Raw genomic sequence first — 55,993 nt, 5'->3', positions numbered from 1 at the left:
AGTAGATTTTTGGTCAGCTCGTCAGGTGCAGCCTGGTTGATACCATCGGCGCCTTGCGCGACAAGCCGCTTGAGTTCCTTGTCGACTTGGCGCAGCAGGTTCCGGACCGTGGTGCCGTTGGCGACCGCGCCACTGGCCATCCCCTCGACCACACCCGATGCGACCCGCCACAACGCGCCCAGCGGAGCATCCTTACAGAGCATTTCCAGGCGCGCGAACACCCGCGCCATATATCCCAGATTGGTAGGCAGGTCCTGGTTACGGATAACCCCGACCAATGCAACTTGCAGCATCTGCCGCAGCTTACGAAGCAGTCCTGGTAGATCAGCGGTTTGCCGCTGGGCCAGAAATTCATCCGCAAGCGCCGGTGCTCGGACAGTCATATTGGGCGAGAACAGGCTGGTCTCCGACAACAGCTTCTCGCCGCGCGCGGCACGCAGGTCGTTGAGCAACGGAAGCACGACCATCGGCAGATCACGACGGGCGCTCTGAATACGGTCGAGGTACACCGGCATTTGCAGAATGGCCTGCATCAGCACTTCTAGCGCTTCGGTCTGGCTGGCGACGCGCTCATCCAGCAAGGCACTGGCAAGCTGCTCCATTTCTTCGGCAAGCAGCGCAGCACCGTAGAACTCGACCATTTGCAAGGTGCCGTGCACCTGATGCACATAGGTCAGGCAGAAGCGCATCCGTGTCGAGTCCTGTGGGTTTTCGACAAACGCTTCCAAGGCCTGCCGCGCCTGCTTCAGCGTTTCGGCAATTTCGCCCTTCACCCACTCCAGGGCGACATAATCGTGCCGATCACCCATAGCGACTCCGCTCATAAACATTTCCGGGTAAAAGCCAAAACCTGACTATCAGCCACCGGCACCAGCTCCGGGTGCTGCCAGCCGACTACCTCTCCCGCACCGATGACCAGCAACCCTCCCGGCGCCAGGCGCTCGGCCAGACGATTGAGGATTTCGCGGCGGCGCCAGCGACGGAAGTAAATCAACAGGTTCTGACAAAAGATGACGTCCATATTGGACATGGGCGCGCCAGCCAGCTCCAGCACGTTAAGCCTGGCGAAGCACACACGTGCCGCCAAGCTGGGTAATACTTGAAAACGATCATCCGGTAGCAACTGGAAATACCGTTCGCGCAGGTCTGAGGCCAGGTGCTCGAGTCGACGATGACTGTAGAAGCCATCCCGCGACCGTGCCAAGGCGCTGAGGCTGATATCGGTGCCGATCACGCCGTATTGCGCCTCGTCACCGCTGCGTGTCAACGCCTCGGCAGCACAGATCGCCAACGAGTAAGTTTCCTCACCGCTTGCACAACCTACGCTCCATAACGACCAGGGCTGCGCATCGTTGCGCACGTCACAGCGTTGCTGCATGTAGCGCGAAAGCAGCGCAAACGAAGGCGGGTGGCGAAAAAAGCGGGTTTCCTGCACCGTCAAGCGGTCCATCAGGGACGACCACTCCACCGCGCCCCGTGGGCCATCGGTAACCTGACGATAGTAGCTGGCGTAATCAGCCACACCGACTTCGCGCATACGGCTGCTCAGGTTCGCTTGCAGGAATGCTCGTCGGTGCTCCGTGACCACCATGCCGGAGCGTTCTTCGAGCAACGCCTGCCAATCATGGAACTCCGCTGACGACATATCGGCCAAGGGTCTCAGTGACCAGTCAACGCTTGGCTGCATGCCCTGCCCCTCACTCATGAACGTTCACGACAGCCGTCATCCGGCTGCCGTGTTCTCAATCAGGCCTGTTCCTGTGTTTCCGGCAAGGTAAAGCCGGAAACCGAATGCCGCATTTCGTTGGCCATCTTCGCGAGATTACCAATGCTCTTCGCGGTCGCGGTGGTGCCCGATGAGGTTTGCGAGGTGATTTCCTGGATGACGTTCATGGTGTTGGAAATATGACCGGCCGAAGACGCCTGCTGGCGAGCGGCATTGGAAATATTCTGGATGAGTGCCGCGAGGCTCCTCGATACCTTCTCGATCTCCTCCAGCGCGACACCCGCGTCCTGTGCCAGGCGAGCGCCTCGTACCACTTCGGAGGTCGTCTGCTCCATGGAGATAACGGCTTCGTTGGTGTCGGTCTGAATGGTCTTGACCAGCGCTTCAATCTGCTTGGTTGCAGCGGAAGAACGCTCAGCAAGACGCTGTACTTCGTCCGCAACCACCGCGAAGCCTCGGCCCGCGTCGCCGGCCATGGATGCCTGAATGGCTGCGTTCAATGCGAGGATGTTGGTCTGGTCGGCAATGTCGTTAATCAGACTAACGATGTCACCAATCTCCTGGGAGGACTCACCGAGACGCTTGATCCGCTTGGAGGTGTCCTGAATCTGCTCACGGATGTTATCCATGCCGGTGATGGTGTTGTGAACGACCTCGTTACCCTTGTTGGCAATGGCTACGGAGCGTTCCGCTACCGCGGACGACTCGGCGGCGTTAGCCGATACCTGGTCAATCGAGACGGCCATTTCGTTAATGGCCGCCGAGGCCCCGGCGATTTCCTGAGCCTGGTGCTCGGACGCCTCGGCTAGATGCATCGCGGTCGCCTGCGTCTCCTGCGCCGCACCCGATACCTGAACGGCAGTCTGGTTAATTGTCTCGACCAGATCACGCAGCTGGTCGATGGAGTAGTTGATCGAGTCGGCGATGGCGCCGGTGAAGTCTTCGGTAACCGTAGCGGCAACCGTAAGGTCACCGTCAGCCAAGTCGCCGATTTCGTCGAGCAGACGCAGAATCGCGGTCTGGTTACGCTCGTTCTTTTCCGCTGTCTCAGTCAGACGACGGCGCGTTTCCTGCACCATGACCAGACCGATCAGCAGAATCGACGCAAGGGCCAGCGCACCGAGAACATAACCGGCGAGAGTATTGACGTAACGGGCGTCGGCACGCTCTTGTAGGCCCTGGGTCAGCACGGAAGTCTTTTCAAGCAGCGTCTGCGAAACCTCGAAAATGCTGTTCGACGATTCGCGCACCTGGAACAGTTCAGGTGAGGTTTCGAGGATCTCGTCCACCGAGCCGGAAACGAACTGGAACAGCTCGGAAATCGCGGCCAGGCGATCCAGCGCTTCGACATCGTTGACACGAGTGATGCCCATGGCTTCATTGCCTTCGAGCATCGCCGTAAGTACACGACCGAACAGGCTGGCATCACGACCGAACATGTCGGCGGCCTGAACCGAGTCCTGGTCACCAGACAGCACCTTGTTCACCGAGCCCAGAATACGCTCCGCAAGCAGCGACTGGCGCTGAGCAACCGAAACCTGAGCCGCCGGCGCACCACTCTCGAGAAGAATGTCGACGACCTCTTCGTACTCAACCTGCAGCTGCGGGATGGTTTCGGCGAGGGTCGCGGCGACCTGATGCAGCGACAGTACGGTTTGTTCGCTGGCGAGGATCGCGTCGGTGTTCTGCCGCAACGTATCCCAGTCCTGCTGTACCGTGGCCACTTCTGCCTGGAGCGACTGCGGAACGGCGGGTAGGCCGATACGGTCGTCACCTTCGGACAGATAACCCCAGCGCTGGCTGAAGTCGTTTCGTGCGTCTTTCAGCGAGGCGAACGCTTCCGGCGTACCGGCGGCCGCTTCCACCGCGTTCTTCGCGATGCGCTGAGACAGAACTCGCAGCTCACCTGCGTGTCCTATGTATTCGTTGTCATAGTCGGCCTGGGTATTGATGTACGCGAAGTTCACGAACAACAGCACCATCGACACGATCAGAAGGATAAACAGCCCGGCGATCAACGTATTGCTACGCACCCCTGCCAGCAATGCTTTTGCGTTCATTTTTTTCATTTTTCCGGCCCCCGCCTGGACCACCCGTACGTTTCCTTCCAAGAACCAAAAGGCCGGCATCAGCCGACCCCACCTAAATCAATACGCCACGTCCAGAAAAGTCTGATGCGCGGCAAGCGCGTGCGGACTGAAGACCAGCCAGGGCTGCTCACGCTGAAAGACACCATGAATGAAGGGCTGAATCGACGCCTCGACCGGAGGCAATTGCTCGGAGAAGGCATCTACCGGGAAATATTGCATGCCGAACACTTCATCGACCGTCAGTCCCGCAAACACTTCCCGGTGATCGACCACCAGCACGCGCCGCTGTTTGCGCAGCGCCGACAATTCCAGGCCGAAATAACCGCACAGATCCATGATCGGCAATAGCCTGCCGCGCACGTTCGCCACACCCTTGACCCAGGTTTTCACACCGGACAGCAAGGTATAGCGTGGCTCATGGAGTATTTCGCCGACCTCCCCCATCGGAGCAACGAACAGTCGCCCCCCCATCCGAAAACCGATACCAGCCCAGGTCTGAATGGCTTCCTGCTGCGAAGGCAGTCCGGCGGCCATTGCGCGACAACGAGCATCAATCTCCAGGAGTCGCTGAAACGGCGTAGGCGTATCCGACATTGCTGGCAACATCCCTTGTTCGAATTGCAAGCCGCCGACTAACCGGCGAGTACCGCGCTCAGGGTCTTCAGCAGTGTCGCTTCATCTACCGGCTTGGTCAGGTAATCCTTGGCGCCTTGACGCTTGCCCCAGACCTTATCGGTTTCCTGATCCTTGGTCGTCACAATGATCACCGGAATGTGACTGGTTTCAGCATCTTTGGTCAGTTGGCGAGTAGCCTGAAAGCCATTCAGGCCAGGCATGACGATATCCATCAGGACCGCATCGGGTTTTTCCTGACGCGCGAGCGCTACACCATCGGCACCGTTTTCGGCTTTCAGAACGACATGACCATGCTTTTCCAGCATGGCCGTCAACTTGTACATCTCGGTCGGCGAGTCATCAACAATCAGAACGCGAGCCATGATTTCTCCACGGAAAGGCTTCAGCGGCACACAGGGCCGAACTTCAGGATACTTGCTCTGTCGGTGCGAAATCAGGCACGTGAGCCTTGATAGCACCGAGCAACTCTTCTTTGCTGAAAGGCTTGGTGAGGTATTGGTCCGACCCCACAATCCGCCCTTTGGCCTTGTCGAACAGGCCATCTTTGGAAGACAGCATGATTACCGGCGTGGACTTGAACGAACTATTGTTCTTGATCAGCGCGCAAGTCTGATAACCATCAAGCCGAGGCATCATGATATCGACGAAAATGATGCGTGGGCGGCTATCCGCTATCTTGGCGAGCGCATCGAAGCCATCCACCGCCGTGATCACATCACAACCAACCTTCTTCAGCAGCGTTTCGGCGGTCCGACGAATCGTTTTCGAATCGTCGATCACCATGACCTTCAAGCCCTCGGAGTGCTGTTCCATTTCGCCCTACCATCGCCTCGGTGAGTCGTAGTTTATCGTTATGTCAGTGCGCTAGAGGCCCTGCCATCGATGGGCTGCACCCAATCGCCGGACCTTTTTAGCACACTCCTCAAATGCAAGCCATCCGCCACCGTAGCAGCGGGATTTTCCTTGACCCAACGCACATCCACCGCCAATCTGCGTCGACATTTCAGCCTCGGCAGCCCTGCTCTGCCCCCTCGTTGGAGATCATCACATGACTGTTCGCGTCGGGATCATCATGGACCCAATCGCGCAGATCGCATTCAAGAAGGACAGCTCCCTGGCCATGCTGCTGGCAGCCCAGGCTCGCAGCTGGACGATCTACTACATGGAGCAGCGCGACCTGTACCAGCTCGGCGGCGAAGCGCGCGCCCGCATGCGTCCGCTCAAGGTCTTCAACGATCCCCAGCACTGGTACGAAACCGGCGACGAGCTTGACGGCCCTCTCGCCGAACTCGACGTCATCCTGATGCGCAAGGACCCGCCTTTCAACAGCGAGTACGTATACGCAACCTATCTGCTTGAACTCGCCGAACAGGCCGGCACGCTGGTGGTGAACCGACCGCAGAGCCTGCGCGATTGCAACGAGAAGTTCTTTGCGACCCAATTTCCGCAGTGCACGCCGCCAACGCTTGTCAGCCGACGGTCCGACATTCTGCGGGAGTTCGCCCGCGAGCAGCGTGACATCATTCTCAAACCACTGGATGAAATGGGCGGCGCCTCGATTTTCCGTCATCGCGAAGGGGACCCCAACCTGTCTGTGATCCTCGAAGTGCTGACTGAACACGGCAACCGCCAGATCATGGCGCAGCGCTACATCCCAGCCATCAAGGACGGCGATAAGCGAATTCTGATGATCGATGGCGAGCCGGTGCCCTACTGTCTGGCGCGCATTCCGGCAGCCGGCGAAACCCGCGGCAATCTCGCCGCTGGCGGGCGCGGCGTTGCACAACCGCTATCCGACCGCGACCGAGAGATCGCAGCCATCGTCGGGCCGGAGCTGCGCAAGCGCGGGCTGCTGTTCGTCGGGCTGGACGTGATCGGTGACTTCCTTACTGAAATCAACATCACCAGCCCAACCTGCATTCGCGAGATCGACAATGCGTTCGACACGCGCATCGGGGAACGCCTGATGGATGCGATCGCCGGAAAGCTGAAGCGCTAAAAGCTGGAAGCTGGAAGCTGGAAGCTGGAAGTTGGAAATGCAGGAGCTGCCAGCTCTTTGCCTCCCAGCTTCAAGCTTCTAACCGCTTTTCTATGACCGAGCTATCAGCTTTGAGTTTGAAGCTTGCGGCCTCAAGCTCAAAGTCGGCAGACTGCGCGCACCTCTAGCCGACCGAATTTAGATGAACGCCGCTACACGCCAATCCCTCCCTGCCAACACCGGCGTCCGTCCGGCGGATCGTCTCGGCTTCACGATATTTCTCGCGGCCGCACTGCACGCGGCCTTGATCCTTGGACTTGGCTTTTCCCTGAGCGAACCGAAGCAGATCAGCAAGTCGCTGGAAATCACTCTTTCCACCTTCAAAAGCGAAGAAAAGCCCAAGGACGCGGACTTCCTGGCTCAAGATAACCAGCAGGGAAGCGGCACCCTGGAACACAAGGCATCTCCGAAAACCACCGAGCAGGCACCGTTCCAGGACAACGAGGTGCGCAAGGTCACGCCGGCCGCCTCGCCGCCACCAAGCAACCGGAGCGAGGCTCCGGAAAAGACCGCCGTAGCAACGCGCGCGCCGCAGAAGGACAAGACCCCGACTAAGCCGCAGAAGGACAAGCCGCAACCGCAGACGCAGCCGGCTCCGGTCTTCGACAGTTCGCAATTGAGCGCCGAAATCGCCAGCCTCGAGGCAGAGCTCGCCCAGCAGGTGGAGCAATATGCCAAACGGCCTCGTGTCAGCCGTCAAAACAGCGCGGCCACCATGCGTGACATCAGCGCCTGGTATCGCGATGAATGGCGCAAAAAAGTCGAGCGCATCGGCAATCTCAACTACCCCGACGAAGCTCGCCGTCAAAGGATCTACGGCAGTTTGCGCATGCTGGTGGTGATTGACCGCAACGGCAGCGTGCAGGAGCTTCGCGTGCTTGAGTCGTCGGGGCAGGCGGTGCTCGACGAGGCCGCAATGCGCATCGTCAGGCTCGCCGCACCGTTTGCGCCCTTCTCGGGGGAGCTCGCGCAGAAATTCGATCAGGTGGAAATCATCAGAACCTGGCGTTTCGAGCGCGGCGACCGCCTCTCGAGCCAATAAGTCGCAAGCGAACAGCGGTAGCGACTGGTCCCGAACGGCTACCAGACTTCGCTTTATCTGAAGCTCGCCGCTTGAAGCTTATCGCTGCTTTTTGAAGCTTGAAGCCGCCGCGTCGAAGCCCGAAACTAGCCCGCATGAAAAACGCCACGACGTCCTATCTCAAGCATCATTTCCTGATTGCCATGCCGCACATGGTGGACCCCAATTTTGCCCAGACATTAATTTATCTGGTGGAGCACAATCGAGAAGGCGCGATGGGCCTCATCATCAATCGCCCAAGCGGACTCAACCTGCTCGACATATTGGAACAATTGCGCCCGGATGGCCCCGTCGATCCCGCGAGCCAGCAGGTAACGATCTTCTCAGGCGGGCCGGTACAAACTGATAGAGGATTCGTGCTGCATCCGGCCGACGCTCAGTTTCAAGCCACGCTCGGCCTCGGTCAGCTAGGGGTCACCACCTCTCAGGACGTGCTCTTTTCCATCGCCGACGGTCACGGCCCCAAACAGCATTTCATCGCCCTCGGCTACGCGGGTTGGGAGCCAGGCCAGCTGGAGGCTGAGCTGCTCGACAACGCCTGGCTGAGCTGCCCAGCACAACCTCACATTCTCTTCGACTTGCCTTACGAACAGCGCCTAAATGCAGCCGCCGCATCGCTGGGCGTCGACCTCGGCCTGCTTAGCACACAGGTGGGCCACGCATGAGCACCCTGCGTCTGTTGCTGGGTTTCGATTACGGTACCAAACAGATCGGCGTCGCGGTCGGCCAGGCCGTCACCGGCCAGGCGCGCGAACTCTGCGTGCTCAAGGCGCAGAATGGCGTGCCCGACTGGTCGCAGATCGAGGCGTTGCTGCGCGAGTGGCAGCCGGACGCGCTGGTGGTGGGCCTGCCGCTGAACATGGATGGCAGCCCCAGCGAAATGAGCGATCGCGCGGAAAAGTTCGCCCGACGCCTCAATGGCCGCTTCAATCTGCCAGTGCACACCCACGACGAGCGCCTGACGACTTACGAAGCCAAAGGCGAACGCCTGCGCAAAGGACAGCAAGGCGGCTATCGCGAGCGCCCTGTCGACGCCCTGGCCGCGGCGCTTTTGCTCGAAGGCTGGCTGGCCGCGCAGCAAACCGCCTGAGCCGCCATCAAGGAGAACTCATGACATTGCCGAACCCCGATCAGCTACTGCCCGAGATGGCCGCAGCGCTTGATCGACACCTCACCAGGCACGGCATAACCGAGCCCCGTTTCATCGGCATCCACACTGGCGGCGTCTGGGTTGCTCAGGCGCTTCTGGGCCTGCGCGGCCAGCAGGAAGCGCTCGGCGTGCTGGACGTGTCTTTTTATCGCGACGATTTCACCCAGAACGGCCTGCATCCGCAGGTTCGTCCATCGGCGTTGCCCTTCGAGATCGAAGGCCAGCACTTGGTGCTGATCGATGACGTGCTAATGAGCGGCCGCACCATTCGCGCCGCGCTCAACGAGCTGTTCGATTACGGCCGGCCCGCCAGCGTCAGCCTGGTTTGCCTGCTGGATCTCGACGCCCGCGAATTGCCTATCCGGCCAGATGTGGTTGGCGCGACGCTATCCTTGCCGCCCGAGCAGCGGATCAAGCTGCTCGGGCCGTCGCCGCTCGTTCTTGAGCTACAGACCCTCGTTTCCGCCCAATGAGATCTTCGATGACGCCTCTCGACGCCAAGCGCCCACTACAGCTGAACGATAACGGTCAACTGCGCCACTTTCTGTCGCTGGACGGCCTACCGCGCGAACTGCTGACTGAAATACTCGACACGGCCGACTCCTTTCTCGAAGTCGGCGCCAGGGCGGTCAAGAAGGTTCCGCTGCTGCGCGGCAAGACCGTCTGCAATGTGTTTTTCGAAAACTCCACGCGCACGCGCACTACCTTCGAACTGGCGGCCAAACGCCTGTCCGCAGACGTGATCACGCTGAACGTTTCGACTTCGTCGACCAGCAAGGGCGAAACCCTTACCGACACCTTGCGTAATCTCGAAGCCATGGCGGCCGACATGTTCGTCGTGCGTCACGCGGATTCAGGCGCGGCGCACTTCATCGCCGAGCACGTCTGCCCCGATGTAGCGGTCATCAATGGTGGTGATGGGCGCCACGCGCACCCGACCCAGGGCATGCTCGACATGCTCACCATCCGTCGACACAAGGGCGACTTCGAAAAACTCTCCGTAGCGATCGTCGGCGACATCCTGCATTCGCGCGTCGCTCGCTCGAACATGCTGGCATTGAAGACCCTGGGCTGCCCGGACATCCGCGTCATCGGCCCGAAAACCCTGCTGCCGGTGGGGCTGGAGCAATACGGCGTCAGCGTTCACCACGACATGAGCGAAGGGCTGCGCGACGTCGACGTTGTGATCATGCTGCGCCTGCAGCGCGAGCGCATGCAGGGCGGACTGCTGCCCAGCGAGGGAGAGTTCTATCGGCTCTACGGGTTGACCACGCAACGCATGGCCCTGGCCAAACCGGACGCCATCGTCATGCATCCGGGCCCGATCAATCGCGGCGTGGAAATCGAATCGGCGGTAGCCGACGGCGCCCAGTCGGTGATTCTCAACCAGGTGACCTACGGCATCGCCATCCGCATGGCGGTGCTATCCATGGCGATGAGCGGCCAGACCGCGCAACGCCAGCTCGAAAACGAATATGCCGCCGAGGAGCAGAACTGATGCCAACCCAGATCCTCGGTGCTCGGCTGATCGACCCCGCCAGCGGTCGCGATGAAATCACTGATATCTACTGCGCAGACGGTAAGATCGCCGCCATCGGCCCGGCCCCGGCAGGCTTCGAAGCCGCGCACACCATCGATGCCCAGGGACTGGTAGCCGCCCCCGGACTCGTCGACCTGTCCGTCGCCCTGCGCGAGCCGGGCTACAGCCGCAAAGGCAGCATTGCCAGCGAGACACTTGCGGCCACTGCCGGCGGCATTACCAGCCTGTGCTGCCCGCCCGCGACCAAACCAGTATTGGACACCGCCGCCGTGGCCGAGCTGATTCTCGACCGGGCGCGCGAATCCGGCCACGCCAAGGTCTTTCCGATTGGCGCCCTGACCCGCAACCTGGCCGGCGAACAGCTGTCGGAACTGATCGCGCTACGCGATGCGGGCTGCGTGGCCTTTGGCAACGGGCTGACCAACTTCACCAGCAATCGCAACTTTAGCCGCGCGCTGGAGTATGCGGCGACTTTCGACCTCACCGTCATCATCCATTCCCAGGACAGCGACCTGGCCGAAGGTGGATTGGCGCACGAAGGCCCCAGCGCGGCATTTCTCGGCCTGGCCGGTATTCCCGAAACGGCCGAAACCGTTGCGCTGGCTCGCAACCTGTTGCTGGTGGAGCAGTCCGGCGTGCGCGCCCACTTCAGCCAGCTCACCACGGCCCGCGGCGCACAGATGATTGCCGATGCCCAGGCGCGCGGCCTGCCGGTCACGGCCGACGTGGCGATGTATCAGTTGATCCTGACCGATGAAGCGTTGCACGGTTTTTCCAGCCTGTACCACGTGCAGCCGCCATTGCGCAGCAGAGCCGACCGTGACGGCCTGCGCGAAGCGGTCAAGTCCGGCGTCATCTCAGCCATTTCCAGCCATCACCAACCCCATGAGATAGATGCCAAGCAGGCGCCGTTCGGCGAAACCGAGCCCGGCATCAGCAGTGCGGACATTCTTCTGCCGCTGGCGCTGACATTGGTGGAAGACGGCCTGCTGGACCTGCCGACTCTGCTTGCCCGCCTGAGCCACGGGCCGGCTAGTGCTCTGCGGCTACCCGCTGGACGCCTGGCTGTCGGCGAGGCAGCGGACCTAGTGCTGTTCGATCCGCACAGCTCGACCCTCGCGGGCGAGGCCTGGTATTCGAAAGGCCGCAACTGCCCCTTCATCGGCCACTGCCTGCCGGGGGCGGTGCGCTACACCCTCGTCGATGGCCGGGTCAGCTATCATGTTTGAAGCCTGAAATCGGAGGCTCGACTTTTTCGTCTAGCCTCCGTCGCGCTTATCGATTCTTTTCTACGTTACGCACCGAGACCTGATCATTCAGCGTCCAGAAATCGTAGAGCACGCCGAGGAAGAACAATCCGCCCGTGCACAGGTAGATGATCCCTGTGATCCATTTGCCCTGATACATCCGGTGCACACCGAATATGCCGAGGAAGGTCAGCAGGATCCAGGCAATGGTGTAATCGATCGGTCCCGGCTGAAAGCGCATGTCCGCCTCGCGGTCCATCGATGGAATCAGGAACAGGTCGATGATCCAGCCGATGAAGAACAGGCCGAGCGTGAAGAACCAGATGGTGCCGGTCACCGGCTTGCCGTAATAGAAGCGGTGGGAACCGAGAAAACCGAATATCCACAGGAGATAGCCGATCAGGGTGCTATGAGTGTTCTGCCGCATCTGAGCCTCGCTGTCTGTTTAGCAGGCCGTTGAAAGCACCTGCGTTGGCATTGCATGTCGAGCTTATCCGATTCACTTCATTCGAACCTTCTGCCGAGCGGAGGTTGCCGGATGAAGCGGCCGTGATACTGTATGCACGAACAGTATCTCGACGCTTCTTACCATGCAATTGATCGACAAACTCAGCGTTCTGGCCGACGCCGCGAAATACGACGTGTCATGCGCCAGCAGCGGCGCGCCAAAACGCAGCTCGAAAGGCCGCAGCGGGCTTGGCGCTACCGATGGCATGGGCATTTGCCATAGCTTTACACCCGATGGCCGCTGCGTGGCACTGCTGAAGATCCTGCTGACCAATTTCTGCCTGTACGACTGCCAATACTGCGTGAATCGCCGCTCCAGCGACGTGCCGCGCGCACGCTTCACCCCGGAAGAGGTGGTGACGCTGACATTGGATTTCTATCGCCGCAACTGCATCAGCGGTCTGTTTCTAAGCTCCGGCATCATCCGCTCGGCGGACTACACCATGGAACAGCTGAACCGCGTAGCCAAACTGCTACGCGAGGAGCATGAGTTCCGCGGCTATATCCATCTGAAGACCATCCCGGACGCCGACCCACTGCTCATCGCCGAGGCCGGCCGCTACGCCGATCGCCTCAGCGTCAATATCGAATTGCCCACCGAGACCAGCCTGATCCGCCTGGCACCGGAAAAGCAGGTAGTGACGATCAAACAGGCCATGCATTCGATTCATCAAGGAGAGACCGAAGCCCAGACGGAGAAAGGTTCGCCGCGTTTCGCTCCAGCCGGGCAAAGCACACAGATGATCGTTGGCGCCGACGCAACTGACGACAGCACCATTCTGCATACCGCACAGTCGCTATATGGCGATTATCGCCTGCGCCGGGTCTATTACTCGGCGTTCAGCCCAATTCCGCACAGCCCCAAGACCGTGCCGTTCGAAGCACCGCCACTGTTACGTGAGCATCGGTTGTATCAGGCCGACTTCCTCATGCGCGGCTATGGCTTCCGTGCCGGCGAGCTACTCGCCGGCCCAGGTAATCTACCGCTGGATATCGACCCCAAGCTTGCCTGGGCGCTGTCCAACCGCGAGTACTTTCCGGTCGACCTGAACCGTGCCGAGCCGTCGTTGATCGCACGCATCCCCGGCATCGGAATGCTCAGTGCCAAACGACTGGTCGCTCTGCGTCGGCAAAAACGCATCCGGTTCGAAGATCTGACGCGGCTGCGCTGCTCGCTGGAAAAGGCCAAACCCTTCGTCATAACCCATGACTACCGGCCGCCGCTGGCCTACCGCGAGTCAGCAGCCTTGCGCCAGCAACTCAGCGAAGGTCCCCAGCAGATGGCGCTGTGGTGATGCGTCAGGTGCGCTTCGATGGCAGCTTCGAAGGTTGGCGCAATGCTGCCCGCGCCCTGCTTGGTTCGGGCGTCGCCCCTCATGAGACCGAATGGCTGAGCGGCGATGCCCCAGGCAGTCTGTTCGACTGTCGCGATGCCTCACCCGAGCCGACCGAACCCTCGCTACCCGTCCGTATTCCGCGGCAGTTGCTGGACGAATTGGAAAGCGCAGCGCGGTTTCGCAGCGCCGACCGCTGGAGCCTGCTGTATCGCATTCTCTGGCGGGTCACCAAGGGCGATCAGACGGCCAGGCTCGCCGGCGATGTCGATGGCAGCGAACTGCATGCGCGGATCAAGGCGGTACGCCGCGAAGCTCACCATATGCATGCCTTCCTCCGCTTTAGCCCACTAAATAGCGAAACCGCTCCGGACTATGTGGCCTGGTTCGAGCCGGCACACGACATCCTGCTCAGTGCATCGCCACACTTCGCTGAGCGCATGGGCCTGCATTCATGGCTGATCGCGACGCCTGATGATGCGGTGTTGTGGGATGGCCAGAACATGCACTACGCCAACCCCTGCCCGACCATCTGGCGACAGCTGGCGCAAGATGTACAAGATTCCGGCGTGGAACTGTGGAAGACCTATTACGAAAGCACCTTCAACCCCGCGCGGCTGAATCGCGAGGTGATGCGAAGCAACTTGCCGGTGCGCTTCTGGAGGAACCTGCCGGAAGGGCCGCTGATTCCGCAATTGATGAGCCGCGCCCGAGCCGGTGCGCAACGTGACGGTCAGGCCGAACGTGTTGCCAGCCAGCCGGGCAAGCGTATCGGCCTGCAAGACTAGCTGCGTTGCAATACATCGTTAAAACAGCCTCGGTTGCGAGCCCAGTCAGACTGCTCGATTAGACCACTAAACTCCGCATCTCCGGCTGTTACTCCCGTTCGTCGTTGCGCCTCGTCTTGTCTGCCTCGCTTACGTTTTTGCAACGATTTTAGCGAAAGCTGCGCCCCGGATCGTCGTCGCTGACCTCCAACGTCAATCCCTGGGATACGCTGTTCAGGTGTTCACCATCCGTTTCCGACCCCAGCTTGATCATCAGCCGCAGGTCGTTGGACGAGTCAGCATGCAGCAGCGCATCTTCATAGGTGATTTCGCCCTGCACATAGAGGTTGTACAGCGCCTGATCGAAGGTTTGCATGCCCAAATCAGTGGAGCGCTTCATCAGCGATTTGAGTTCGTGCACTTCGCCCTTGCGAATCAGGTCAGCTGCCAGCGGCGTGTTGATCAACACTTCGATGACTGCGCGACGACCCTTGCCATCAGGCGTGGGAATCAACTGCTGGGCAACGATTGCCTTGAGGTTCAGGGAGAGGTCCATCCAGACCTGCTGCTGCCGGTCGGCGGGAAAGAAGTTGATGATTCGGTCAAGCGCCTGGTTAGCATTGTTGGCGTGAAGGGTCGCGAGACAAAGATGGCCGGTTTCGGCGAATGCGACCGCGTAGTCCATGGTCTCCCGAGTCCGCACCTCACCGATGAGAATCACATCTGGCGCTTGGCGCAACGTGTTCTTCAGTGCGACGTCAAATGAGTCAGTGTCAATTCCGACTTCACGCTGGGTAACAATGCAGCTCTGGTGCTGGTGGATGAATTCGATCGGGTCTTCGATGGAAATGATGTGACCGCTGGAATTCTTGTTGCGGTAGCCGATCATTGCCGCCAACGAGGTCGATTTACCGGTACCGGTCGCGCCCACGAATAGCACCAGCCCGCGCTTGGTCATTGCCAGCTTCTTCAACACATCCGGCAATTTCAGATCTTCGAGCGTCGGGATATTGGTCTCGATGCGACGCAGTACCATTCCGGCCAAGTTGCGCTGGTAGAACGCACTGACGCGAAAACGGCCAATGCCCCGCGCACTGATGGCGAAATTGCATTCGTGATTTTCGGCGAACTCGCGGCGCTGCTGCTCGTTCATGACCGCATGCACGGTTTCGCGAGTCATCTCAGGCGACATCGGCGTCTTGTTCACCGGCATGATCTTGCCGTTGACCTTCATAGAAGGCGGAACACCAGCAGTAATGAACAGATCGGAGCCGCCCTTTTCCACCATCAGGCGCAACAGTTTCTCGAATTCCATCGTCGTTCTCGTAGTCTGGCGTAGCCGCGTCGTAGCGAAGCGGAAACCTGGCGACATCGCCGCCAAGTCTCCCGTAGATTAGAAATTTTCAGGCTGCTTGGCTTTTTCCTTGGCGCTGTCTCGCGAGATCAGCCCTTTGGCAAGCAAGCCCTTGAGGCATGAGTCGAGCGTCTGCATGCCCAGCGAGCCACCGGTCTGGATTGAGGAATACATCTGCGCCACCTTGTCCTCGCGGATCAGGTTACGAATCGCCGGCGTGCCGATCATGATTTCGTGGGCGGCCACCCGACCGCCACCGACCTTCTTCAGCAGGGTCTGGGAAATCACCGCCTGCAGCGATTCGGAGAGCATCGAGCGGACCATGGATTTTTCTTCTGCCGGGAAGACGTCAACTACGCGGTCGATGGTCTTGGCAGCCGAGGTGGTGTGTAGGGTACCGAACACCAAATGCCCGGTTTCCGCGGCGGTCAATGCCAGGCGGATGGTTTCCAGGTCGCGCATTTCACCGACCAGGATGATGTCCGGGTCTTCCCGCAGCGCCGAGCGCAGCGCCTCGGAGAAGCCGAGCGTGTCGCGATGCACTTCGCGCTGGTTGACCAGACACTTCTTCGATTCGTGAACGAATTCGATCGGGTCTTCGATAGTGAGAATGTGGTGATATTTGGTGTTATTCAGGTAATCGAGCATCGCCGCCAGAGTGGTCGACTTCCCCGAACCGGTCGGCCCGGTGACCAGCACCAGTCCGCGCGGCACATCGGTAATCTTGCGGAAGACCTCGCCCATGCCGAGATCCTCCATGGTCAACACCTTGGAGGGAATGGTCCGAAATACCGCGCCGGCGCCCCGGTTCTGGTTGAAGGCGTTGACCCGGAAGCGTGCCACGCCTGGCACTTCGAACGAGAAGTCGGTCTCGAGAAACTCCTCGAAATCCTTACGCTGCTTGTCGTTCATGATGTCGTAGATCAGCGCGTGTACCTGCTTGTGGTCCATCGCGGGCAGATTGATGCGGCGCACGTCTCCGTCGACGCGGATCATCGGCGGCAAGCCGGACGAAAGGTGCAAATCCGACGCACCCTGCTTGGCACTGAAGGCCAGCAGCTCTGTGATATCCATGGGACTCCCCAATTACAAGCAAGCAGGTAGAATGCCGCGCAGACCCTAAGGTGGCAGGCGCAGGTAATGTCCACGATAGCGAACAATATTGCAAAGGTCGCAACGCGCATCCGTGAGGCGGCGCAAGCTGTAGCGCGCGATCCCGACGAGGTGCGTCTGTTGGCAGTGAGCAAGACGCAATCGGCCGAGGCCATCCGCCAGGCGTGCGACGCCGGGCTGCGCGATTTTGGCGAAAACTACCTGCAGGAAGCCTTGCAGAAACAGGCCGAGCTAGCCGAGCTTCCTCTCACCTGGCACTTCATTGGTCCGATTCAATCGAACAAGACCAAGCAGATCGCCGAACACTTCGACTGGATCCACTCGGTGGATCGGCTGAAAATCGCGCAGCGTCTCTCCGACCAGCGCCCCGAGTCGCTGCCGCCCCTGAACATCTGCCTGCAAGTTAACGTCAGCGGCGAAGCCAGCAAGTCCGGCTGCGAACCGCAGGCCGTGTCGGAGCTGGCCCACGCCATTGCCGCCCTGCCTCGTCTGCGTTTGCGCGGACTGATGGCCATCCCCGAGCCGACTGAAGACCCGACCGAGCAACGCGCCGCTTTTGCCCGCCTGCGTCAGTTGCAGAGCGAGCTCGACCTCGGTCTCGACACCCTCTCCATGGGCATGAGCCATGACATGGAGGCTGCCATCGCCGAAGGCGCCACCTGGGTCCGCATCGGCACCGCCCTGTTCGGCGCCCGCGCTTATCCGTCGCAGACAGCTACGGATGCCCCTCCGCATGAATAAAGGAACCCACGCATGAGCACACCCCGTATCGCCTTCATCGGCGCCGGCAACATGGCCGCCAGCCTGATCGGCGGGCTGCGTGCCCAGGGCATTCCAGCCGCATCCATTTGCGCCAGCGATCCCGGCGCCGACAAACGTGACGAGTTGAACGCGACCCACGGCGTCGAGACTTTTGCCGATAACGGTCAGGCGCTGGCTGGAGCCGATGTCATCGTGCTCGCCGTTAAGCCGCAGGTGATGCAGACTGTCTGTCGCGACTTGGCCTCGCACCTGCATTCGAACCAGCTAATCGTGTCGATTGCCGCCGGCATCAATTGCGCAAGCCTGCAAACATGGCTCGGCGAGCAAACACCACGGGCCATCGTGCGCTGCATGCCGAATACGCCGTCGCTGCTGCGTCAGGGCGTTAGCGGCCTTTATGCCAACGCCCAGGTCAACGATGCACAACGGCAACAGGCCGAGCAGTTATTGTCGGCGGTGGGTCTGGCACTCTGGCTGGACAGGGAAGAACTGATCGACGCCGTGACCGCGGTTTCCGGCAGCGGCCCGGCCTATTTCTTTTTGCTGATCGAAGCCATGACCGCCGCTGGTGAACAGCTGGGCCTACCTCGCGCCACGGCGGCTCAGCTGACCATGCACACCGCACTCGGCGCCGCGCGGATGGCCTGCGAAAGCGACGTCGAAGCGGCCGAATTGCGGCGCAGGGTCACTTCACCGAACGGAACCACCGAAGCGGCGATCCAAGCATTTCAGGCGAGCGGCTTCGAGACCCTGGTACAACAGGCGATGAACGCAGCCGCACGACGCTCGGCCGAACTCGCTGAACAATTGGGCAAATAAGGAACCTTCATGTCGCAACTCTCGCAAGCCCTGATCCTGATCGTCCAGACGCTCGGCAGCCTTTACCTGCTGATCGTTCTGTTGCGCTTCATTCTGCAGTTGGTCCGAGCTGATTTCTACAATCCACTGAGCCAGTTCATCGTGCGCGCTACGCACCCGCTGCTGAAGCCTTTGCGCCGGGTGATCCCCAGCGTCGGCGGGCTCGACCTATCCTCGCTGGTGCTGGCCATCGTGGTTCAAGTACTGCTGATGGCCGCAATCCTGATGTTGGCCTACGGCACTATCGGTAACCCGCTGCAGCTGCTGGTCTGGGCGATCATTGGAGTCACCGGACTGTTTCTCAACATATTCTTCTACGCCATGATCATCAGCGTGATCCTGTCCTGGGTAGCGCCCGGCAGCCACAACCCCGGCGCGCAACTGGTCAGCCAGATCGTCGAACCGGCGCTCGCCCCCTTCCGCCGCTTGCTGCCCAACCTAGGCGGCCTGGATATTTCGCCGATTTTCGCGTTCCTCGCGATCAAGCTGATCGACATGTTGGTAATTAACAACCTGGCGATGATGACGCATATGCCCAACATCCTCCGCTCGCTGATCTGAGGCGCAACCGCTCAATCGCCTCATACGGCCTTTGAGCGTCAGTTCACAGCGGCTCGATTGACCTGTACCGGCCTGCGGGGATAATCGCCCGATCACGCCTTTCTGGAAGCACGACGATCATGGAACGACTCGACCGACAGGTGGATGCTTACGTCAACTGGAAGCGCGATCTGGTGCGCGAGATCACTCGCTACCGCAGCTGGCTGGCTCACAACCGCCTCACCTCAGAGGCGGTCGACTCCAGACTGGAACGTGCGCTGAAGCTGCTGCGGACCGACCACATCACCTTGGCCTTCGTCGGGGAGTTCTCTCGCGGCAAGACCGAGCTGATAAACAGTCTGTTTTTCTCGGGATACGGCCAGCGCATCCTGCCTTCGCGTGCCGGCCGTACCACCATGTGCCCAACCGAGTTGTTCTTCGATCCACGCGCGGAGCGGTCCTATATCCGCCTGCTGCCGATCGAGTCGCGCCTGGACGACAACAGCATCGCCCAGCTCAAGCGTACGCCGCGCTTCTGGCAAACCATTGCACTGGATCCGGACGACCCGGACGCCATGGTAGAAGCGTTCAGCCAGGTCGCCTCGACCAAATCGATGCCTGTCGAGCACGCCATTCAGCTCGGTTTCCATCCTGACTCACTGGAGGACTCGGAGGTTGCCGGCGAAGTGATGGTGCCGGCCTGGCGGCACGCCATGGTCAACTTCGACCATCCGCTGTTGCGCCAGGGTTTGCGCATTCTCGATACCCCGGGCCTCAATGCCCTGGGCAGCGAGCCAGAACTCACCCTGTCGATGCTGCCGAATGCACAGGCGGTGATCTTTCTGCTGTCGGCCGACGCAGGCGTCACCGCCAGCGATATGGGTATCTGGCAGCAGCACATCAGTCAGCTCGATGACGGCAAGCGCAATCGCCTGTTCGCCGTGCTCAACAAAATCGACGTCCTCTGGGACGACGTATCCGGTAGCACCTTCGTCGAGGACGCAATCCGGCAGATGCAGATCAGCACCGCCCAGCAACTGGGTATCGCTGTTGAGGACGTGCTACCACTCTCGGCCAAGCAGGCGCTGCTGGCCAAGATCCGCGACGACCAGGCATTGCTTGAGCGCAGCCGGCTAGCGACGCTGGAGCACTTACTCTGCGAACGCATCCTCGCGCAAAAGGAGCACCTGCTGGAGCAGCAAGTGGTCCGCCAGGTGCTCGCCCTGCTGCACAACAGCCAGCAGATTCTCAGCCAGCGCCTTGCCAAGGTTCGTGAGCAAAGCGAGCTGCTCGACAGTCATCGTCAGGATAACGGCCAGCTACTGCTGGAACTCACCGCCCGTACCCGTCACGACCATAATCAGCACCACAAACGCCTGCTCCAGCTGAAGACCAACCAGCACCTGTTGCAACGTCAGGGTGATTTGTTACGCGGCACCGTGCGTGCGGAGCGCCTTGAAGAACACCTGACACGCCTGCGCCGCAGCCTGACCGGTAGCCTGACGACCCTCGGTATCAATCTCAGCATCCTGCACTTCTTCCGCTCGGTAGAGCAGGACCTGGGCGCCCTTGCGCAGGAAGCTGCGCTGGCGAACAAAATGGTGACGGCGATCTATCGTCGTCACAACGAGGCAAACCCGCTGCATGGTCTGGATGCGCCGCTGTTCCGCCTAGCCCCGTATCAGCAGGAGCTGAAGGGCTTGCAGAACAAGGCCGATCAGTTCCGCCTGCAACTCAAGACGCTGCTCACCGAACAGCGCACCCTGACGCGACGATTCTTTGCCACGCTGGTGCAGGAGGTCATCGGGCTGCACCAACGCCTGCGCCAAGAGGCCGAACACTGGGCAGGCGAAGCCCTGATGCCGCTGATGCAACACTCGCTGGAACACAAGCAACAGCTCGAAGCCCACATGCTGCGCCTCAAGAGCCTGGCACAGGACGGCCAGCAGGCCAGCCAGCGCGGTCGACTGCTTGCACGCTACATCCTCGAGCTGGAGCAGCAACTGGCCCAGGCCGCGGAGATGTTGCGATTGCTGCGCCGCCCGGCGCCGATCAGACGCCAGAGCAAGGTCGTCAGCCTGACCAGCGCCATTCCGGGTTGAGCGGCGTTTCGATTGAGGATGAATTGAAGCGCGCTTACCTTTAGACTTTGCCGCCTTCTTTTCGCAAGAGCCAGGCTCGATGCCCACTGACATACCAGCCGATTCCGTTGGTCTGGTGAGCCCGCAGGTCGCGCATTTCGCCGAACCACTGGTGCTCGCTTGCGGCCGCACCTTGGCCGATTACCAACTGATCTACGAAACCTACGGTGAACTGAACGCCGCGCGCAGCAATGCCGTGCTGATCTGCCATGCCCTCTCCGGCCATCACCACGCCGCCGGTTACCACAGCGTGGACGATCGCAAGCCGGGCTGGTGGGATTCATGCATCGGGCCCGGCAAGGCCATCGATACCAATCGCTTCTTCGTCGTCAGCCTGAACAACCTTGGCGGTTGCAACGGCTCGACGGGGCCGAGCAGCCTCAATCCGCTAAGCGGCAAGCCCTACGGCGCCGATTTCCCGGTCGTGACCGTGGAGGACTGGGTCAACAGCCAGGCGCGCCTGGCCGATGTGCTGGGCGTCGAGCAATGGGCCGCGGTGGTCGGCGGCAGCCTCGGCGGCATGCAGGCGCTGCAGTGGAGCATCAGCTACCCCGAGCGGATTCGTCACTGCGTGGCGATTGCCTCGGCACCCAAGCTGTCGGCACAGAACATCGCGTTCAATGAAGTAGCGCGTCAGGCCATCCTCTCCGACCCGGAGTTTCATGGCGGCCATTTTCAGGAACAGAACGTGATTCCCAAGCGTGGGTTGATGCTGGCGCGCATGGTCGGCCACATCACTTACCTATCCGATGACGCCATGGGCACCAAGTTCGGGCGCGGGCTCAAGAGCGAAAAGCTCAACTACGACTTCAACAGCGTAGAGTTCCAGGTCGAGAGCTACCTGCGCTACCAAGGCGAGGAATTCTCGGGCCGATTCGATGCCAACACCTACCTGCTGATGACCAAGGCGCTGGATTACTTCGATCCGGCCGCCGCGCATGATGATGATCTGGCTGCGACGCTGGCAGGTGCCCAAGCCGATTTCTGCGTGATGTCTTTCACCACCGACTGGCGCTTCTCGCCGGAGCGCTCGCAGGAAATCGTCAACGCGCTGATGGCGGCACGCAAGAACGTCTGCTATTTGGAAATCGACGCACCGCAAGGCCATGATGCCTTCCTGATTCCGATCCCACGCTACCTGCAAGCCTTCCGCGGTTACATGAACCGCATCGCCGTATAAGGAACCGACATGCGCGCCGATCTGGAAATCATCCAAGACTGGATCCCTGCCGGCAGCCGGGTGCTCGACCTCGGCTGCGGCAACGGCGAGTTGCTGGCCTGGCTGCGCGACCAAAAACAGGTCAGCGGTTATGGGCTGGAGATCGACCCGGACAACATCGCCGCCTGCGTCGAAAAAGGCGTCAACGTCATCGAGCAAGACTTGGACAAGGGGCTCGGCAACTTCGCCAGCGACAGCTTCGACATGGTGGTGATGACCCAGGCGCTGCAGGCCGTGCATTACCCCGATCTGCTGATGAAGGAAATGCTGCGCGTCGGTCGCGAATGCATCATCACCTTCCCCAACTTCGGCCACTGGCGCTGCCGCTGGTATCTGGCCAGCAAGGGGCGCATGCCGGTCTCGGAGTTCCTGCCGTATACCTGGTACAACACGCCCAACATCCACTTCTGCACCTTCGAGGATTTCGAGCGACTGTGTCAGGAGCGCGGCGCGCGAGTCCTCGAACGACTCGCGGTCGACCGTCACCACAAGCATGGCTGGGGCAGCCGCCTGTGGCCGAACCTGATCGGCGAAATCGGTATTTACCGTGTCACCGGACCGAACAGATGACCCGCTTCAATGATGGAGGGAACACCATGAAACGCAGCCTCATCGGCCTGCTGACCCTGCTGCTGACGTTACCGGCCTGGGCCGAGCGTAAGCACAGCTTTGGCGAATACGACATTCACCACATCGCCTTCAATTCCGGCTTCCTGCAGCCGGACATCGCGGCGGCGGCCGGCCTGGTGCGCAGCAAAACCCAAGGGGTGGTCAACATCTCGGTGCTCAAGACCGGCAAGCCGACAATGGCGCTGGTCAGCGGTACGGTCAAGAACCTCCTGGGCCAGGATCGGCCACTGACGTTCAAGCAACTCAAGGAAGGTGACGAAGCCATCTACTACCTGGCCCAGTTCCCATTCGACTCGCGCGAGACGCTGCGCTTCGCCCTGACCGTGCAGCCCATGGGGGCCGATCCGATCAGCTTTACCTTCAACCAAGAATTCTTCCCTGACGAATGATGCCCTTCAAAGAACTGGTGCTGGCCAGCCACAATGCCGGCAAGCTCAAAGAACTCCAGGCCATGCTGGGCGACGCCGTGCGCGTGCGTTCGGTGGGCGAATTCAGCGATGTGGAACCGGAAGAAACCGGCCTGTCGTTCATCGAGAACGCCATCCTCAAGGCGCGCAACGCCGCACGGGTGTCCGGCCTGCCGGCGCTGGCCGACGACTCGGGCCTTGCAGTCGATCATCTCGGCGGCGCACCGGGTATCTACTCGGCGCGCTATGCCGACGGTCAGGGCGATGCGGCGAACAATGCCAAATTGCTGGACGCTCTGAAAGAGGTCCCTGACGCCGAGCGCGGCGCGCAGTTCGTCTGTGCCTTGGCGCTGGTCAGGCATGCCGACGACCCGCTGCCGATCATCTGCGAAGGCCTCTGGCATGGCCGCATCCTGCATGAAGCGCGTGGCGAGCAGGGCTTCGGCTACGACCCGCTGTTCTGGGTGCCCGAACGCGACTGCTCCAGCGCTGAACTGACGCCCCTCGACAAGAACCTGCTCAGCCACCGCGCCCGGGCCATGGCGTCGCTCAAAGCGCGGCTGGGGATTGAATGAGCGGAGCTTCCAGCTTCCAGCTGCCGCCCTTGGCGGCCTACATCCATATCCCCTGGTGCGTGCGCAAGTGCCCATACTGCGACTTCAACTCCCACGCTGCCGGGCCGCAGTTGCCCGAAGATGAATATGTCGCGGCGCTGCTGGCCGATCTCGAGGAGGATTTCGATCAGGTCCAGGGCCGCCGGCTTGGCTCGATCTTTTTCGGCGGCGGCACGCCCAGCCTGTTTTCCGCCCAGGCGCTAGGCAGGATTCTCGAAGGGCTGGAGCATCGCGTCGGCTTTGCCGAGGACATCGAAATTACCCTGGAAGCTAACCCGGGTACCTTCGAGCAGGCCAAGTTTCGCGATTACCGCCGTCTCGGGATCAATCGCCTGTCCATCGGTGTACAGAGCTTCCAGCCCGCCAAGTTGAAGGCCCTGGGTCGCATACATGATGGCGATGAAGCCATCCGTGCCGCCGACATGGCGCGCGCCGCCGGTTTCGACAACTTCAACCTGGACCTGATGCATGGCTTGCCCGAGCAGAGTCTGGAAGATGCCCTGAGCGACCTGCGCACCGCCATTGCCCAACAGCCGACGCACCTGTCCTGGTACCAGCTCACCGTCGAGCCGAACACCGAATTCTGGAGCAGACCGCCGCAACTGCCCGAGGACGATACCCTCTGGGACATCCAGGAAGCTGGCCAGGCGCTGCTCGCCGAACAGGGCTACGCCCAATACGAAACCTCAGCCTACGCCCAACCCGGACGCCAGGCGCGGCACAACCTCAACTACTGGACCTTCGGTGACTTCCTCGGCCTCGGCGCGGGCGCCCACGGCAAGATCAGCCGGCCCGACGGGCGCATCCTGCGCAACTGGAAAACCCGCCTGCCTAAGGACTATCTGGAACCGGCCAAACGCTTTCGTGCTGGTGAAAAGCAGCTGAAGGCCGAGGAGTTGCCCTTCGAATTCCTGATGAATGTGCTGCGCCTCACCGACGGCGCGCCCGCCCTGTTGTTCACTCAGCGCACCGGTTTACCGCTGGGGCAGCTGGCCGACGCCCGCCGCGAAGCCGAAGCCCGCGGCCTGCTGGTCGCTGACTCGCAGCGCCTAGTGGCGACGCCCAAAGGCCAGCTGTTTCTCAACGACCTGCTGCAACTCTTTCTGCCCTAAGGACCCTTGATGGATCTTGTACTCGACCTAATCGCCACCCTCTCGCGCTGGAGCCGCGGTCATCTGTTCGATATTTCCTTGGCGATCATGGCCACGCTGTTCGTGCTGTTCGGGCCGGCGCTTAACGCCTGGGTGCAGAGGAATATCGGCGGGTTGAATTTCGTTCTGCGGACGTTGGCTTTCGTGGTGTTCTGTGCTGTGGTTTATGGACTCGGCATCATCTATCTGAGTCCTTGGCTGGCCAAGGGGCTGGCGCAGTTCAACAATTACACGCTGGCGCCGGTGTTGATTCTGGTGCTGTTCATCATTGGGGTGGTGGCTGATCGGAATTAGGTGTTAGCCGCCACCGGAATTTGCTGAAACACCGTGTTTTCTCAGGCTTATCAAGTTGCCTGAACGCACGGGTTTCGCCCTGCTGGGCGAGTCACTTTTTTTACAATCGCGGAAAAAGTAACCAAAACCGCTTGCCCCTCATCCGACCCTGGGTGCGCCGGGGTTTCCTCGCTCCATCGCTGCTCCGGGGGCCGGCGTACAAGGGGGCCATCCATACCGATGGCGGCCCCGACCCTTTACGCCTCTCGCGGCATCCATGCCGCTCGCTCTCCTACACAGCAACTCCACTCGGCCTTCTAAAAGGGGCGTTTCGTGTTGCCTGACAGTCTGTGCTTCTAAAAGCAAGCCGACCTCAAACCAACCTCCAAACGACTCGGGCTCCCTTCCCCTCCAGAAGGCCGAACGCAGGCGTTGCGCAGGGGGTCGCGAGGCAGGACGCCGAGCGAGGAGTGATGGGCCATGGATGGCCCTTCGCGACGCCCCCCGGAGCAACGCCGGAGTGAGGGAAGTTTTGCGAAGCAAAACCCGGATGCAGGGGTGGCCTCCTTTTTGGTTACTTTTTCTTGGCCACACAAGAAAAAGTGACGCGCCGTACAAGGCGCAACCCATAGCTCAGCCGGGAAAAGCGTTGTGGCCCACGAAAACCCAACGCCTTTAAAAACCGCTCCTTTTATTAATTTCCCCCTCGCCTCAACGCCGCTGGCGAAAAGTCCCGTGGGCTGAGCCTGACGCCGAAGTCATACATCGGCTCATTGTTATCCAACCCATCGACGAAGTAGTTACCGTCCTTGAGGTGATACAGCGTCTCCAGCGTGCTAGCAAACATCGGTACTTCGTAGTAGCTGATCGGATGGCTTTCCTGCAACCCGATCAACTCGGCATTTTCGTCGAACAGATCCACCGCCAGAATCTGCCAGCTGTCCTCATCGATGTAGAACCGTCGCATGTCGTACGGATGGCTGAAACCCTTGCGCATGGTCGCTTCGACGATCCATACGCGATGCTGTTCGTAGCGCAGCAGTTCGGGGTTCAGGGTGCGCGCGCCGACGATCGAATCGTAAGGGATGCCTTGCTGGTGAACCGCGTAGCTGTTGTACGGCACCAGCATCTCGCGCTTGCCTACCAGCTTCCACTCATAGCGATCCGGCGCACCATTGAAGGAATCGACCACGTCAGCGGTAGCCAAGCCGCTGGTGTCCGGCTGCAGCGAGTCGTAGGCCAGCGAAGGCAGGCGCCGTACACGGCGGTCGCTCGGGCTGTAACGCCAGGCCTTGCGGATCGCCAGCACCTGATCCAACGGGTCCTGCACGACTAGTGAGGTGCCGGAGAGCTTCGCAGGCGCGGTGACCCGGTATTTGTAATAGAGCAGCGTGTTGTCCAACTGCGCCTGGTCCATGCCCTCGCGGTTGTACACGTTGTAAATGTGCCGATCCCGCTTGATGAGGTTCGCCCTGCCGTTGATCACCACGGCCTGGTTATTGACCATGTGGATCTGCTCACCTTTGTAGTGCAAGACGTGGTTCCAGATCACTTCCATACCGTCCTGCGGTATCGGGAAGGGGATGCCGGACGCGGCGCCCTTGATTCCGTTGCCGTTGGCGATCAGCTCGGCAGAGACGGCATTGGCACGCGTCTCGTCATAGATACGCTGTGGCGCCGAGGCGCTGCGGCGTGATGGGAACACGCGTAGATGAAAATCCGGATACCGCTCGACCAGCGCACGGAGGCCTTCCGGCAGCAGTGCGGCATATTCGGCGACATTGCTGCTGTCGACCCGGTAAAGCACGGGATCAGCAGCATAGGGATCAGGATGGTGCATCCCAACGGAGTAGCTGTCGGGCGCCTGGACTCCACCGGTCCAGGCCGGAATCGTGCCGGTGGCGTTGGCGGCGCGCTCGGCACCCAGCGGGGTAAGGTCCTGACCCAGTCGGGCGGCCTGAGCCTCGTCCACCTTGGCCTGGGCCTGGCTGGCACAGGCCGCCAGCAGCAGAATTCCGAATTTCCTGTACATCACTTTGCTCCTTGCTGCGCAACGGGTGCGCTGCATGTAACGGCCTCTGCCGGCAGACAGGGCTCTCATTAGGTGTTGGGGGGAGATCGAGCCTTCCTGGCGTTGCGTTCTTGTCAGTTCTTCCGTGGGCCGTTTGATACGGCTCTAGTATTGGCGGTCAGCCGATGCGCTCGAACTTGAGATCCCAGACGCCGTGGCCCAGGCGCTCACCGCGGCGCTCGAACTTGGTCGTAGGGCGCTCCTGAGGGCGCTCGACGTATTGCTCGTTTACGGCCTGGTTGCGATAGCCAGGCGCGACGCTCATAACCTCGAGCATGTGCTCGGCATAGGCTTGCCAATCGGTTGCCATATGCAATACGCCACCGATCCTCAGTTTTTGCCGTACCAGCTCGGCGAATGCCGGCTGGACAATGCGCCGCTTGTGGTGACGACTCTTGTGCCAGGGATCGGGGAAAAACAGCAGAACCCGGTCCAGGCTCGCGTCGGGCACGCATTCACGCAGCACTTCCAGCGCATCGCAACTGTAGACCCGCACGTTATTCAGGTTTTGTGACAAAAGCCCGTTTAAGAGTGCGCCGACACCCGGCGAATGCACCTCGACCCCGATGAAATCCTGCTCAGGCGCCGCTGCAGCCATCTCGAGCGTCGAATGGCCCATGCCGAAGCCGATTTCGAACGTGCGTGGCGCCTGTCGGCCGAAGACCTGATCGAAATCGAGCAGACCATCGGCCAGCTCCAGGCCGAACCGCGGCCAACCCTGATCCAGGCCGCGCTGCTGGCCCTCGGTCATGCGACCGGCACGCATCACGAAGCTTTTGATGGTGCGCATGCGCCGTTGGCCCTCGGCCGGGGTAGAAGTGTCACTCATGAACGAACCTGCGGATAAAAGCCGCGCAATCGGGCGAGTGCGCGGCGGAATACGGAGAGAATTAGCGGATCAGACCTTCCAGAGGCGAAGAGGCGCTGGCATACAGCTTCTTCGGCATGCGTCCGGCCAGATAGGCAAGACGCCCGGCGTCAATCGCGTACTTCATGGCTTCAGCCATCAGCACGGGGTTCTGCGCATGGGCGATGGCGCTGTTCATCAACACCGCCTCGCAGCCCAGTTCCATGGCGATGGTCGCATCGGACGCCGTACCGACGCCGGCATCGACAAGCACCGGCACCTTGGCCTCTTCGAGGATGATGCGCAGGTTATAGGGGTTGCAGATACCCAAGCCAGTGCCGATCAGCCCCGCCAGTGGCATCACCGCGATGCAGCCGATCTCGGCCAGCTGGCGCGCGATGATCGGATCGTCGCTGGTGTAAACCATCACATCGAAGCCGTCCTTGACCAGCACTTCGGCAGCCTTGAGGGTTTCGATGACGTTGGGGAACAGCGTCTTCTGGTCGGCCAGTACTTCCAGCTTGACCAACTTGTGGCCGTCCAGCAGTTCGCGAGCCAGGCGGCAGGTACGCACTGCCTCGTCGGCGTCATAGCAACCGGCGGTGTTCGGCAGAATTGTGTAGCGATCCGGCGAGATGACGTCGAGCAGATTGGGCTCGCCCGGGTTCTGGCCGATGTTGGTGCGGCGCACCGCGACAGTGACAATCTCGGCGCCGGACGCCTCGATGGCGGCGCGGGTCTCGTCGAGATCCTTGTATTTGCCGGTACCCACCAGCAAGCGCGACTGATAAGTGCGGCCTGCGAGCGTAAAGGGTTTGTCGTGCGGAACTGGGCTCATGGGACCATCCTGTTCAGACGTAATGAAGCGAAATACGCCGCTGCACGGGCGACGTCCGGGAATATCAATATGGCGAGCTCGTCAGCCGCCGCCAATGGCATGCACGACTTCGACCTGATCACCTTCGACCAAAAGCGTTGCGGCATGCTGGCTGCGCGGCACGATGTCGCGATTGAGCTCGACCGCCAACCGACGCCCAGTCAGTTCCAGGCGTTGCAGCAGATCGGCCACCGACTGACCGTCAGGGAGCTCGTAGCGCTCGCCGTTCAACTGAATATGCATAGTGATCGCCACCATAGCCAAGGGGCCCGCATTCTAGCCCGATCAACCCGGCGCACCAAGGCGCCAAGCGCCGCCATTCATCTGCCATCACAAGGCCGTTTTTCAGCCGCGAAGATTCCAGGCCGCAAGCATCAAACAGATCCATCCCGCCAGAAATGCAGTCCCGCCGATGGGCGTGATGATGCCCAGCTTGCTCATACCAGTCAGAGTCAGCAGGTACAAACTGCCGGAGAACAGCAGGACGCCGAGCGAGAACAAACCGCCCGCGGCAGTCAGCAGGCGGCTCGGTGCATGCAAGGCGAGCAGCGCAACCCCGAACAACGCCAGGGCATGAATCAGCTGGTAGTGCACGCCGGTCTGGAATACAGCGAGGTAGTCGGCGCCGAGGCGGGATTTCAAGCCATGCGCGGCGAAGGCGCCCAGCGCCACACCGGTCAGTCCAGAACAGGCGGCAATTAGGAGATAGGCGCGAATCATTCGGCAGCTTCCGGTCAGGGTGTATGGCGGTCGCTATAATGCCCGTTCCCTCTGGTTGCGACTATGTCCACATGTTCCGAGCCCTGCTGCGCCGACTCATCAAACTGCTGCTCTGGCTAGCCGCGCTGTCCGTGCTGCTGGTCCTCGTGCTGCGCTGGGTTCCGCCGCCGTTCACCGCCCTCATGATCGAGCGCAAGCTGGAATCCTGGCGGGAGGGCGGCCAGAGCATCGACTTGCAGCGCACCTGGCGGCCCTGGACTGCTTTGCCGGACAATTTGAAGATGGCGGTCATCGCCGCCGAGGACCAGAAATTCGCCGATCACTGGGGCTTCGATGTCGAGGCGATCCGCTCCGCACTTGCGCATAACGAGCGCGGCGGCTCGCTGCGCGGCGCCAGCACGCTGAGTCAGCAGGTGGCCAAGAATCTGTTTCTCTGGTCCGGGCGAAGCTGGGTGCGCAAGGGCTTCGAGGTCTGGTTCACCGGATGGGTCGAGCTGCTGTGGCCGAAAGAGCGAATCCTGGAGATCTATTTGAACAGCGTCGAATGGGGCAACGGAATATTCGGCGCCGAAGCGGCTGCGCAGCACCATTTCGGGACTGGCGCTGCGAATCTTTCAGCCGCCCAGGCCAGTCAGCTGGCCGCCGTGCTGCCCAACCCGCGCGAGTGGGACGCCGGCCGTCCCGGTCCGCACGTCCGCCAGCGTGCCGGCTGGATTCGCCAGCAGGTTCGCCAGTTAGGCGGCAGTCACTACCTGAACGGACTGCAAGAGCCAGAAGCACGCTAAGATCCGCCGTCGTGAAAAGACCGCCAAGGCTGGCTGACGGAGCGTTATGGCAGGGCGCCATCGCAACGAGTAAGCTGCAGCCGACATGTTGCGAGATGCAGGGGAAGGCTGTCAGGTAGATGGCCCCATGCAGTAACCTCTCGCTCGATTCGCCCTACGCATGGCAGCGACAGCATGAGCGCAACCGGACACAGCACGACCCTCGACGGGGTACGGCAATTCTTCAACTGGCGCAACAGCGTTGCCTGGCTTGTTCTGGTATTCACGCTGCTCGTGCAGCTGGTCATCATGCAACACCTGCGCAGCAACGAAACGCGCGCAGCCATCACCCAATTCGAGTTTCTGGTGGAAAAGACCACCGAAGCCATCGGCAAGCGGCTGATCGATCATGAGCAGATCCTGCTGGGTGCCGCTGCCCTGTTCGACACCAGCGGCGATGTTTCACGCGAGCAGTGGCGCCTATATAACGAACGCCTGCAACTGGCCAAGCGCTATCCTGGAATCCAGGGCGTGGGCTTCGCCAAGGCAGTGTTGCCGGAGCAGCGCGTCGCCCATGTCCAGGGCGTTCGCGAAGAAGGCTTCGCCGACTACGATATCCATCCGCCTGGCGAGCGCCCGCTTTATACACCCATCGTTTATCTCGAGCCGTTCGCTGACCGCAACCTCGCCGCATTCGGCTATGACATGTTTGCCGAACCGGTACGCTGGCAAGCCATGTCGACAGCCGCCGAAACCGGGCAGACGCGCCTCACCGGCAAGGTCAAGCTGCGGCAGGAGACCCATGGCGAGGTGCAGGCCGGGGTACTGATGTATGTCCCGGTGTACCGTCAGGGTGTCCCCATCGATTCGCCGGAACAGCGGATGCAGGCACTGCGCGGGTTCGTCTACAGCCCCTATCGGATGGACGACCTGATGCGCGGAATCCTCGGCGTGGCCGATCCGAATATCAGCCTGCGCATCTACGCCGGGCCGCAAGAGCAGGCCGAACAGCTCATCTTTGCCAGCCGCAGTCAGCCGCGTGCCGAAGCCCCACGATACAGCCAGACCCTGCGGCTGGACCTGTATGGGCAAACCTGGACCCTGAACCTGCAAAGCCTGCCGGAGTTCGATGCCTTCTTCCATGGCAACGACGGGCTGGTGATCGGCCTCGGTCTCGGCTTCAGTATGTTGCTGTTCTTCCTCACCTCCTCGCTATCGCTTAGACGCAGCCGGGCCGAGGCGCTGGCCCAGCAGATGACCGAGCATATCCGCGAGAACAAACGCGCCCTTCAGCTCAGCGAAGAGCGCCTGAGCCTTGCCCTCAAAGGCAGCAACGACGGGCTCTGGGATCTGAATCTGGAAGCCGGCACCTTCTATGCCTCGCCACGCGCCTGGCACATGCTCGGCTATCGTCCCGGCGAGCTGCATTCGGATCTGAAGCTCTGGGAAAGGGTCATGGCGCCCGACGACCTGCTTCCGGCCAAAAAACAACTGGCGCAGACCATGCTCTCGGCAGTCGATCACTTCACGACCGAGCTGCGTTTCCAGCACAAGAGCGGCAAGCTGGTTCCGGCCCTGATCCGAGGCTACATCCAACGCGACCGAAACGGGCAGCCGCTGCGCATCAGCGGCACCAGCATGGACCTGACCGAACACAAACGCATCGAGCAGATGAAGGACGAGTTCGTCTCGACCGTCAGCCACGAGCTGCGCACCCCACTAACCTCCATCAGCGGCGCCCTGGGCCTGGTGACCGGCGGCGCCCTGGGCGACGTTCCGCCGGGCATGGAGCAGATGCTGGAGATCGCTCATCGCAACAGTTTGCGCCTGGGACATCTGATCAACGATCTGCTGGACATGGAAAAGATCACTGCAGGCAAGATGGCCTTCGACATGCGCGAGCACTCGCTGTGCCGGCTGCTGGAAGAGGCCCTGGCCAGCAATCAGGCCTTTGCCACCCATTTCGGCGTGAACTGCGTATTACGCGATGCCCCTCAGATCAACGTCTGGGTCGATGGGCTGCGTCTGCAACAGGTGCTGACGAACTTCCTGTCGAACGCGATCAAATACACCCCGGAAGGCGGCGAAGTAACTCTGCACTGCAATCTGACCGAAACCGGCCAGGTACGCATCAACGTCACGGATCAGGGCCCAGGCATCCCTCCGGGCTTCCAGAACCGTGTATTCGAGAAGTTCGCCCAGGCCGACGCCTCCGACAGCCGCCAGCAAGGCGGCACAGGCCTGGGACTCGCCATTACCAAAGAGTTTATCGAGCGTATGGGCGGCCGGGTCGGCTTCGACACCGAGCAAGGCCAAGGCACGACCTTCTGGTGCGAATTGCCGGTACTCGAATCGACCACCTCTACGGTGGATCAGGGCCAACCAAGGCTGCTGGTAATCGAAGACGAACCGGATACCGGTCGACTGCTGCATCTGATGCTGCGGGATGCCGGTTATGCGGTTGATCGTGTGCAGAGCCTGCATACAGCACGAAGCAAACTCGCCAGTGTTCGCTATGAAGCAATGACCCTCGATTGGCACCTGCCCGACGGGAGCGGGCGCGAGCTGATCGACGAGGTACGCGCCAATCCCGACACCCAGGATCTTCCGATTATTGTGATAACGGCGGCCAGCCGGTTCGAGCAGAGCGATACAGATACCGGCATCACCTGGCTACACAAACCCATCAGCGCGGCACAGCTGCTGATTGCCGTTACCGATAGCCTGGAACGCTCCGAACCTCGTCCGTGAGCCGCTTCAAGGACAAGCAAGCACCGGTTAGACAGATATAAAAAAGGCGCTGCAGTTGCAGCGCCTCGGGAGCAGCCACGAACGATCAAGCCTGAATGGAACCCTTGAGCTTGTTCATCGCGTTCTTTTCCAGCTGGCGAATGCGCTCGGCAGAGACGCTGTACTTGGCCGCCAGATCATGCAGCGTGGCCTTTTCTTCGCTCAGCCAGCGCTGCTGAAGGATATCGCGGCTACGCTCGTCCAGCGTATCCAACGCCTCGTGCAGACTGGAATTGGAACTGTCGCTCCAATCGGCATCCTCAAGCTGACGCGCCGGATCGTAACGATGATCTTCGAGATAATGCGCTGGCGACTGATAGGCACTGTCGTCATCAGCATCGGCTGACGGATCGAATGCCATGTCGTGACCCGTAAGGCGACTCTCCATCTCCCGCACTTCACGCGCTTCGACACCAAGGCTATCGGCAACCCGCTCGACTTCCTCGTTGCTCAGCCATGCCAGGCGCTTCTTCTGACTGCGCAGGTTGAAGAACAGCTTGCGCTGCGCCTTGGTGGTAGCGACCTTGACGATGCGCCAGTTGCGCAGAATGAATTCGTGAATCTCGGCCTTGATCCAGTGCACCGCAAAGGACACCAAGCGCACACCCATTTCCGGGTTGAAACGCTTGACCGCTTTCATCAGGCCGACATTGCCTTCCTGTATCAGGTCGGACTGGGCCAGCCCATAGCCGGAATAGCTACGGGCGATATGGACGACGAATCGCAGGTGGGCAAGCACCATCTGACGTGCGGCCTCGAGATCCTGATGGTAGAACAGGCGCTCTGCCAGGTCGCGTTCCTGCTCGACCGTAAGCAGCGGAATGCTGTTGACCGTCTGCACGTAGGCCTCGAGATTGCCTCCCGGGACCAGGGCTTGAACAGGTTGCAGATTAGTAGTCATGCAGATCCTCCAATAATGAAGCTGCAGCAGTTTAGCACTGCCGGGTCAGACTGCAAGCCTATGGAAAAGTTCCCTTACAGCTCTACAAAAACCTTATGAATCAAGAAGTTATCAACGCGGCGCAAGTTCGCTCAAATGCCTCGCCACCGCCAGCCAGGCACCGATGTAACCCAGCAGCAAGGCGCCGAGTACCAGCGACAGGCCATCTTCGACCGGCACGCCAGCCAGGCCGAAATCACTGCCATACAGGCCGGCCAGCCCCACAACCGCCTCGTTCAACCAGCCCAGTCCGTAAGCCAGCAGCAGCCAGGCGATCAGCCCGGCGCCCAATCCGTACAAGGCGCCCATGTAAAGGAACGGGCGCCGTACATAACCGTCGGTCCCGCCGACCAGCTTGACCACTTCGATCTCGGTGCGGCGATTTTCGATATGCAGGCGAATGGTGTTGCCGATCACCAGCAGCAGGGTGGCGATCAGCAGCAACGTTAGGCCGAAGACGAAGCGGTCGCCCAGCTTCAGAATGGCCGTCAGGCGCTCGACCCAAAGCAGGTCCAGCTGCGCCTGCTCCACTCCGGGCAATTCCGCCAGACGCTGACGCAGCGCTTCGAGATTGTCACGATCGATCTCGCTGGGCGTCACCAGTATCACGCCGGGCAGCGGATTTTCCGGCAGTTCGCGTAGCGCCTCGCCAAGCCCCGAAAGCTGCTGGAACTCCTCCAGCGCCTGCTCACGGCTGATCCAGCTGGCTTCCGAGACGTCCGGCATCGTCAGAATCTCTTCGCGCAGTGCGCTCCCCTGCTCCATGTCCACGTTCAGCTGCATGAACAACGAAATCTGCGCCGCGCGTTGCCAGGACCCACCGAGCCGCTCGACGTTATCCAGCAGCAGCGCCAACCCCATGGGCAGGCTCAGCGCGACGGCCATGACCAGACAGGTAAAGAAGCTGCCGATCGGTTGCTTGACCAGCCGCCCGACGCTATCGACCATGCTGGCGCGATGGCTTTCCAGCCAGGCGTGGAACAGCGTTTTGAAATCCGGCTCGTCGTCTCTGGGCTGCTCGGGCTTGCTCCGCACGCCGCCAGCGCGTTCGGCCGGGTTCGGATTGTTTTCGGGTGCGCTCATCGAGCAGCCTCCCCATCGCCGATCAAACGGCCACGCTGCAGGGTGAGCATGCGATGGCGCATGCGGGCAATCAGTGCCAGGTCGTGACTGGCGATCAGCACGGTGGTGCCGAGGCGGTTGATGTCTTCGAACACGCCCATGATCTCCGCCGCCAGGCGCGGATCGAGGTTGCCGGTCGGCTCATCGGCGAGCAGCAATGCTGGACGATGCACCACGGCGCGGGCGATGCCGACGCGCTGCTGCTGCCCGGTGGAAAGGTCCGAGGGATATTGCAGCGCCTTGTCTTTGAGGCTGACGCGCTCCAGCGCGGTCATCACCCGCTGGCCGATCTCGCGCTTGTTAAGGCCGAGGATCTGCAGCGGCAGCGCGGCGTTGTCGAACACAGTGCGGTCGAACAGCAGCTGGTGGTTCTGGAACACCACACCGATCTGCCGACGCAGAAAGGGAATCTGCGCATTGCTGATGCGCGACAGGTCCTGCCCGGCCAGCAGCAACTTGCCGCTGGTGGGCCGTTCCATCGCCAGCAGCAGACGCAGAAGCGTGCTCTTGCCGGCGCCGGAATGGCCGGTAACGAACAGGAATTCGCCGCGCTGCACCTGGAAGGACAGTTCATGCAACCCGACGTGACCGTTGGGATAGCGCTTGCCGACCTGATCGAAACGAATCATGACGGGGGATTACCTGCGCTCGTTCCTTTCTCGGCGAACAGCGCGCTGACGAAGGCGTCGGCCTCGAAGTCGCGCAGGTCGTCGATGCCCTCGCCTACTCCGATGTAGCGGATCGGCGTGCCGAACTGCTTGGCCAGGGCGAAGATCACCCCGCCCTTTGCGGTGCCGTCGAGCTTGGTCAGCACCAGCCCGGTGAGCTCCACCGCCTGGTTGAACTGCTTGGTCTGGTTGATGGCGTTCTGGCCGGTGCCGGCGTCGAGCACCAGCAGCACTTCGTGCGGGGCCGTCTCGTCGAGCTTGCCCATGACCCGGCGGACCTTCTTCAGCTCCTCCATCAGGTTGTCCTTGGTGTGCAGACGGCCCGCGGTGTCGGCGATCAGCACGTCGACGCCACGCGCCTTGGCGGCCTGCACGGCATCGAAGATCACCGAGGCGGAGTCGGCGCCGGTGTGCTGGGCGATCACCGCGATGTTGTTGCGCTCGCCCCAGACCTGCAGCTGCTCCACGGCGGCGGCGCGGAAGGTATCGCCGGCGGCGAGCATGACCTTCTTGCCTTCGAGCTGCAGCTTCTTGGCCAGCTTGCCGATGGTGGTGGTCTTGCCGACGCCGTTGACGCCGACCACCAGGATCACGAACGGCTGCTTGCCGGGCTCGATCCGCAGCGGCTGCTCGACCGGTTTGAGCAGGCCGGCCAACTCCTCCTGCAGCGCCTTGTATAGCGCGCCGCTGTCGGCCAGTTCCTTGCGCGAGACGCGGCGGGAAAGGTTTTGCATGATCGCCGTGGTGGCCTCGACGCCAACATCGGCGGTCAGCAGGCGGGTTTCCAGCTCATCCAGCAGGTCGTCGTCGATGGCCTTCTTGCCTAAGAACAGGCTGGCCATGCCTTCGCCAATGCTGGCGCTGGTTTTGGACAGGCCCTGCTTGAGGCGAGCGAAGAAACCCAGCTTGGCCGGTACTTCTTCCGCAACGGGAACCGGTGCTGGCTCGACGGCGATTTCAGCGAGCGCCGGGGCTTCCGGCACCTCCAGGGGTTCGTCGAGTTGCGCTACCGGCTCGGGTTCGGGCTGAGGCGCGGCTGGCGCTTCGATCTGCGCCTCGGCGATGGACTCGGGCTGCTCAGCCTCGACCAGCTGCTCTTTGGCCTGCTCATCGGGCTCATCGGCGAACGGCTGGCTGTCTTCCAGCGGCTCGGATGGCGGCGGTTCGGCTGCCGGGGTCTGCGGCTTCTTGCGCAACCAGCCGAACAGGCCTTTCTTCTCGCCGGCCTCGGCCGGCGCCTTCTTATCGTCGTTGGAACCAAACATGGAGAAGATTTTCTCAAGAGGGCGAAACGCCGGCGGCCACGCCACCGGCCAGACGGGGGCTATCCTAGCACCGCGCAACCGACTGCGCTAAGCGTGGCCATCGGACCTGGAACATCGCTGCGCAGTTCGAATCCCCTGACACTTTGCCTCCGACCACAACGCCCCAGTACCATGCCCCGCGTGTTTCCGCCTGCCAGCACCATTACGGCGGGATTCATTTCTGAACGAGTCTTCACTATGTCTCTGATGCTACGACGCGCCGCTGCTCTGCTACTTGCCGCTCTGTACTTGCCGCTGGTCACCGCAGCCGACACTCAGCCAACCCACGAATTCTTTCTAAACAACGGTCTCAAGGTGATCGTCCGCGAGGACCACCGCGCACCTGTCGTGGTATCCCAGCTCTGGTACAAGGTCGGCTCCAGCTACGAATCGCCCGGGCAGACCGGTCTTTCCCATGCGCTGGAACACATGATGTTCAAGGGCAGCCGCAAGCTTGGCGCTGGCGAGGCGTCACGCATCCTGCGCGAGCTCGGCGCCGAGGAGAACGCTTTCACCAGCGATGACTACACCGCCTATTATCAGGTGCTTGCGCGCGATCGCCTGGCGGTGGCCTTCGAGTTGGAAGCCGACCGCCTGGCCAGCCTCAAGCTGCCGGCCGACGAATTTGCCCGCGAGATAGAGGTAATCAAGGAAGAACGCCGGCTGCGCACCGACGACAAGCCCAGCTCGCTCGCCTACGAGCGTTTCAAAGCCATGGCCTACCCCGCCAGCGGCTATCACACCCCGACCATCGGCTGGATGGATGACCTCGAACGCATGACTGTCGAGGAGCTACGCGCTTGGTACGAGGCCTGGTACGCGCCTAACAATGCCACTCTGGTGGTGGTCGGCGACGTGACGCTTGATGAAGTCAGAACCCTAGCCGAGCGCTATTTCGGCCCGATCGAAAAGCGCCCGATCCCCAGCGCCAAACGTCCGCTGGAGCTGGACGAACCCGGTGAGCGCCGCCTTACACTGCATCTCAACACCCAGGTACCAAGCCTGATGATGGCCTTCAACACGGCCAGTCTGGCGACCGAAACGGACAACCCGCGGCAGATCCATGCGCTGCGCCTGATCACTGCGTTGCTCGACGGCGGCTACAGCGCCCGCCTGCCCAGGCAACTGGAGCGCGGCGAAGAATTGGTGACCAGCGCCTCGGCCTGGTACAACGCCCATGCCCGCGGCGACAGCCTGTTCGTCCTCAGCGCCGCGCCCAACATGCAGAAGGGCCGCACGCTGGAAGAAGTGGAGGCGGGTCTTTGGCAGCAGCTCGAACAGCTCAAGCAGACCGCCCCTACGGCAGAAGAGCTCGAGCGGGTTCGCGCCCAGGTCATCGCCGGCCTGGTCTACGAGCGCGATTCCATCACTCAGCAAGCCACCACCATTGGCATGCTGGAAACCGTGGGCCTGTCCTGGCGCCTGATGGACGAGGAACTCAGCGCCCTGGAGGCGGTGACGCCGGAAGACATCCAGCAGGCCGCCCGTACCTACTTCACCCGCTCGCGCCTGAGCGTGGCCCATGTTCTGCCCAAGGAGACCCGCGATGAGTGATCGCACCCTATTGCGTCGCGGCCTGCTCGGCCTGATCCTGCTCGGCACCCTGGGCCTGGCCGCCTGCGACAGCGAAACCGGCGATACCGCCGCGGTCATCCCTCCGGCGAAGAACGTCGCGACACCCGCCGAATCCGGCCAGGCCATCGCCAATGCCGCGCAGGACGAAACCCGCCTGGAGTCGCTTACCGAACTGGGCGACCAGCCATTACCGCGTCGCGAGCTGGACATCCAGAGCTGGCAGACCGAAGGCGGCGCCAAGGTGCTGTTCGTCGAAGCCCGTCAGCTGCCGATGTTTGACCTGCGCCTGACCTTCGCCGCCGGCAGCAGCCAGGACGGCGCCACGCCCGGCCTGGCGATGCTGACCAACGCCATGCTCAACGAAGGCATCGAGGGCAAGGATGTCACCGCCATTGCCGAAGGCTTCGAAGACCTGGGTGCCGACTTCGGCAACGGTTCCTACCGCGACATGGCCATCGCCAGCCTGCGCAGCCTGAGCGCCGCAGACAAACGCCTGCCAGCGCTGGAACTGTTCAGCCAGGTGGTCGGCCAGCCGACCTTCCCCGAGGATGCGCTGCAACGCATCAAAAATCAGGTCCTGACCGGCTTCGAATTCCAGAAGCAGAACCCCGGCAAGCTGGCCAGTCTGGAGCTGTTCGAGCAGCTGTACCAGGACCATCCCTACGCGCATCCCAGCGAAGGCACGCCTGAATCCATTCCCGGCATCGACGCCGCGCAGCTGCGCGACTTCCACGCCAAGGCCTACACCGCCGGCAATGTGGTGATCGCGCTGGTCGGCGACCTGAGCCGCGAAGAGGCCGAGGCGATCGCCGCACAGGTGTCCGCCGCCCTACCCCAAGGCGCCGCGTTGCCGCCACCGCCCGCGCCGCAGCCTCCTGCAGCCACGCACGAGCACATCGACTTTCCGTCAAACCAGACCCATTTGCTGCTGGCGCAACTCGGTATTCCCCGTGGCCATCCAGACTACGCCGCGCTCTATCTGGGCAACCAGATTCTTGGCGGCGGCGGCTTCGGTACCCGGCTGATGGAGGAAGTGCGTGAAAAGCGTGGCCTGACCTACGGCGTCTATTCCGGTTTTAGCCCCATGCAGACCAACGGCCCCTTCATGATCAACCTGCAGACTCGCGCCGAACTGGCCGATGGCACTCTGCAGCTGGTGCAGCAACTGGTCGCGCAGTTCCTCGAAGACGGCCCGACCCAAGCCGAGCTGGAGCGCAGCAAGCGCGAGGTCGCCGGCAGCTTCCCGTTGTCCACCGCCAGCAACGCCGACATCGTTGGCCAGCTGGGCAGCATCGGCTTCTACGACCTGCCGCTGACCTATCTCGTAGACTTCATGCAACAGGTCCAGGCGCTGTCGGTCGAAGACGTCAAGGTGGCGATGAACGAGCACCTGAGCGCGGACGGCTTCGTGATCGTCACCGCCGGCCCGGAGGTCGAGCAGAAGCCATTGCCGCCACCGAGCGAAAAGCCCCTCAAGCAACCCAGCAGCGTTCCGGAGCATTGATGGCCTACCCACCCATTCGCCCTTCCGCCCACGGCGGCCAGGGCCAGCTGCGCATCATCGGTGGCGAGTGGCGCAGCCGGCGCTTCGCCTTCCCTGACGCCGAAGGCCTGCGCCCAACGCCGGACCGGGTACGCGAAACGCTGTTCAACTGGCTCGCGCCTTATATGTCCGGTGCCCGCGTGCTCGATCCGTTCACCGGCAGCGGCGCGCTCTATCTCGAAGCCTTGTCGCGCGGCGCCAGCATGGCATTGGCGCTGGACGTGAATGCCAACGCCATCGCCAGCCTGCGCAAGCATCTGGATACGCTCAAGTGCGGGCAGGGTCAGCTGCTGCAGAGCGATGCCCTGCGCTATCTGGAAACCCAGTCGCCAACGCCCTTCGACCTGGTGTTCCTCGACCCGCCGTTCAACAAGAACCTGCTGCAACCAGCGTGCGAGCTGCTGGAAAACAAAGGTTGGCTAGCCGACCACGCCTGGGTCTATACCGAAAGCGAAGCCGTGCCATCGAGCCTCGGCCTGCCCGGCAACTGGCGGCTGCACCGGGAAAAGAAGGCCGGCACGGTGCATTACGCGCTATGGGAGCGCAACGCCTGAACTGGCTGATCGTTATCTCCATCTGTCGCACCCGAGCATGACCACCACGCACCCGCACACCAGCTGCTGTACCGCCAGCGACGAAACCTTTACGCCGGCCCGATGGCTGCCGGGCGGCCATCTGCAGACGCTATGGAACCCCTTCTGCCGTCGCGCCACCAAACTATCTCGCCAGCGCGAGCGCCTGTGGCTGGCCGATGGCGACTTCATCGACCTCGACTGGCATGGCCCACACGATCCGACGGCGCCTCTGGTGCTGATCCTGCACGGCCTGACCGGCTCGTCCAACTCGCACTATGTGCTGGGCCTGCAGCGGCAACTGGCCGAGCGGAACTGGGCCAGCGTCGCCGTCAACTGGCGCGGCTGTTCCGGCGAGCCGAACCTGCTGCCACGCGCCTATCACTCCGGCGCCAGCGACGACCTGACCGAAGTCATTGCCCATCTGCAGGCCACGCGGCCAATGGCGCCGCTCCATGCAGTCGGCTATTCATTGGGCGGCAACGTGCTGCTCAAGTATCTCGGCGAAACCGGAAGCACGACGCCGCTGCACAAAGCCGTGGCGGTTTCTGTGCCGTTCCGGCTGGACCAGTGCGCCGACCGCATCGGCACCGGCTTTTCGCGCGTGTACCAGGCGCATTTCATGCGTGAGATGGTGGCGTATGTGAAGGATAAACAGCGCTTCTTTACCAGCCTAGGCAACGCCGAACATCTATCGACGCTCCAACGCCTCGGCTCGTTGCGAGGCCTGCGCACCTTCTGGGATTTCGACGGCCGCTTCACCGCGCCCCTGCATGGCTACACCGATGCCAGCGACTACTACCGGCGCGCTTCCAGTCGCTATTTCCTACCAGATATCCGCATCCCAACGCTGCTGATTCAGGCCGAGGACGATCCATTCGTATTCCGCCACAGCGTCCCCGAAGCGGCCGAACTCTCGTCGACCACAACATTGGAGCTGCACCGCACCGGCGGTCATGTCGGCTTCGTCGAAGGCTCGCCGATCAGGCCGCGCTATTACCTGGAGCGGCGGATACCGGCGTGGCTGACGCTGGATTGAAGCAGCTGAGAACCTAATCGAAAGCCAGCGGCACGTGCAGCCGATCGAGCAGGCACTGCACCTCTTGCTGCGCGGCGGGGGCGACGAACCCCTGCTCCAGCGCCAGCACCTGAAAGATGCCGCGCCGCAGCAAATCTTGGCTGAGCGGCGTACTGGAAGCACCACCGACGGTGCCGAGAAACTGCACCCAGGAAGTCAGAATGATCCAGGCATTGATGGCCAGCGCCTCGGTCTGCTCGGGACTCATCCGCAGCACGCCTGCCTCGACGAAGCCCCGGTAGATCGCCTGGGCGCTGTCCAGGCTGCGGCGGGCGAATTGGCGATAGTCCTCGGCCAGCTGCGGATCCGCCGCCAGCAGATGCTCCAGATCCCGATGCAGGAAACGGTACTGCCACATGGCCGCCAGCAGCGCCTCTAGATAGACGGTCTTGTCCTCGACGGTCAGTGGCCGCGCCGATGGCAGGCGCAAGAAGCCATCCACCTGCGCTTTGTAGATGACGAACAGCTCGGCGATGATCATCTGCTTGTTGCGGAAGTGGTAATAGAGATTGCCCGGCGACATGCCGAGGTGCGCGGCGATGTGGTTGGTGGTCACGCTGCGCTCGCCCTGGCTGTTGAACAGCTCCAGGCTGGCCTCGAGGATGCGTTCGCGGGTATTAGGTTTTGCAGGCATCTGGGAGCGGCTCATCCGTCGCGCTTGAAGCAGAAGCGCAAAGATAACCCCGACGCCGCGTGCAAGCACCTCGATTGACAGACTAGAGCAATAACTCTAAAACATTCCGATCCTGCCTATATCGGACGTCGCCATGCCTGCCACTGTCGCCTATCTGGACCCGACGCAATCCGAATTCGAGCGTCTGCAACCGCTGTTCGAACGTCAGCGCAGCGCATTTCAGGCCCAGCCCAGCCCGGGCGCCGAGGATCGCCTGCAATGGCTGGAGGCCCTGCATGACCTGCTGGCGCGCCATCAGCAGCCGCTGATCGAGGCCATTAGCGAGGACTTCGGCAACCGCTCGGCGGATGAAACGCGGTTGGCCGAGATCATGCCCAGTCTGCATGGAATTCGTTACGCCAAACGACGGCTGCGCAAGTGGATGAAGCCTTCGCGGCGCAGCGTCGGCCTAGCCTTTCAGCCGGCCAGCGCGAAGGTGGTGTATCAGCCGCTCGGCGTGGTCGGCATCATCGTGCCCTGGAATTATCCGCTGTATCTGGCCATCGGCCCGTTGATCGGCGCGCTGGCGGCGGGCAATCGGGTGATGCTGAAAATGAGCGAGTCGACGCCAGCCACAGGGCAGCTGTTGAAGGAGCTGCTGGCGCAGATTTTCCCTGACGAACAGGTCGCGGTGATCCTCGGTGAAGCCGAGACGGGCATCGCCTTTTCGCAGCTGCCGTTCGATCACCTGCTGTTCACCGGCAGCACCAGCATCGGTCGGCAGGTGATGCGCGCCGCGGCGGAGAATTTGACGCCGGTCACCCTCGAACTGGGCGGCAAGTCGCCCGCCATCGTCTCGGCCGACGTACCGCTGGCCGACGCCGCCGAGCGCATCGCCTTCGGCAAGACACTTAATGCAGGCCAGACCTGCGTCGCCCCGGATTATGTGCTGGTTCCGCGGCAGCGTATCGAGGGTTTCGTCGATGCCTATCGTGACGCTGTACGGCGCTTTTACCCGCAGCTGACGGACAATCCTGACTACACCTCCATCATCAATCCGCGTCAGCACGCTCGGCTGCAGGGTTATCTGGACGATGCCCAGACCAAGGGCGCGCGCCTGCTGCCGCTGTTCGATCAAGGCCAGCAGCGACGCATGCCGCACTGTGTGGTGCTCGACGTCAGCGATGACATGCAGCTGATGCAGGACGAGATTTTCGGCCCGTTGCTGCCCATCGTGCCCTACGACGAGCCCGATCAGGCGCTCGCCTACATCAATGCCCGCCCGCGCCCGCTGGCGCTCTATTACTTTGGCTACGACAAAGCCGAGCAGCGCCGAGTGCTGCGTCACACCCACTCCGGCGGCGTCTGCCTCAACGACACGCTGCTGCATGTCGCACAGGACGACCTGCCGTTCGGCGGCGTCGGCCCTTCCGGCATGGGCCACTATCATGGGCACGAGGGGTTTCTCACCTTCAGCAAGGCCAAGGGGGTTTTCATCAAGCAGCGTTTCAACGCCGCCCGACTGATCTACCCGCCCTACGGCAAAGCGCTGCAGAAACTGATCTACAAGCTCTTCGTGCGCTGAACTCGCCACCGATGACGACCACGATGCCCCGCCCCGCCCCGTCCTTTACCCGCCGCGGCCTCCTCAAGGTCGGGCTGTTCGGCAGCGCCGCGCTGGCCGGCGCCGGAGTGCTCGGCAGCCTCTCCGGTTGCAGTGCCGAGCGTCCGGCAAGTGGCTTCATGCAGCTGCGCGACAGTGATCTGCCGATGCTGCGCCGTCTCATACCCGTGGTGCTGGAGGGCGCGACATCGGCGTCAGTCATGGCTCGCGCCGCCCAAGGCACCCTGGAGAGTCTCGACCTGGGACTCGCGCACTTGCCGCCCGCCGTGGCACGACAGGTTCAGCAGTTGTTCGATCTTCTCAGCCTGCCGCTGACTCGCGGCCCGCTGACCGGTATCTGGAGTGGCTGGGAACAGGCGCAGGATGTCGATATCCAGGCATTTCTGCAGCGCTGGGAGAACAGTTCGCTAGCCCTGCTGCGACAAGGCTGCGCCTCGCTGCAGCAGATGATTCTCATGGCTTGGTATGGCCGCGCGGAGTCTTGGCAACACTGCGGCTACCCTGGCCCGCCAAGCATCTAACCATCCACTGCACCACCTTTCCCATCAAGGAGCCGAGATGCCGGTTGCCGATCCCTTTGCAGAAGGCCTCGCCCGAGGTTGGAACGTCCATGACGGCTCACGGCTCGAGCAGGACATCACCCTTGAGTGCGATATCGCCATCGTTGGCAGCGGCGCGGGCGGCGGCACCAGTGCCGAGATTCTCAGCGCAGCGGGATTCAAGGTGCTGCTGATCGAGGAAGGCCCGCTTCGCAGCAGTCGCGATTTCGACATGCAGGAACCGGCGGCGTACGCCTCGCTCTATCAGGAGGCGATCGGCCGCACCAGTAAGGACGGAGCCATCACCATCCTTCAAGGGCGCGCCATCGGCGGCTCGACTCTGGTGAACTGGACGTCGAGCTTTCGCACCCCGACGCAGACGCTTGAACACTGGGCTCGCGAACACGCTGTCAAAGGGCTTTCAACCGAGACGCTGGCGCCCTGGTTCGATCGGATGGAACAGCGCCTGGGCATCGCGCCCTGGCACCTGCCGCCGAATGCCAACAATCAGGTGATCCGCGATGGCTGCGAAGCCCTGGGCTACAGCTGGGCGGTGATTCCGCGCAATGTGCGCGGCTGCTGGAACCTCGGCTATTGCGGCATGGGCTGCCCGACCAACGCCAAGCAATCGATGCTGGTAACGACCATTCCCGCCACCCTGAATGCCGGTGGCGAGCTTCTCTATCTCGCCCGCGCCGAGCGCCTCGTCATCGAAAGGGAGCGGGTCACCTCGCTCGAATGCCTGGCGATGGACCCCCGCTGCGTGGCCCCGACCGGACGGAAGATCCAGGTTCGCGCGCTCCACTATATCCTCGCCGGCGGCGGCATCAACACACCGGCGATCCTGTTGCGTTCGGACGCCCCAGACCCGCACCAACGCCTCGGCAAGCGCACCTTTCTGCATTTGGTGAACTTCTCCGCCGCGCAATTCGAGGCGGTCATCAACCCCTTCTACGGCGCGCCGCAATCGGTCTATTCCGACCAATTCCAGTGGGACGACGGTACCAGCGGGCGCATGTCCTACAAGTTGGAGGTGCCGCCAATTCATCCGACATTGGCCGCGACGCTGCTGGGCCGCTTCGGTGTCGACAACGCCTTGCGCATGCAGCAGCTGCCGCACACCAACGCCATGCTTGCGCTGATGCGCGACGGTTTCCATCCGGACAGCGCCGAAGGCCAGGTGCAGCTGCGCAGCGACGGCTCACCCACGCTCGACTACCGGATGACGGCCTATACCTGGGACGGGATTCGTCGCGCCTATCACAGCATGGCGGAAGTCCAGTTCGCCGCCGGCGCCAAAGCCGTGCTACCGCTGCACAACGACGCGGTCTACGCGAACAGCCTCGCTCAAGCGCGCCAGATCATCGACGAGCTGAGCCTCGATTTGTACCGCACGCGGCTTGGCAGCGCACACGTCATGGGCGGCTGCGCCATGGGAGAGGACCCGCATCTGGCAGTCACCGACAGCCTCGGCCGCCACCACCAGCTGGACAATCTCTCGATTCACGACGGCTCGCTGTTTCCCACCAGCATCGGCGCTAATCCGCAGTTATCGATCTACGCCCTGACCGCCAAACTCTCCAGCCAGCTGTCCGATCGCCTGAAAACAGCCTGACCGCCGCACTGCCAAGGCCATCCGTATTGATGCTTTACGCTGCCGTTACCGAGCCGCTACCATCCAACCCCCACGCATGCGTCAGGACGCCGCGATGAATCGAGTGCTGTATCCGGGAACCTTCGATCCGATCACCATGGGCCACACCGACCTGGTCGAACGCGCATCACGCCTGTTCGATGAGGTGATCATTGCGGTCGCCGCCAGCCCCAACAAGAACCCCCTGTTCCCGCTGGAGCAGCGCGTGGCACTGGCGCAGGAAGTCACCTCGCATCTGCCGAACGTCAAGGTGATGGGCTTCTCCACGCTGCTGGCGCATTTCGTCACCGAACAGAAGGCCAACGTGCTGCTGCGCGGCCTGCGAGCGGTCTCCGACTTCGAATACGAATTCCAGCTGGCCAATATGAACCGTCAGCTCGTTCCGGATGTGGAAAGCCTGTTCCTGACGCCGTCGGAGAAGTTTTCCTATATTTCCTCGACCCTGGTGCGCGAGATCGCCCGGCTCGGCGGCGATGTTTCCAAGTTCGTTCATCCGTCGGTGATGAAGGCACTGACCGAGCGCTACGCCTCGCGTTAAAGCGCCTCAGCGTTTGGGCGATGAGCGATTGGCGACAGAAGGGTGATCACTGCCGCGTGCACCGGGCGAGCCGATGCGGCAAAATTGCGCGTCGTTTTTACCTGCGCTGCGGCTATGCCGCAGCTGGAGCTAGCTGGATGTCCCTGATAATCACCGATGACTGCATCAACTGCGACGTGTGCGAGCCCGAGTGCCCGAACAGCGCGATTTCCCAGGGCGAGGAAATCTACGTCATCGACCCCAACCTCTGCACCGAATGCGTCGGCCATTACGATGAACCACAGTGCCAGCAGGTTTGTCCGGTTGATTGCATCCCGCTCGACGCGAACAACGTTGAGAGCAAGGCCGAGCTAATGCAGAAATACATGATCATCACCGGCAAGGCCTGATCACCCAGCCGCTCGCAATTTTTTACTGCCCAACGCAACACGGCTTCGCACGCGTAACGCGGCGAAGCCGTGGGAAAAGCAGATCGGATCGAGGCCTCGATCCGATGGCACCGCGATCAGTCTTGGCGGTTATAACCAACGCGGGTGCAGCCCAGGCAGCGAGCGAAAGCAGCGGCACCCGGCTCGACTACCAGCGCCTTGCCGGTTTCCTTGATGCCGCCGCCCATGGCGGTAAACGGCAGGCTGACGACGAACAGGCCGGCACCGACCACAGTCGCCGCAATCAGTAGCGGCCGGGCGATCAGCAGATCACCAACAATGGAAAACGCCTTCGGCGCTTCGACGGTATACATGGGATCGCCGCTGGCGTTCTGCTGCACCGATTGCGCCTGAGCCGGCATCGTCAACAGACCAGTGGTCAGGGCCAAAGCAACAGCAGTGGAACGAAACAGATTCATGGTGTGGTCCTTCAGCTGGGCGAAACGAGGCAGATGATTGTTGTGGCGGTCACTATAGCAGTGGCCGGCCGTTGTTGATCGTGAACACCGTCAATGCCTGCACAGTCACCGCGTCATCGCTGACAGCGGCCACAGTAGACACTGGCCCGCTGACCCAGCCGGATCTCACGCAGGGTCGAACCGCAAGTTTTGCAGAAATCCCCGCCACGGCCATAAACGAAAAGCTCCTGCTGAAAATAGCCCGGCTTGCCGTCGCCGCCAACGAAGTCGCGCAAGGTCGTGCCGCCACGCTCGATAGCATAAGCGAGCACCCGCTTAATCTCGGCGGCGAGCTTCAGATAACGCGCCCTGGAAACAGCCCCCGCCGCCCGCCGCGGATCGATCCCGGCGGCAAACAGCGCCTCGCTCGCATAGATATTGCCGACCCCCACCACCACCGCGTTATCCATGATGAACGGCTTGATCGCCATGCTGCGCCCGCGCGACATCTGGAACAGACGATCACCGTCGAACACATCATCGAGTGGCTCCGGACCGAGATTGGCCAGCAGCGCATGGCTCAGAGGCTCATCGCTCCAGAGCAGCGCACCGAAGCGCCTCGGATCGGTGTAGCGCAGCGCCATACCGGATTCGAGGAGGATATCGACGTGCTCATGCTTGCCCACCGGCAGATCCGCCGGAACCAGCCGCAGACTCCCCGACATGCCCAGGTGAGCAATCAAGGTGCCGACCTCGGCTTTTATCAGCAGATATTTGGCCCGGCGCTCGACGGCTTCGATGCGCTGGCCTGACAGCCGCACATCGAGATCTTCCGGGATCGGCCAGCGCAGCCGCCGCTCGCGCACGATGACACGACTGACGCGTTGGCCTACGAGGTGTGGCGCGATGCCACGGCGGGTGGTTTCGACTTCAGGTAGTTCAGGCATGGCTATCGGGCAGATCGAGGACCGCTGAATCCTAGCATGGCGGTAGAGCGGCGAGCTTCCGGCTGCGAGCAAATCAGCCGAACGGATGGCGCAAGGCCATCAGCGAACAGATGCGAACTTTGGCTGAGCTCATGGTCGGATTTCAAGTAGACAAGTCAAACCGACGAGGAGGAAACCCAATGACCGATTCCCTGAAAGGCAAACGCGTGGCGATTCTGGTGACCGACGGTTTCGAGCAAGTCGAGCTGACCGGCCCGAAGGACGCGCTGGAAAAGGCCGGCGCGACTGCCGAGATTATTTCATCAAGCAACGGCGAAGTGACCGGCTGGAACCACACCACGCCGGCAACCAAATTTCATGTCGACAAAACCTTCGACGCCATCCGCATGGAGGATTACGACGCCCTGCTATTGCCCGGCGGGGTGGTGAATTCCGACACCATCCGCACCGACGAAATGGCCCAGGAACTGGTGCGCGACGCGGCGCGGGCGAACAAGACCATCGCGGTGATCTGTCATGGCGCCTGGCTGCTGGCCTCGGCCGGTCTGGTCAAGGGCAAACGCATGACCAGTTGGCCTTCGCTCACCGACGACCTGAAAAACGCCGGCGCCGACTGGGTGGACGAACAGGTGGTTGTCGACGGCCATTTGATCAGCAGCCGCAAGCCAGACGACATTCCGGCATTCAACGAGGCGCTCATCAAGGCGCTGGGCGGCTGATATCGCGTTATGTCAGCGCTTCCGTAGGGTGGGCTTCAGCCCACCAAAGGCGATGTCGTGCTTCGCCACGTTGCTGAACAAACCCGGTGCGCTAAAGCACACCCTACGGATTCGCTACAGCCTGTAGGTTCAGCCGGTCGGCGTTCCGCTTCAGCCCACCAATGCGGTCTGCATAGGCTAAAGCGGGCAGCCTCTCGCTCCGAGCAAAGCCCCGAGCCGCTTTGGCAACAGCCGACCCAGACAAGCCTTGGCTTTTAACCTGGAGCTTGCAGCCTGCCGCTCCTATACAATGCCCGCCTTTTTCCGGGAGCCCCGCCGATGACCCTGCCCAGCCTGCGCCTCAAAGCCAACGCCGATCGCCGCCTGCGCGCCGGTCATCTGTGGGTCTACAGCAACGAGGTTGATACCGCTGCCACGCCGCTGAGCGGCTTTGCCGCAGGCGATCAGGCAATTCTCGAAGCCGCTGGTGGCAAGCCGCTGGGCATCGTCGGCGTGTCGCCGAACAACCTGATCTGCGCGCGCCTGCTGTCGCGCGATCTCAAGCACAGCCTGGACAAATCCTTGCTGGTGCATCGCATCCAGGTCGCGCTGTCGCTGCGTGAGCGCCTGTTCGATCAGCCCTGCTACCGCCTGATCTATGGTGATTCCGACCTGCTGCCGGGTTTGGTGGTGGATCGCTTCCACGATCATCTGGTGGTGCAGTTGGCTTCGGCCACCATGGAGCGCAACAAAGACGCCGTGCTTGAAGCGCTTGTCCAGGTGCTCAAACCGCGTGGCGTGCTGTGGAAGAACGATTCCAGCGCCCGCGATGCCGAGGGTCTGGAGCGTTACGTCGATACCGCCTTCGGTGTGGTGCCCGAGTGGGTCGCCCTGGAAGAGAACGGCGTGAAATTCGAAGCGCCGGTGCTGCAAGGTCAGAAGACCGGCTGGTTCTACGATCACCGCATGAATCGCGCGCGCCTGGCGCCCTACGTCAAGGGTAAGCGCGTGCTCGATCTGTTCAGCTATATCGGCGGCTGGGGCGTGCAGGCCGCCGCCTTCGGCGCCAGCGAGGTGTTCTGCGTCGACGCCTCGGCCTTTGCGCTGGATGGCGTTGAGCGCAATGCCGCGCTCAATGGCGTCGCCGAGAAGATGACCTGCGTCGAGGGCGATGCTTTCGAGGCAATGAAGGAATTGAAGAACGCCGAAGAGCGCTTCGACGTGGTCATCACCGACCCGCCCGCGTTCATCAAGCGCAAGAAGGACCTGAAGAACGGCGAGGCCGCCTATCGCCGCCTTAACGAAACCGCGATGCGCCTGCTCAACAAGGACGGCATTCTGGTCAGTGCCAGCTGCTCGATGCATCTTGAGGAAGACAACCTGCAGAACATCCTGCTCGGCAGCGCACGCCATCTGGATCGCAACATCCAGCTGCTCGAACGTGGTAGCCAGGGCCCGGATCATCCGGTGCACCCGGCGATCCCGGAAACGCGGTACATCAAGAGCATCACCTGCCGGATCCTGCCCAACAGTTGATGACTCACTGCAGACGAAACCCCCGCACTGCAATGTGTGCGAGGGTTTCGGCGCAACGCTTACTCGATATCCTTGCGCTGCTCGGTCCACAAGGTGCTGGTACACAAGCCGCAGAAGCGACCATAGAAGGTGCTGCGGGCCGTCTGATCTTCCATCAGGTGATAACGGAACCACGCTGTGGACGGTCCGCGATAGGCCCCACCGTCACCGACCGGCTCGAAGTGGCTGACGAAACGTCGCTCACCCCAGAACACCGGCACATTGGCTCGCGAATAGACCGGCTGCGCGTTGAGATAAGGGATCGCGATGTTGTCCCCTCCGCCTGACATCAGGAACATCGGCCCTTTCTGATTTCGCTGGGAGGCTGGGTTATGGCCAAGGCCAATGGTGTAGGGCTGAATCGGCGCAGTAACACTTACGCGATCATCCTGCCCGGCCATGATCGAACCGCCGCCGCCCTGGGAATGACCGGACGTGCCGACCCGGCCTGTATTGAGGACGCCCACGTAGGCGCCGAAGGTACGGTTGCTTTCCTGTACCAGATAGTCGAGGCACGCCAGCATGTCCCGCCCGGTCCCGGCGTTGGAGGTTTCCGCCGCAGCGACTACGAATCCATGGCTCGCCCAGTGCGACAACAGGCCGGAATACGCGGTTGGCCCAGTTCCGGTCCCGTTGCCCCACAGCACGACCGGATGACGCACGCCATTTTGCCCCAGCGTGGAAGGCCGATAGATTCGGCAGTTCGGGCCTTCGCTGCGACTGGTGGAGGCATAAGGTCCGGAGCGCTCGAAATTCGACACACCCGGAAATGGTGCCCCGGGGGTATCCGGCAATGGCGCAGCCAACGCAGACCCGCAGATCGCCAGGCCTAGCACAGCGGCAATACCGCTGAGTTTAATGTCCAGCATGTGTATTTCCTCTTGTTGTTCTGATCATGTGTTTGGACGTCGCGCCACTCACCCCATGCGAGTCGAACGCACTGCACCTCCTGAATCTACCGGCTTACCATCAGCGCGGGCGCCAGTCGGCCGAGTCAACCCTAGCCAGCGAAAACCACCGCGCCACTGGAAACGCCTTAGCAGCGGACGAACGGCTGCGCTTCGCCCCGGCTGAATAATTGATCATTACATTCAGTGTTGATGCGCTTAACTCAACATAGGATGAGGACCGGTAATCGTGCCGTTTGGCTCGCTGACAGGAACGCGCGTAGAATCGGCTCATTCCTCGCCATCATCCCCCGGCGGGCCAATGAGCCCAGGCCGTCCGAGCGATACCCCGCCTCGATCCGGCCCCTCCGCACGCACGGTCACCTACCGTTGCACGCGGCACAGGTGACGCTCACCATTAGCACTATTCGAATCGCTGATTAGCCGCAGGAACCGTCATGCCCGATTACCGCTCGAAAACCTCCACGCACGGCCGCAACATGGCCGGTGCCCGCGCGCTGTGGCGCGCCACTGGCATGAAGGATGAAGACTTCAAGAAGCCGATCATCGCCATCGCCAACTCCTTCACCCAGTTCGTGCCCGGCCACGTGCACCTGAAGGATCTGGGCCAACTGGTCGCCCGCGAGATCGAAAAGCACGGCGGCGTCGCCAAGGAATTCAACACCATCGCAGTCGACGACGGCATCGCCATGGGCCACGACGGCATGCTCTATTCGCTGCCTTCGCGCGAGATCATCGCCGACTCGGTTGAGTACATGGTCAACGCGCACTGCGCCGACGCCATCGTCTGCATCTCCAACTGCGACAAGATCACCCCCGGCATGCTGATGGCGGCGCTGCGCCTGAACATCCCGGTGGTATTCGTCTCCGGTGGCCCGATGGAAGCCGGCAAGACCAAACTGGCCAGCCACGGCCTCGACTTGGTCGACGCCATGGTCATCGCCGCTGATGAAAGCGCGTCCGACGAAAAAGTCGCCGAATACGAGCGCAGCGCCTGCCCAACTTGCGGCAGCTGCTCCGGCATGTTCACCGCCAACTCGATGAACTGCCTGGCCGAAGCCCTGGGCCTGGCCCTACCCGGCAACGGTTCGACCCTGGCCACCCACAGCGACCGCGAGCAGCTGTTCCTGCGTGCCGGCCGCACCGTCGTCGAGCTGTGCCAGCGTTATTACGGTGAAGGCGACGAGTCGGTCCTGCCACGCAACATCGCCAGCCGTCGCGCGTTCGAGAACGCCATGACCCTGGACATCGCCATGGGCGGCTCGACCAACACCATCCTGCACCTGTTGGCCGCGGCCCAGGAAGCCGAAGTGGACTTCGACCTGCGCGCCATCGATGCCCTGTCGCGCAAGGTGCCGCAGCTGTGCAAGGTCGCGCCGAACATCCAGAAGTACCACATGGAAGACGTGCACCGCGCCGGTGGCATCTTCTCCATTCTCGGCGAGCTGGCCCGTGGCGGCCTGCTGCACACCGACGTGCCCACCGTGCACAGCCGCAGCATGGAAGAAGCCATCGCCCAGTGGGACATCACCCAGACCCAAGACGAAGCCGTGCACACCTTCTTCAAGGCAGGCCCGGCCGGCATCCCGACGCAGACGGCGTTCAGCCAGTCGACCCGCTGGGACAGCCTGGATGACGACCGTGAAAACGGCTGCATTCGCTCGGTCGAGCACGCCTATTCCCAGGAAGGCGGCCTGGCCGTGCTTTACGGCAACATCGCCCTGGACGGCTGCGTGGTGAAGACCGCCGGCGTGGATGAGTCCATTCACGTATTCGAAGGTACGGCGAAGATCTTCGAAAGCCAGGACAGCGCCGTAAAGGGCATCCTCAATGACGAAGTGAAGGCCGGCGACATCGTCATCATTCGCTACGAAGGTCCGAAAGGCGGTCCGGGCATGCAGGAAATGCTCTATCCGACCAGCTACCTGAAGTCCAAGGGCCTGGGCAAGGACTGCGCCCTGCTCACCGACGGCCGTTTCTCCGGCGGCACCTCGGGCCTGTCCATCGGCCATGCTTCGCCGGAAGCCGCTGCAGGCGGCGCCATTGGCCTGGTACGCGATGGCGACAAGGTGCTGATCGACATCCCCAACCGCAGCATCAATCTGCAGGTCAGCGATGAAGAACTGTCCCACCGCCGCATCGAGCAGGACAAGAAAGGCTGGAAGCCCGCCGCACCGCGTGCACGCAAGGTGACTACGGCGCTCAAGGCCTACGCCCTGCTCGCCACCAGCGCCGACAAGGGCGCGGTGCGCAACAAGGCGATGCTGGAAGACTAACCGCTACGCCGTTACCGTCATCGAGCCCGGCCTTGTGCCGGGCTCGTCATTTGCGAAGCCAGCGCAAGGCTGGAAAATCCCCTTCGTCGCTCTCTGCCAATATCCTCCGCTCAGCTGCCAAACAGGGGCATCTGCGGCTGCCACTCGTCGTTTCGTATTCCTTGCTCTCTTCGCTAGGATCGTTAATGTCGTATTTAAACGACCCAATTACCGTTGATCGACGCACATTGATGACAAACTGGCGAAAGCAGAAATGTATACAAAAGCCTGGTCATCCTGGTAACGAATTGTCTACATTAGGAGCACAAGAACAACAGCCAGAAAGGGATCACCATGACAGTCTCATCCGTCAGCACCCCGTCGGAGAAGCGTCCAGAGGACGAGAACCTCGGCGTCGGTGCCAACCTGGCCTATGGCCTGCAACACGTACTGACCATGTACGGAGGCATCGTTGCGGTGCCGCTGATCGTCGGTCAGGCAGCCGGTTTGTCGCCGGCCGAAATCGGTCTGCTAATCGCCGCTTCGCTGTTCGCTGGCGGTGCGGCCACTTTGCTGCAAACGCTCGGCCTGCCGTTCTTTGGCTGCCAGCTGCCTCTGGTACAGGGCGTATCCTTCGCAGGCGTGGCAACGATGATCGCCATCATCGGCAGCGATGGGGCCGGAGGGCTTCCGGTGGTGTTCGGCGCGGTGATTGCCGCCTCGCTGATCGGCTTGCTGATCACGCCGGTGTTCTCGCGCATCACCAAGTTCTTCCCTCCCTTGGTGACCGGCATCGTCATCACGACGATCGGCCTGACCCTGATGCCAGTCGCGGCACGCTGGGCGATGGGTGGCAACAGCCAGGCACCGGACTTCGGCAGCATGGCCAACATCGGCCTGGCAGGCTTCACCCTCGCTTGCGTGTTGCTGCTGAGCAAGCTCGGCAGCGCCACCATCTCCCGCTTGTCCATCCTTCTGGCGATGGTGGTCGGTACCGTGGCCGCGGTGTTCTTCGGCATGGCCGATTTCTCCAGCGTACTGGACGGTCCGGTCGTCGCCCTGCCGTCACCGCTGCATTTCGGGGCACCGGTGTTCCAGTTTGCGGCGATCCTGTCGATGCTGATCGTGGTCATCGTCACGCTGGTGGAAACCTCCGCCGATATCCTCGCTGTCGGTGAAATCATCGACACCAAGGTCGACTCCAAGCGCCTGGGCGACGGCCTGCGTGCCGACATGATCTCCAGCAGCCTGGCACCGATCTTCGGCTCGTTTACCCAGAGCGCTTTCGCTCAGAACGTGGGGCTGGTGGCGGTCACCGGTATCAAGAGCCGTTACGTGGTAGCTAGCGCCGGCCTGATTCTGGTGACGCTCGGCCTGCTGCCGGTGATGGGTCGCCTGGTCGCCGCAGTGCCCACCGCAGTGCTCGGCGGCGCCGGCATCGTGCTGTTCGGCACCGTAGCCGCTGCCGGTATCCGTACCCTGGCGCAGGTCGAATACCGCAACAACATGAACCTGATCATCGTCGCCACCTCGATCGGCTTCGGCATGATCCCGATCGCCGCGCCGAGCTTCTACCATCACTTCCCCGCCTGGTTCGAGACCATCTTCCACTCGGGCATCAGCTCGGCGGCAATCATGGCGATCCTGTTGAACCTGCTGTTCAACCACCTGACCGCCGGCAACTCGGACCAGCAGTCGGTATTCGCCGCCGGCAACGAACGCACCCTGCGCTACCAGGACATTGCCGCACTGCACGATGGCGACCAT

Annotated in this window: 56 protein-coding genes (2 of these 56 only partly in view); 34 read left to right on the top strand and 22 right to left on the bottom strand. The window is 61.8% G+C overall.

Annotated elements, in window-relative coordinates; all coding sequences use genetic code 11:
* The 6 genes from NA645_RS02545 to pilG all read right to left on the bottom strand — a co-directional run.
* Window positions 1-809 carry the beginning of an Hpt domain-containing protein gene (locus NA645_RS02545; protein ID WP_256047537.1) on the bottom strand. The gene continues 6,322 nt to the left of window position 1, outside the view, so only the first 809 of its 7,131 coding nucleotides appear in the window; its start codon is at window positions 807-809; the stop codon falls past the left edge of the window.
* An 11-nt stretch (window positions 810-820) separates the two neighbouring features.
* Entirely contained in the window at window positions 821-1,687 is an 867-nt protein-coding gene (locus NA645_RS02540) for a CheR family methyltransferase (RefSeq protein ID WP_256047368.1), read from the bottom strand.
* Between the two features lie 59 nt (window positions 1,688-1,746).
* Window positions 1,747-3,795, bottom strand: a complete 2,049-nt coding sequence (locus tag NA645_RS02535) for a methyl-accepting chemotaxis protein (RefSeq protein WP_131649530.1) — start codon at window positions 3,793-3,795, stop codon at window positions 1,747-1,749.
* 78 nt (window positions 3,796-3,873) lie between these two features.
* Window positions 3,874-4,410: a chemotaxis protein CheW gene (locus NA645_RS02530; RefSeq protein WP_256047367.1), complete on the bottom strand. Its 537-nt coding sequence runs from the start codon at window positions 4,408-4,410 to the stop codon at window positions 3,874-3,876.
* A 38-nt stretch (window positions 4,411-4,448) separates the two neighbouring features.
* A complete protein-coding gene (gene pilH, locus NA645_RS02525) occupies window positions 4,449-4,814 on the bottom strand; it encodes a twitching motility response regulator PilH (protein ID WP_045163991.1) in 366 nt (121 codons plus the stop codon).
* Between the two features lie 43 nt (window positions 4,815-4,857).
* A complete protein-coding gene (pilG, locus tag NA645_RS02520) occupies window positions 4,858-5,265 on the bottom strand; it encodes a twitching motility response regulator PilG (protein ID WP_256047366.1) in 408 nt (135 codons plus the stop codon).
* A 235-nt stretch (window positions 5,266-5,500) separates the two neighbouring features.
* Between pilG and gshB the strand changes: the two genes are divergently transcribed.
* The 7 genes from gshB (at window position 5,501) to NA645_RS02485 (ending at window position 11,490) form a co-directional block, all read left to right on the top strand.
* Complete coding sequence (gene gshB, locus NA645_RS02515) at window positions 5,501-6,451, top strand: glutathione synthase (protein WP_256047365.1); 951 nt, start codon at window positions 5,501-5,503, stop codon at window positions 6,449-6,451.
* Window positions 6,452-6,632: 181 nt separating this feature from the next.
* Window positions 6,633-7,532, top strand: a complete 900-nt coding sequence (locus NA645_RS02510; protein ID WP_256047364.1) for an energy transducer TonB — start codon at window positions 6,633-6,635, stop codon at window positions 7,530-7,532.
* A gap of 134 nt (window positions 7,533-7,666) precedes the next feature.
* Window positions 7,667-8,236: a YqgE/AlgH family protein gene (locus NA645_RS02505; protein ID WP_256047363.1), complete on the top strand. Its 570-nt coding sequence runs from the start codon at window positions 7,667-7,669 to the stop codon at window positions 8,234-8,236.
* Window positions 8,233-8,661, top strand: coding sequence for a Holliday junction resolvase RuvX (ruvX, locus tag NA645_RS02500; RefSeq protein WP_256047362.1), 429 nt, complete (start codon window positions 8,233-8,235; stop codon window positions 8,659-8,661). Before NA645_RS02505 ends, ruvX begins: the two co-directional genes overlap by 4 nt.
* Before the next feature lie 20 nt (window positions 8,662-8,681).
* Window positions 8,682-9,194, top strand: a complete 513-nt coding sequence (gene pyrR / locus NA645_RS02495) for a bifunctional pyr operon transcriptional regulator/uracil phosphoribosyltransferase PyrR (protein WP_256047361.1) — start codon at window positions 8,682-8,684, stop codon at window positions 9,192-9,194.
* Window positions 9,195-9,202: 8 nt separating this feature from the next.
* Complete coding sequence (locus NA645_RS02490) at window positions 9,203-10,219, top strand: aspartate carbamoyltransferase catalytic subunit (RefSeq protein ID WP_256047360.1); 1,017 nt, start codon at window positions 9,203-9,205, stop codon at window positions 10,217-10,219.
* Window positions 10,219-11,490: a dihydroorotase gene (locus NA645_RS02485; protein WP_256047359.1), complete on the top strand. Its 1,272-nt coding sequence runs from the start codon at window positions 10,219-10,221 to the stop codon at window positions 11,488-11,490. The genes NA645_RS02490 and NA645_RS02485 overlap by 1 nt, the downstream gene beginning before the upstream one ends.
* Before the next feature lie 46 nt (window positions 11,491-11,536).
* On the opposite strand, the gene NA645_RS02480 is transcribed toward NA645_RS02485, so the two are convergent.
* Complete coding sequence (locus NA645_RS02480) at window positions 11,537-11,935, bottom strand: NINE protein (RefSeq protein ID WP_256047358.1); 399 nt, start codon at window positions 11,933-11,935, stop codon at window positions 11,537-11,539.
* Window positions 11,936-12,098: 163 nt separating this feature from the next.
* Between NA645_RS02480 and NA645_RS02475 the strand changes: the two genes are divergently transcribed.
* Both NA645_RS02475 and NA645_RS02470 read left to right on the top strand, forming a co-directional pair.
* Window positions 12,099-13,310 carry a putative DNA modification/repair radical SAM protein gene (locus NA645_RS02475; protein WP_256047357.1) on the top strand — a complete coding sequence of 404 codons (1,212 nt, stop codon included), beginning with the start codon at window positions 12,099-12,101 and terminating at the stop codon, window positions 13,308-13,310.
* Window positions 13,310-14,137, top strand: a complete 828-nt coding sequence (locus tag NA645_RS02470; RefSeq protein WP_256047356.1) for a TIGR03915 family putative DNA repair protein — start codon at window positions 13,310-13,312, stop codon at window positions 14,135-14,137. The genes NA645_RS02475 and NA645_RS02470 overlap by 1 nt, the downstream gene beginning before the upstream one ends.
* 148 nt (window positions 14,138-14,285) lie before the next feature.
* Here NA645_RS02470 and NA645_RS02465 read toward each other — a convergent pair whose 3' ends face one another.
* Both NA645_RS02465 and pilT read right to left on the bottom strand, forming a co-directional pair.
* Window positions 14,286-15,431, bottom strand: a complete 1,146-nt coding sequence (locus tag NA645_RS02465; RefSeq protein ID WP_256047355.1) for a PilT/PilU family type 4a pilus ATPase — start codon at window positions 15,429-15,431, stop codon at window positions 14,286-14,288.
* A gap of 78 nt (window positions 15,432-15,509) precedes the next feature.
* Complete coding sequence (gene pilT, locus NA645_RS02460; RefSeq protein WP_014851216.1) at window positions 15,510-16,544, bottom strand: type IV pilus twitching motility protein PilT; 1,035 nt, start codon at window positions 16,542-16,544, stop codon at window positions 15,510-15,512.
* Between the two features lie 66 nt (window positions 16,545-16,610).
* On the opposite strand from pilT, the gene NA645_RS02455 reads away from it, so the two are divergent.
* The 10 genes from NA645_RS02455 (at window position 16,611) to NA645_RS02410 (ending at window position 25,199) form a co-directional block, all read left to right on the top strand.
* Window positions 16,611-17,324, top strand: a complete 714-nt coding sequence (locus NA645_RS02455) for a YggS family pyridoxal phosphate-dependent enzyme (RefSeq protein WP_256047354.1) — start codon at window positions 16,611-16,613, stop codon at window positions 17,322-17,324.
* Window positions 17,325-17,336: 12 nt separating this feature from the next.
* Window positions 17,337-18,164, top strand: a complete 828-nt coding sequence (proC, locus tag NA645_RS02450) for a pyrroline-5-carboxylate reductase (RefSeq protein ID WP_256047353.1) — start codon at window positions 17,337-17,339, stop codon at window positions 18,162-18,164.
* 9 nt (window positions 18,165-18,173) lie between these two features.
* Window positions 18,174-18,764, top strand: a complete 591-nt coding sequence (locus NA645_RS02445) for a YggT family protein (RefSeq protein WP_181099524.1) — start codon at window positions 18,174-18,176, stop codon at window positions 18,762-18,764.
* 119 nt (window positions 18,765-18,883) lie between these two features.
* A complete protein-coding gene (locus NA645_RS02440; protein ID WP_256047352.1) occupies window positions 18,884-20,845 on the top strand; it encodes a dynamin-like GTPase family protein in 1,962 nt (653 codons plus the stop codon).
* Window positions 20,846-20,924: 79 nt separating this feature from the next.
* On the top strand, window positions 20,925-22,064 hold the full coding sequence (gene metX / locus NA645_RS02435; RefSeq protein ID WP_256047351.1) for a homoserine O-succinyltransferase MetX: 1,140 nt from the start codon (window positions 20,925-20,927) through the stop codon (window positions 22,062-22,064).
* A 9-nt stretch (window positions 22,065-22,073) separates the two neighbouring features.
* The gene (gene metW / locus NA645_RS02430; protein ID WP_256047350.1) at window positions 22,074-22,673 is read left to right on the top strand and encodes a methionine biosynthesis protein MetW; all 600 of its coding nucleotides are present in this window, start codon (window positions 22,074-22,076) and stop codon (window positions 22,671-22,673) included.
* A 26-nt stretch (window positions 22,674-22,699) separates the two neighbouring features.
* A complete protein-coding gene (locus NA645_RS02425; RefSeq protein WP_256047349.1) occupies window positions 22,700-23,122 on the top strand; it encodes a DUF4426 domain-containing protein in 423 nt (140 codons plus the stop codon).
* Window positions 23,119-23,715 carry an RdgB/HAM1 family non-canonical purine NTP pyrophosphatase gene (gene rdgB / locus NA645_RS02420; protein WP_256047348.1) on the top strand — a complete coding sequence of 199 codons (597 nt, stop codon included), beginning with the start codon at window positions 23,119-23,121 and terminating at the stop codon, window positions 23,713-23,715. The genes NA645_RS02425 and rdgB overlap by 4 nt, the downstream gene beginning before the upstream one ends.
* The gene (gene hemW / locus NA645_RS02415) at window positions 23,712-24,866 is read left to right on the top strand and encodes a radical SAM family heme chaperone HemW (RefSeq protein WP_256047347.1); all 1,155 of its coding nucleotides are present in this window, start codon (window positions 23,712-23,714) and stop codon (window positions 24,864-24,866) included. Before rdgB ends, hemW begins: the two co-directional genes overlap by 4 nt.
* A gap of 9 nt (window positions 24,867-24,875) precedes the next feature.
* A complete protein-coding gene (locus NA645_RS02410; protein WP_256047346.1) occupies window positions 24,876-25,199 on the top strand; it encodes a DUF3392 domain-containing protein in 324 nt (107 codons plus the stop codon).
* Between the two features lie 673 nt (window positions 25,200-25,872).
* On the opposite strand, the gene NA645_RS02405 is transcribed toward NA645_RS02410, so the two are convergent.
* From NA645_RS02405 to NA645_RS02385, 5 genes are all read right to left on the bottom strand, one after another.
* Complete coding sequence (locus NA645_RS02405; RefSeq protein WP_256047345.1) at window positions 25,873-27,210, bottom strand: DUF1329 domain-containing protein; 1,338 nt, start codon at window positions 27,208-27,210, stop codon at window positions 25,873-25,875.
* A 157-nt stretch (window positions 27,211-27,367) separates the two neighbouring features.
* Window positions 27,368-28,078: a tRNA (guanosine(46)-N7)-methyltransferase TrmB gene (gene trmB / locus NA645_RS02400; protein ID WP_272891943.1), complete on the bottom strand. Its 711-nt coding sequence runs from the start codon at window positions 28,076-28,078 to the stop codon at window positions 27,368-27,370.
* Between the two features lie 61 nt (window positions 28,079-28,139).
* Entirely contained in the window at window positions 28,140-28,934 is a 795-nt protein-coding gene (locus NA645_RS02395) for a thiazole synthase (protein ID WP_256047344.1), read from the bottom strand.
* Window positions 28,935-29,015: 81 nt separating this feature from the next.
* Window positions 29,016-29,216: a sulfur carrier protein ThiS gene (gene thiS / locus NA645_RS02390; protein WP_131649504.1), complete on the bottom strand. Its 201-nt coding sequence runs from the start codon at window positions 29,214-29,216 to the stop codon at window positions 29,016-29,018.
* 102 nt (window positions 29,217-29,318) lie between these two features.
* A complete protein-coding gene (locus tag NA645_RS02385) occupies window positions 29,319-29,693 on the bottom strand; it encodes a DUF423 domain-containing protein (RefSeq protein WP_256047343.1) in 375 nt (124 codons plus the stop codon).
* A 71-nt stretch (window positions 29,694-29,764) separates the two neighbouring features.
* Here NA645_RS02385 and mtgA point away from each other — a divergent pair, with 71 nt between their 5' ends.
* Window positions 29,765-30,478: a monofunctional biosynthetic peptidoglycan transglycosylase gene (gene mtgA, locus NA645_RS02380; RefSeq protein WP_256047535.1), complete on the top strand. Its 714-nt coding sequence runs from the start codon at window positions 29,765-29,767 to the stop codon at window positions 30,476-30,478.
* 174 nt (window positions 30,479-30,652) lie between these two features.
* Window positions 30,653-33,208, top strand: a complete 2,556-nt coding sequence (locus NA645_RS02375; RefSeq protein ID WP_256047342.1) for a hybrid sensor histidine kinase/response regulator — start codon at window positions 30,653-30,655, stop codon at window positions 33,206-33,208.
* Window positions 33,209-33,293: 85 nt separating this feature from the next.
* On the opposite strand, the gene rpoH is transcribed toward NA645_RS02375, so the two are convergent.
* From rpoH to ftsY, 4 genes are all read right to left on the bottom strand, one after another.
* Window positions 33,294-34,148 carry an RNA polymerase sigma factor RpoH gene (gene rpoH, locus NA645_RS02370; RefSeq protein WP_256047341.1) on the bottom strand — a complete coding sequence of 285 codons (855 nt, stop codon included), beginning with the start codon at window positions 34,146-34,148 and terminating at the stop codon, window positions 33,294-33,296.
* 111 nt (window positions 34,149-34,259) lie between these two features.
* Window positions 34,260-35,270 carry a permease-like cell division protein FtsX gene (gene ftsX / locus NA645_RS02365; protein ID WP_256047340.1) on the bottom strand — a complete coding sequence of 337 codons (1,011 nt, stop codon included), beginning with the start codon at window positions 35,268-35,270 and terminating at the stop codon, window positions 34,260-34,262.
* Window positions 35,267-35,938, bottom strand: a complete 672-nt coding sequence (gene ftsE, locus NA645_RS02360; RefSeq protein ID WP_014851195.1) for a cell division ATP-binding protein FtsE — start codon at window positions 35,936-35,938, stop codon at window positions 35,267-35,269. The genes ftsX and ftsE overlap by 4 nt, the downstream gene beginning before the upstream one ends.
* On the bottom strand, window positions 35,935-37,242 hold the full coding sequence (gene ftsY / locus NA645_RS02355; protein ID WP_256047339.1) for a signal recognition particle-docking protein FtsY: 1,308 nt from the start codon (window positions 37,240-37,242) through the stop codon (window positions 35,935-35,937). Before ftsY ends, ftsE begins: the two co-directional genes overlap by 4 nt.
* 237 nt (window positions 37,243-37,479) lie before the next feature.
* Between ftsY and NA645_RS02350 the strand changes: the two genes are divergently transcribed.
* Genes NA645_RS02350 through NA645_RS02335 form a run of 4 tightly spaced genes read left to right on the top strand, consistent with a single transcriptional unit; the run spans window position 37,480 to window position 42,010 of the window.
* Window positions 37,480-38,835: a M16 family metallopeptidase gene (locus NA645_RS02350; protein WP_256047338.1), complete on the top strand. Its 1,356-nt coding sequence runs from the start codon at window positions 37,480-37,482 to the stop codon at window positions 38,833-38,835.
* On the top strand, window positions 38,828-40,360 hold the full coding sequence (locus NA645_RS02345) for a M16 family metallopeptidase (protein ID WP_256047337.1): 1,533 nt from the start codon (window positions 38,828-38,830) through the stop codon (window positions 40,358-40,360). The genes NA645_RS02350 and NA645_RS02345 overlap by 8 nt, the downstream gene beginning before the upstream one ends.
* Window positions 40,360-40,953 (top strand): 16S rRNA (guanine(966)-N(2))-methyltransferase RsmD, encoded by a 594-nt coding sequence (gene rsmD / locus NA645_RS02340; protein WP_256047336.1) that lies wholly within the window; start codon window positions 40,360-40,362, stop codon window positions 40,951-40,953. The genes NA645_RS02345 and rsmD overlap by 1 nt, the downstream gene beginning before the upstream one ends.
* A 37-nt stretch (window positions 40,954-40,990) precedes the next feature.
* Window positions 40,991-42,010: a hydrolase gene (locus tag NA645_RS02335; RefSeq protein WP_256047335.1), complete on the top strand. Its 1,020-nt coding sequence runs from the start codon at window positions 40,991-40,993 to the stop codon at window positions 42,008-42,010.
* A gap of 13 nt (window positions 42,011-42,023) precedes the next feature.
* On the opposite strand, the gene NA645_RS02330 is transcribed toward NA645_RS02335, so the two are convergent.
* Window positions 42,024-42,683, bottom strand: a complete 660-nt coding sequence (locus tag NA645_RS02330) for a TetR/AcrR family transcriptional regulator (RefSeq protein ID WP_256047334.1) — start codon at window positions 42,681-42,683, stop codon at window positions 42,024-42,026.
* A 133-nt stretch (window positions 42,684-42,816) separates the two neighbouring features.
* Between NA645_RS02330 and NA645_RS02325 the strand changes: the two genes are divergently transcribed.
* The 5 genes from NA645_RS02325 (at window position 42,817) to NA645_RS02305 (ending at window position 47,406) form a co-directional block, all read left to right on the top strand.
* Window positions 42,817-44,247, top strand: a complete 1,431-nt coding sequence (locus NA645_RS02325) for a coniferyl aldehyde dehydrogenase (RefSeq protein ID WP_256047333.1) — start codon at window positions 42,817-42,819, stop codon at window positions 44,245-44,247.
* Window positions 44,248-44,270: 23 nt separating this feature from the next.
* Window positions 44,271-44,807 (top strand): twin-arginine translocation pathway signal protein, encoded by a 537-nt coding sequence (locus NA645_RS02320; protein ID WP_256047332.1) that lies wholly within the window; start codon window positions 44,271-44,273, stop codon window positions 44,805-44,807.
* A 37-nt stretch (window positions 44,808-44,844) separates the two neighbouring features.
* A complete protein-coding gene (locus tag NA645_RS02315; RefSeq protein WP_256047331.1) occupies window positions 44,845-46,440 on the top strand; it encodes a GMC family oxidoreductase in 1,596 nt (531 codons plus the stop codon).
* Between the two features lie 94 nt (window positions 46,441-46,534).
* Window positions 46,535-47,017: a pantetheine-phosphate adenylyltransferase gene (gene coaD / locus NA645_RS02310; protein ID WP_256047330.1), complete on the top strand. Its 483-nt coding sequence runs from the start codon at window positions 46,535-46,537 to the stop codon at window positions 47,015-47,017.
* Between the two features lie 137 nt (window positions 47,018-47,154).
* A complete protein-coding gene (locus tag NA645_RS02305; RefSeq protein WP_256047329.1) occupies window positions 47,155-47,406 on the top strand; it encodes a YfhL family 4Fe-4S dicluster ferredoxin in 252 nt (83 codons plus the stop codon).
* A gap of 116 nt (window positions 47,407-47,522) precedes the next feature.
* On the opposite strand, the gene NA645_RS02300 is transcribed toward NA645_RS02305, so the two are convergent.
* Window positions 47,523-47,864, bottom strand: a complete 342-nt coding sequence (locus NA645_RS02300) for a multidrug transporter (RefSeq protein ID WP_131649481.1) — start codon at window positions 47,862-47,864, stop codon at window positions 47,523-47,525.
* A gap of 113 nt (window positions 47,865-47,977) precedes the next feature.
* Window positions 47,978-48,790, bottom strand: a complete 813-nt coding sequence (mutM, locus tag NA645_RS02295) for a bifunctional DNA-formamidopyrimidine glycosylase/DNA-(apurinic or apyrimidinic site) lyase (protein ID WP_256047328.1) — start codon at window positions 48,788-48,790, stop codon at window positions 47,978-47,980.
* Between the two features lie 179 nt (window positions 48,791-48,969).
* On the opposite strand from mutM, the gene NA645_RS02290 reads away from it, so the two are divergent.
* Both NA645_RS02290 and NA645_RS02285 read left to right on the top strand, forming a co-directional pair.
* Entirely contained in the window at window positions 48,970-49,509 is a 540-nt protein-coding gene (locus NA645_RS02290) for a type 1 glutamine amidotransferase domain-containing protein (RefSeq protein WP_256047327.1), read from the top strand.
* Window positions 49,510-49,827: 318 nt separating this feature from the next.
* Entirely contained in the window at window positions 49,828-51,024 is a 1,197-nt protein-coding gene (locus NA645_RS02285; RefSeq protein ID WP_256047326.1) for a class I SAM-dependent rRNA methyltransferase, read from the top strand.
* 59 nt (window positions 51,025-51,083) lie between these two features.
* Here NA645_RS02285 and NA645_RS02280 read toward each other — a convergent pair whose 3' ends face one another.
* Window positions 51,084-51,932, bottom strand: coding sequence for an alpha/beta hydrolase (locus NA645_RS02280; RefSeq protein ID WP_256047325.1), 849 nt, complete (start codon window positions 51,930-51,932; stop codon window positions 51,084-51,086).
* 476 nt (window positions 51,933-52,408) lie between these two features.
* On the opposite strand from NA645_RS02280, the gene ilvD reads away from it, so the two are divergent.
* Both ilvD and NA645_RS02270 read left to right on the top strand, forming a co-directional pair.
* On the top strand, window positions 52,409-54,247 hold the full coding sequence (ilvD, locus tag NA645_RS02275) for a dihydroxy-acid dehydratase (RefSeq protein WP_256047324.1): 1,839 nt from the start codon (window positions 52,409-52,411) through the stop codon (window positions 54,245-54,247).
* 333 nt (window positions 54,248-54,580) lie between these two features.
* On the top strand, window positions 54,581-55,993 hold the 5' portion of the coding sequence (locus NA645_RS02270; RefSeq protein ID WP_256047323.1) for a nucleobase:cation symporter-2 family protein. The gene runs 129 nt beyond the window's last position; only the first 1,413 of its 1,542 coding nucleotides appear in the window; it begins with the start codon at window positions 54,581-54,583; its stop codon lies off the right edge, out of view.

The organism is Stutzerimonas stutzeri (assembly GCF_024448955.1).
Taxonomy (GTDB): Bacteria; Pseudomonadota; Gammaproteobacteria; order Pseudomonadales; family Pseudomonadaceae; genus Stutzerimonas; species Stutzerimonas stutzeri_AQ.
Note: the sequence above shows the minus strand (reverse complement) of the source record. Positions and strands in the feature narration are given on the sequence as shown.

Excerpts from the sequence above, each read along its gene's own strand:
- NA645_RS02540 (WP_256047368.1), bottom strand. The coding sequence starts at position 1,687 with ATGCAGCCAAGCGTTGACTGGTCACTGAGACCCTTGGCCGATATGTCG.
- NA645_RS02535 (WP_131649530.1), bottom strand. The coding sequence starts at position 3,795 with ATGAAAAAAATGAACGCAAAAGCATTGCTGGCAGGGGTGCGTAGCAAT.
- NA645_RS02530 (WP_256047367.1), bottom strand. The coding sequence starts at position 4,410 with ATGTCGGATACGCCTACGCCGTTTCAGCGACTCCTGGAGATTGATGCT.
- pilH (WP_045163991.1), bottom strand. The coding sequence starts at position 4,814 with ATGGCTCGCGTTCTGATTGTTGATGACTCGCCGACCGAGATGTACAAG.
- pilG (WP_256047366.1), bottom strand. The coding sequence starts at position 5,265 with ATGGAACAGCACTCCGAGGGCTTGAAGGTCATGGTGATCGACGATTCG.
- gshB (WP_256047365.1), top strand. The coding sequence starts at position 5,501 with ATGACTGTTCGCGTCGGGATCATCATGGACCCAATCGCGCAGATCGCA.
- NA645_RS02510 (WP_256047364.1), top strand. The coding sequence starts at position 6,633 with ATGAACGCCGCTACACGCCAATCCCTCCCTGCCAACACCGGCGTCCGT.
- NA645_RS02505 (WP_256047363.1), top strand. The coding sequence starts at position 7,667 with ATGAAAAACGCCACGACGTCCTATCTCAAGCATCATTTCCTGATTGCC.
- ruvX (WP_256047362.1), top strand. The coding sequence starts at position 8,233 with ATGAGCACCCTGCGTCTGTTGCTGGGTTTCGATTACGGTACCAAACAG.
- pyrR (WP_256047361.1), top strand. The coding sequence starts at position 8,682 with ATGACATTGCCGAACCCCGATCAGCTACTGCCCGAGATGGCCGCAGCG.
- NA645_RS02490 (WP_256047360.1), top strand. The coding sequence starts at position 9,203 with ATGACGCCTCTCGACGCCAAGCGCCCACTACAGCTGAACGATAACGGT.
- NA645_RS02485 (WP_256047359.1), top strand. The coding sequence starts at position 10,219 with ATGCCAACCCAGATCCTCGGTGCTCGGCTGATCGACCCCGCCAGCGGT.
- NA645_RS02480 (WP_256047358.1), bottom strand. The coding sequence starts at position 11,935 with ATGCGGCAGAACACTCATAGCACCCTGATCGGCTATCTCCTGTGGATA.
- NA645_RS02475 (WP_256047357.1), top strand. The coding sequence starts at position 12,099 with ATGCAATTGATCGACAAACTCAGCGTTCTGGCCGACGCCGCGAAATAC.
- NA645_RS02470 (WP_256047356.1), top strand. The coding sequence starts at position 13,310 with ATGCGTCAGGTGCGCTTCGATGGCAGCTTCGAAGGTTGGCGCAATGCT.
- NA645_RS02465 (WP_256047355.1), bottom strand. The coding sequence starts at position 15,431 with ATGGAATTCGAGAAACTGTTGCGCCTGATGGTGGAAAAGGGCGGCTCC.
- pilT (WP_014851216.1), bottom strand. The coding sequence starts at position 16,544 with ATGGATATCACAGAGCTGCTGGCCTTCAGTGCCAAGCAGGGTGCGTCG.
- NA645_RS02455 (WP_256047354.1), top strand. The coding sequence starts at position 16,611 with ATGTCCACGATAGCGAACAATATTGCAAAGGTCGCAACGCGCATCCGT.
- proC (WP_256047353.1), top strand. The coding sequence starts at position 17,337 with ATGAGCACACCCCGTATCGCCTTCATCGGCGCCGGCAACATGGCCGCC.
- NA645_RS02445 (WP_181099524.1), top strand. The coding sequence starts at position 18,174 with ATGTCGCAACTCTCGCAAGCCCTGATCCTGATCGTCCAGACGCTCGGC.
- NA645_RS02440 (WP_256047352.1), top strand. The coding sequence starts at position 18,884 with ATGGAACGACTCGACCGACAGGTGGATGCTTACGTCAACTGGAAGCGC.
- metX (WP_256047351.1), top strand. The coding sequence starts at position 20,925 with ATGCCCACTGACATACCAGCCGATTCCGTTGGTCTGGTGAGCCCGCAG.
- metW (WP_256047350.1), top strand. The coding sequence starts at position 22,074 with ATGCGCGCCGATCTGGAAATCATCCAAGACTGGATCCCTGCCGGCAGC.
- NA645_RS02425 (WP_256047349.1), top strand. The coding sequence starts at position 22,700 with ATGAAACGCAGCCTCATCGGCCTGCTGACCCTGCTGCTGACGTTACCG.
- rdgB (WP_256047348.1), top strand. The coding sequence starts at position 23,119 with ATGATGCCCTTCAAAGAACTGGTGCTGGCCAGCCACAATGCCGGCAAG.
- hemW (WP_256047347.1), top strand. The coding sequence starts at position 23,712 with ATGAGCGGAGCTTCCAGCTTCCAGCTGCCGCCCTTGGCGGCCTACATC.
- NA645_RS02410 (WP_256047346.1), top strand. The coding sequence starts at position 24,876 with ATGGATCTTGTACTCGACCTAATCGCCACCCTCTCGCGCTGGAGCCGC.
- NA645_RS02405 (WP_256047345.1), bottom strand. The coding sequence starts at position 27,210 with ATGTACAGGAAATTCGGAATTCTGCTGCTGGCGGCCTGTGCCAGCCAG.
- trmB (WP_272891943.1), bottom strand. The coding sequence starts at position 28,078 with ATGAGTGACACTTCTACCCCGGCCGAGGGCCAACGGCGCATGCGCACC.
- NA645_RS02395 (WP_256047344.1), bottom strand. The coding sequence starts at position 28,934 with ATGAGCCCAGTTCCGCACGACAAACCCTTTACGCTCGCAGGCCGCACT.
- thiS (WP_131649504.1), bottom strand. The coding sequence starts at position 29,216 with ATGCATATTCAGTTGAACGGCGAGCGCTACGAGCTCCCTGACGGTCAG.
- NA645_RS02385 (WP_256047343.1), bottom strand. The coding sequence starts at position 29,693 with ATGATTCGCGCCTATCTCCTAATTGCCGCCTGTTCTGGACTGACCGGT.
- mtgA (WP_256047535.1), top strand. The coding sequence starts at position 29,765 with ATGTTCCGAGCCCTGCTGCGCCGACTCATCAAACTGCTGCTCTGGCTA.
- NA645_RS02375 (WP_256047342.1), top strand. The coding sequence starts at position 30,653 with ATGAGCGCAACCGGACACAGCACGACCCTCGACGGGGTACGGCAATTC.
- rpoH (WP_256047341.1), bottom strand. The coding sequence starts at position 34,148 with ATGACTACTAATCTGCAACCTGTTCAAGCCCTGGTCCCGGGAGGCAAT.
- ftsX (WP_256047340.1), bottom strand. The coding sequence starts at position 35,270 with ATGAGCGCACCCGAAAACAATCCGAACCCGGCCGAACGCGCTGGCGGC.
- ftsE (WP_014851195.1), bottom strand. The coding sequence starts at position 35,938 with ATGATTCGTTTCGATCAGGTCGGCAAGCGCTATCCCAACGGTCACGTC.
- ftsY (WP_256047339.1), bottom strand. The coding sequence starts at position 37,242 with ATGTTTGGTTCCAACGACGATAAGAAGGCGCCGGCCGAGGCCGGCGAG.
- NA645_RS02350 (WP_256047338.1), top strand. The coding sequence starts at position 37,480 with ATGTCTCTGATGCTACGACGCGCCGCTGCTCTGCTACTTGCCGCTCTG.
- NA645_RS02345 (WP_256047337.1), top strand. The coding sequence starts at position 38,828 with ATGAGTGATCGCACCCTATTGCGTCGCGGCCTGCTCGGCCTGATCCTG.
- rsmD (WP_256047336.1), top strand. The coding sequence starts at position 40,360 with ATGGCCTACCCACCCATTCGCCCTTCCGCCCACGGCGGCCAGGGCCAG.
- NA645_RS02335 (WP_256047335.1), top strand. The coding sequence starts at position 40,991 with ATGACCACCACGCACCCGCACACCAGCTGCTGTACCGCCAGCGACGAA.
- NA645_RS02330 (WP_256047334.1), bottom strand. The coding sequence starts at position 42,683 with ATGCCTGCAAAACCTAATACCCGCGAACGCATCCTCGAGGCCAGCCTG.
- NA645_RS02325 (WP_256047333.1), top strand. The coding sequence starts at position 42,817 with ATGCCTGCCACTGTCGCCTATCTGGACCCGACGCAATCCGAATTCGAG.
- NA645_RS02320 (WP_256047332.1), top strand. The coding sequence starts at position 44,271 with ATGCCCCGCCCCGCCCCGTCCTTTACCCGCCGCGGCCTCCTCAAGGTC.
- NA645_RS02315 (WP_256047331.1), top strand. The coding sequence starts at position 44,845 with ATGCCGGTTGCCGATCCCTTTGCAGAAGGCCTCGCCCGAGGTTGGAAC.
- coaD (WP_256047330.1), top strand. The coding sequence starts at position 46,535 with ATGAATCGAGTGCTGTATCCGGGAACCTTCGATCCGATCACCATGGGC.
- NA645_RS02305 (WP_256047329.1), top strand. The coding sequence starts at position 47,155 with ATGTCCCTGATAATCACCGATGACTGCATCAACTGCGACGTGTGCGAG.
- NA645_RS02300 (WP_131649481.1), bottom strand. The coding sequence starts at position 47,864 with ATGAATCTGTTTCGTTCCACTGCTGTTGCTTTGGCCCTGACCACTGGT.
- mutM (WP_256047328.1), bottom strand. The coding sequence starts at position 48,790 with ATGCCTGAACTACCTGAAGTCGAAACCACCCGCCGTGGCATCGCGCCA.
- NA645_RS02290 (WP_256047327.1), top strand. The coding sequence starts at position 48,970 with ATGACCGATTCCCTGAAAGGCAAACGCGTGGCGATTCTGGTGACCGAC.
- NA645_RS02285 (WP_256047326.1), top strand. The coding sequence starts at position 49,828 with ATGACCCTGCCCAGCCTGCGCCTCAAAGCCAACGCCGATCGCCGCCTG.
- NA645_RS02280 (WP_256047325.1), bottom strand. The coding sequence starts at position 51,932 with ATGCTGGACATTAAACTCAGCGGTATTGCCGCTGTGCTAGGCCTGGCG.
- ilvD (WP_256047324.1), top strand. The coding sequence starts at position 52,409 with ATGCCCGATTACCGCTCGAAAACCTCCACGCACGGCCGCAACATGGCC.